63 protein-coding genes (1 of these 63 only partly in view) are annotated in these 54756 nt (G+C 65.3%); 35 read left to right on the forward strand and 28 right to left on the reverse strand.

What is annotated here, in order from left to right:
* Nucleotides 1-115 precede the first annotated feature (115 nt).
* Both mutS and NSO95_RS09730 read left to right on the forward strand, forming a co-directional pair.
* Nucleotides 116-2740, forward strand: coding sequence for a DNA mismatch repair protein MutS (mutS, locus tag NSO95_RS09725; RefSeq protein WP_257596026.1), 2625 nt, complete (start codon nt 116-118; stop codon nt 2738-2740).
* 62 nt (nt 2741-2802) lie between these two features.
* The gene (locus NSO95_RS09730; RefSeq protein ID WP_257596027.1) at nt 2803-3168 is read left to right on the forward strand and encodes a hypothetical protein; all 366 of its coding nucleotides are present in this window, start codon (nt 2803-2805) and stop codon (nt 3166-3168) included.
* Between the two features lie 10 nt (nt 3169-3178).
* Here NSO95_RS09730 and NSO95_RS09735 read toward each other — a convergent pair whose 3' ends face one another.
* The 4 genes from NSO95_RS09735 to gluQRS form a co-directional block, all read right to left on the reverse strand.
* Nucleotides 3179-4048, reverse strand: coding sequence for a 3-hydroxyacyl-CoA dehydrogenase NAD-binding domain-containing protein (locus NSO95_RS09735; protein ID WP_257596028.1), 870 nt, complete (start codon nt 4046-4048; stop codon nt 3179-3181).
* 61 nt (nt 4049-4109) lie between these two features.
* Nucleotides 4110-4679: a cob(I)yrinic acid a,c-diamide adenosyltransferase gene (locus tag NSO95_RS09740; RefSeq protein ID WP_257596029.1), complete on the reverse strand. Its 570-nt coding sequence runs from the start codon at nt 4677-4679 to the stop codon at nt 4110-4112.
* Between the two features lie 33 nt (nt 4680-4712).
* Nucleotides 4713-4952 carry a hypothetical protein gene (locus NSO95_RS09745; protein WP_257596031.1) on the reverse strand — a complete coding sequence of 80 codons (240 nt, stop codon included), beginning with the start codon at nt 4950-4952 and terminating at the stop codon, nt 4713-4715.
* Between the two features lie 9 nt (nt 4953-4961).
* Nucleotides 4962-5795, reverse strand: coding sequence for a tRNA glutamyl-Q(34) synthetase GluQRS (gene gluQRS, locus NSO95_RS09750; RefSeq protein WP_257596032.1), 834 nt, complete (start codon nt 5793-5795; stop codon nt 4962-4964).
* A gap of 134 nt (nt 5796-5929) precedes the next feature.
* Between gluQRS and NSO95_RS09755 the strand changes: the two genes are divergently transcribed.
* A complete protein-coding gene (locus tag NSO95_RS09755) occupies nt 5930-6538 on the forward strand; it encodes an HNH endonuclease (protein WP_257596033.1) in 609 nt (202 codons plus the stop codon).
* Nucleotides 6539-6617: 79 nt separating this feature from the next.
* Here the strand turns inward: NSO95_RS09755 and NSO95_RS09760 are convergent, their stop codons facing one another.
* The 7 genes from NSO95_RS09760 to dksA form a co-directional block, all read right to left on the reverse strand.
* On the reverse strand, nt 6618-6752 hold the full coding sequence (locus NSO95_RS09760) for an Entericidin EcnA/B family protein (RefSeq protein ID WP_257596034.1): 135 nt from the start codon (nt 6750-6752) through the stop codon (nt 6618-6620).
* A 139-nt stretch (nt 6753-6891) separates the two neighbouring features.
* Nucleotides 6892-8106: a kynureninase gene (gene kynU / locus NSO95_RS09765; RefSeq protein WP_436278031.1), complete on the reverse strand. Its 1215-nt coding sequence runs from the start codon at nt 8104-8106 to the stop codon at nt 6892-6894.
* A 268-nt stretch (nt 8107-8374) separates the two neighbouring features.
* A complete protein-coding gene (locus NSO95_RS09770) occupies nt 8375-9166 on the reverse strand; it encodes a tryptophan 2,3-dioxygenase (protein ID WP_257596035.1) in 792 nt (263 codons plus the stop codon).
* 35 nt (nt 9167-9201) lie between these two features.
* Nucleotides 9202-9618: a DUF4112 domain-containing protein gene (locus NSO95_RS09775; RefSeq protein WP_257596036.1), complete on the reverse strand. Its 417-nt coding sequence runs from the start codon at nt 9616-9618 to the stop codon at nt 9202-9204.
* Nucleotides 9619-9654: 36 nt separating this feature from the next.
* Nucleotides 9655-11130: an ABC transporter substrate-binding protein gene (locus tag NSO95_RS09780; RefSeq protein ID WP_257596037.1), complete on the reverse strand. Its 1476-nt coding sequence runs from the start codon at nt 11128-11130 to the stop codon at nt 9655-9657.
* Between the two features lie 46 nt (nt 11131-11176).
* Nucleotides 11177-11557, reverse strand: a complete 381-nt coding sequence (locus NSO95_RS09785) for a PilZ domain-containing protein (RefSeq protein ID WP_257596038.1) — start codon at nt 11555-11557, stop codon at nt 11177-11179.
* A gap of 138 nt (nt 11558-11695) precedes the next feature.
* Entirely contained in the window at nt 11696-12154 is a 459-nt protein-coding gene (gene dksA / locus NSO95_RS09790; RefSeq protein ID WP_257596040.1) for an RNA polymerase-binding protein DksA, read from the reverse strand.
* A gap of 290 nt (nt 12155-12444) precedes the next feature.
* Between dksA and NSO95_RS09795 the strand changes: the two genes are divergently transcribed.
* Nucleotides 12445-12774, forward strand: a complete 330-nt coding sequence (locus NSO95_RS09795) for a hypothetical protein (protein WP_257596041.1) — start codon at nt 12445-12447, stop codon at nt 12772-12774.
* Here NSO95_RS09795 and NSO95_RS09800 read toward each other — a convergent pair.
* The 5 genes from NSO95_RS09800 to NSO95_RS09820 are packed head-to-tail and all read right to left on the reverse strand — an operon-like array spanning nt 12771 to nt 16023.
* Nucleotides 12771-13904 (reverse strand): GNAT family N-acetyltransferase, encoded by a 1134-nt coding sequence (locus tag NSO95_RS09800; RefSeq protein WP_257596042.1) that lies wholly within the window; start codon nt 13902-13904, stop codon nt 12771-12773. The two genes, NSO95_RS09795 and NSO95_RS09800, sit on opposite strands and share 4 nt — an antisense overlap.
* Nucleotides 13901-14674, reverse strand: coding sequence for a glycerophosphodiester phosphodiesterase family protein (locus NSO95_RS09805; protein WP_257596043.1), 774 nt, complete (start codon nt 14672-14674; stop codon nt 13901-13903). Before NSO95_RS09805 ends, NSO95_RS09800 begins: the two co-directional genes overlap by 4 nt.
* The gene (locus tag NSO95_RS09810; protein WP_257596044.1) at nt 14646-15104 is read right to left on the reverse strand and encodes a RidA family protein; all 459 of its coding nucleotides are present in this window, start codon (nt 15102-15104) and stop codon (nt 14646-14648) included. Before NSO95_RS09810 ends, NSO95_RS09805 begins: the two co-directional genes overlap by 29 nt.
* The gene (locus tag NSO95_RS09815; protein WP_257596045.1) at nt 15101-15736 is read right to left on the reverse strand and encodes an HAD family hydrolase; all 636 of its coding nucleotides are present in this window, start codon (nt 15734-15736) and stop codon (nt 15101-15103) included. Before NSO95_RS09815 ends, NSO95_RS09810 begins: the two co-directional genes overlap by 4 nt.
* Nucleotides 15733-16023 (reverse strand): DUF3572 domain-containing protein, encoded by a 291-nt coding sequence (locus tag NSO95_RS09820; protein WP_366519007.1) that lies wholly within the window; start codon nt 16021-16023, stop codon nt 15733-15735. Before NSO95_RS09820 ends, NSO95_RS09815 begins: the two co-directional genes overlap by 4 nt.
* A 49-nt stretch (nt 16024-16072) precedes the next feature.
* Here NSO95_RS09820 and NSO95_RS09825 point away from each other — a divergent pair, with 49 nt between their 5' ends.
* Nucleotides 16073-16450 (forward strand): response regulator, encoded by a 378-nt coding sequence (locus NSO95_RS09825; protein WP_257596319.1) that lies wholly within the window; start codon nt 16073-16075, stop codon nt 16448-16450.
* 365 nt (nt 16451-16815) lie between these two features.
* A complete protein-coding gene (locus NSO95_RS09830; protein ID WP_257596046.1) occupies nt 16816-17133 on the forward strand; it encodes a hypothetical protein in 318 nt (105 codons plus the stop codon).
* A 24-nt stretch (nt 17134-17157) separates the two neighbouring features.
* Here the strand turns inward: NSO95_RS09830 and NSO95_RS09835 are convergent, their stop codons facing one another.
* Complete coding sequence (locus NSO95_RS09835; protein WP_257596047.1) at nt 17158-17724, reverse strand: Pycsar system effector family protein; 567 nt, start codon at nt 17722-17724, stop codon at nt 17158-17160.
* 148 nt (nt 17725-17872) lie between these two features.
* Between NSO95_RS09835 and NSO95_RS09840 the strand changes: the two genes are divergently transcribed.
* The 4 genes from NSO95_RS09840 (at nt 17873) to NSO95_RS09855 (ending at nt 20702) form a co-directional block, all read left to right on the forward strand.
* The gene (locus NSO95_RS09840) at nt 17873-18115 is read left to right on the forward strand and encodes an acyl carrier protein (RefSeq protein WP_257596048.1); all 243 of its coding nucleotides are present in this window, start codon (nt 17873-17875) and stop codon (nt 18113-18115) included.
* Between the two features lies 1 nt (nt 18116).
* A complete protein-coding gene (gene spt / locus NSO95_RS09845) occupies nt 18117-19367 on the forward strand; it encodes a serine palmitoyltransferase (protein ID WP_257596049.1) in 1251 nt (416 codons plus the stop codon).
* A gap of 56 nt (nt 19368-19423) precedes the next feature.
* The gene (locus tag NSO95_RS09850; RefSeq protein WP_257596050.1) at nt 19424-19855 is read left to right on the forward strand and encodes an OsmC family protein; all 432 of its coding nucleotides are present in this window, start codon (nt 19424-19426) and stop codon (nt 19853-19855) included.
* 166 nt (nt 19856-20021) lie between these two features.
* Complete coding sequence (locus NSO95_RS09855; protein WP_257596051.1) at nt 20022-20702, forward strand: Crp/Fnr family transcriptional regulator; 681 nt, start codon at nt 20022-20024, stop codon at nt 20700-20702.
* A gap of 1 nt (nt 20703) precedes the next feature.
* On the opposite strand, the gene NSO95_RS09860 is transcribed toward NSO95_RS09855, so the two are convergent.
* On the reverse strand, nt 20704-21357 hold the full coding sequence (locus tag NSO95_RS09860; protein WP_257596052.1) for a YqaA family protein: 654 nt from the start codon (nt 21355-21357) through the stop codon (nt 20704-20706).
* Between the two features lie 153 nt (nt 21358-21510).
* On the opposite strand from NSO95_RS09860, the gene NSO95_RS09865 reads away from it, so the two are divergent.
* The 21 genes from NSO95_RS09865 (at nt 21511) to NSO95_RS09965 (ending at nt 39164) form a co-directional block, all read left to right on the forward strand.
* A complete protein-coding gene (locus tag NSO95_RS09865; RefSeq protein WP_257596053.1) occupies nt 21511-21861 on the forward strand; it encodes a hypothetical protein in 351 nt (116 codons plus the stop codon).
* Between the two features lie 176 nt (nt 21862-22037).
* On the forward strand, nt 22038-22673 hold the full coding sequence (locus NSO95_RS09870) for a hypothetical protein (protein ID WP_257596054.1): 636 nt from the start codon (nt 22038-22040) through the stop codon (nt 22671-22673).
* The gene (locus NSO95_RS09875; RefSeq protein WP_436278032.1) at nt 22670-24085 is read left to right on the forward strand and encodes a DNA-packaging protein; all 1416 of its coding nucleotides are present in this window, start codon (nt 22670-22672) and stop codon (nt 24083-24085) included. The genes NSO95_RS09870 and NSO95_RS09875 overlap by 4 nt, the downstream gene beginning before the upstream one ends.
* Nucleotides 24086-24299: 214 nt before the next feature.
* Nucleotides 24300-25457, forward strand: coding sequence for a phage portal protein (locus NSO95_RS09880; RefSeq protein ID WP_257596055.1), 1158 nt, complete (start codon nt 24300-24302; stop codon nt 25455-25457).
* Nucleotides 25454-25762, forward strand: coding sequence for a DUF6127 family protein (locus tag NSO95_RS09885; RefSeq protein WP_257596056.1), 309 nt, complete (start codon nt 25454-25456; stop codon nt 25760-25762). The genes NSO95_RS09880 and NSO95_RS09885 overlap by 4 nt, the downstream gene beginning before the upstream one ends.
* 136 nt (nt 25763-25898) lie before the next feature.
* Nucleotides 25899-26288, forward strand: a complete 390-nt coding sequence (locus NSO95_RS09890) for an HK97 family phage prohead protease (RefSeq protein ID WP_257596057.1) — start codon at nt 25899-25901, stop codon at nt 26286-26288.
* Between the two features lie 206 nt (nt 26289-26494).
* The gene (locus NSO95_RS09895; RefSeq protein ID WP_257596058.1) at nt 26495-27643 is read left to right on the forward strand and encodes a phage major capsid protein; all 1149 of its coding nucleotides are present in this window, start codon (nt 26495-26497) and stop codon (nt 27641-27643) included.
* Nucleotides 27644-27957: 314 nt separating this feature from the next.
* Entirely contained in the window at nt 27958-28503 is a 546-nt protein-coding gene (locus NSO95_RS09900) for a head-tail connector protein (RefSeq protein WP_257596059.1), read from the forward strand.
* On the forward strand, nt 28500-28673 hold the full coding sequence (locus NSO95_RS09905) for a hypothetical protein (protein ID WP_257596060.1): 174 nt from the start codon (nt 28500-28502) through the stop codon (nt 28671-28673). Before NSO95_RS09900 ends, NSO95_RS09905 begins: the two co-directional genes overlap by 4 nt.
* Nucleotides 28674-29063, forward strand: a complete 390-nt coding sequence (gene gp17, locus NSO95_RS09910) for a tail completion protein gp17 (RefSeq protein ID WP_257596061.1) — start codon at nt 28674-28676, stop codon at nt 29061-29063. It abuts the gene before it with no gap.
* A 217-nt stretch (nt 29064-29280) separates the two neighbouring features.
* Nucleotides 29281-29688, forward strand: a complete 408-nt coding sequence (locus tag NSO95_RS09915) for a phage major tail protein, TP901-1 family (protein ID WP_257596062.1) — start codon at nt 29281-29283, stop codon at nt 29686-29688.
* On the forward strand, nt 29685-29999 hold the full coding sequence (locus NSO95_RS09920; RefSeq protein ID WP_257596063.1) for a gene transfer agent family protein: 315 nt from the start codon (nt 29685-29687) through the stop codon (nt 29997-29999). The genes NSO95_RS09915 and NSO95_RS09920 overlap by 4 nt, the downstream gene beginning before the upstream one ends.
* A complete protein-coding gene (locus NSO95_RS09925; protein WP_257596064.1) occupies nt 29996-30193 on the forward strand; it encodes a phage tail assembly chaperone in 198 nt (65 codons plus the stop codon). Before NSO95_RS09920 ends, NSO95_RS09925 begins: the two co-directional genes overlap by 4 nt.
* A complete protein-coding gene (locus NSO95_RS09930) occupies nt 30183-30755 on the forward strand; it encodes a tail tape measure protein (RefSeq protein ID WP_257596065.1) in 573 nt (190 codons plus the stop codon). The genes NSO95_RS09925 and NSO95_RS09930 overlap by 11 nt, the downstream gene beginning before the upstream one ends.
* A gap of 123 nt (nt 30756-30878) precedes the next feature.
* The gene (locus NSO95_RS09935) at nt 30879-33200 is read left to right on the forward strand and encodes a DUF2460 domain-containing protein (RefSeq protein ID WP_257596066.1); all 2322 of its coding nucleotides are present in this window, start codon (nt 30879-30881) and stop codon (nt 33198-33200) included.
* Entirely contained in the window at nt 33197-34012 is an 816-nt protein-coding gene (locus NSO95_RS09940; protein ID WP_257596067.1) for a phage/gene transfer agent baseplate hub protein, read from the forward strand. The genes NSO95_RS09935 and NSO95_RS09940 overlap by 4 nt, the downstream gene beginning before the upstream one ends.
* Entirely contained in the window at nt 34009-34413 is a 405-nt protein-coding gene (locus tag NSO95_RS09945; protein WP_257596068.1) for an NlpC/P60 family protein, read from the forward strand. Before NSO95_RS09940 ends, NSO95_RS09945 begins: the two co-directional genes overlap by 4 nt.
* Nucleotides 34414-34435: 22 nt before the next feature.
* Complete coding sequence (locus NSO95_RS09950; protein ID WP_257596069.1) at nt 34436-36610, forward strand: phage tail protein; 2175 nt, start codon at nt 34436-34438, stop codon at nt 36608-36610.
* Between the two features lie 66 nt (nt 36611-36676).
* Entirely contained in the window at nt 36677-37138 is a 462-nt protein-coding gene (locus tag NSO95_RS09955; protein WP_257596070.1) for a DUF2793 domain-containing protein, read from the forward strand.
* Nucleotides 37139-37327: 189 nt separating this feature from the next.
* Nucleotides 37328-38527, forward strand: coding sequence for an OmpA family protein (locus NSO95_RS09960; protein WP_257596071.1), 1200 nt, complete (start codon nt 37328-37330; stop codon nt 38525-38527).
* Between the two features lie 91 nt (nt 38528-38618).
* Nucleotides 38619-39164 (forward strand): superoxide dismutase family protein, encoded by a 546-nt coding sequence (locus NSO95_RS09965; RefSeq protein ID WP_257596072.1) that lies wholly within the window; start codon nt 38619-38621, stop codon nt 39162-39164.
* Between the two features lie 4 nt (nt 39165-39168).
* On the opposite strand, the gene NSO95_RS09970 is transcribed toward NSO95_RS09965, so the two are convergent.
* The 7 genes from NSO95_RS09970 to NSO95_RS10000 form a co-directional block, all read right to left on the reverse strand.
* Entirely contained in the window at nt 39169-40722 is a 1554-nt protein-coding gene (locus NSO95_RS09970) for a spinster family MFS transporter (RefSeq protein ID WP_257596073.1), read from the reverse strand.
* Nucleotides 40703-41407 carry a 7-cyano-7-deazaguanine synthase QueC gene (gene queC, locus NSO95_RS09975; RefSeq protein ID WP_257596074.1) on the reverse strand — a complete coding sequence of 235 codons (705 nt, stop codon included), beginning with the start codon at nt 41405-41407 and terminating at the stop codon, nt 40703-40705. Before queC ends, NSO95_RS09970 begins: the two co-directional genes overlap by 20 nt.
* 58 nt (nt 41408-41465) lie before the next feature.
* Complete coding sequence (locus tag NSO95_RS09980; protein WP_257596075.1) at nt 41466-41885, reverse strand: hypothetical protein; 420 nt, start codon at nt 41883-41885, stop codon at nt 41466-41468.
* A gap of 83 nt (nt 41886-41968) precedes the next feature.
* Nucleotides 41969-42871 (reverse strand): Hsp33 family molecular chaperone HslO, encoded by a 903-nt coding sequence (hslO, locus tag NSO95_RS09985; RefSeq protein WP_257596076.1) that lies wholly within the window; start codon nt 42869-42871, stop codon nt 41969-41971.
* Nucleotides 42872-42917: 46 nt separating this feature from the next.
* The gene (gene argF / locus NSO95_RS09990) at nt 42918-43844 is read right to left on the reverse strand and encodes an ornithine carbamoyltransferase (RefSeq protein WP_257596077.1); all 927 of its coding nucleotides are present in this window, start codon (nt 43842-43844) and stop codon (nt 42918-42920) included.
* The gene (locus NSO95_RS09995; protein ID WP_257596078.1) at nt 43844-45034 is read right to left on the reverse strand and encodes an aspartate aminotransferase family protein; all 1191 of its coding nucleotides are present in this window, start codon (nt 45032-45034) and stop codon (nt 43844-43846) included. Before NSO95_RS09995 ends, argF begins: the two co-directional genes overlap by 1 nt.
* Before the next feature lie 132 nt (nt 45035-45166).
* A complete protein-coding gene (locus tag NSO95_RS10000) occupies nt 45167-45976 on the reverse strand; it encodes a cold-shock protein (protein ID WP_257596079.1) in 810 nt (269 codons plus the stop codon).
* A 261-nt stretch (nt 45977-46237) separates the two neighbouring features.
* On the opposite strand from NSO95_RS10000, the gene NSO95_RS10005 reads away from it, so the two are divergent.
* On the forward strand, nt 46238-46678 hold the full coding sequence (locus NSO95_RS10005; protein WP_257596080.1) for a protein tyrosine phosphatase family protein: 441 nt from the start codon (nt 46238-46240) through the stop codon (nt 46676-46678).
* Between the two features lie 6 nt (nt 46679-46684).
* Here NSO95_RS10005 and NSO95_RS10010 read toward each other — a convergent pair whose 3' ends face one another.
* Nucleotides 46685-48109 (reverse strand): amidohydrolase, encoded by a 1425-nt coding sequence (locus tag NSO95_RS10010; RefSeq protein ID WP_257596081.1) that lies wholly within the window; start codon nt 48107-48109, stop codon nt 46685-46687.
* A gap of 102 nt (nt 48110-48211) precedes the next feature.
* Here NSO95_RS10010 and NSO95_RS10015 point away from each other — a divergent pair, with 102 nt between their 5' ends.
* From NSO95_RS10015 to NSO95_RS10025, 3 genes are read left to right on the forward strand one after another with little or no spacing between them, the layout of a single operon-like run.
* Nucleotides 48212-48619, forward strand: a complete 408-nt coding sequence (locus NSO95_RS10015; protein ID WP_257596082.1) for a hypothetical protein — start codon at nt 48212-48214, stop codon at nt 48617-48619.
* Complete coding sequence (locus NSO95_RS10020; RefSeq protein WP_257596083.1) at nt 48612-49562, forward strand: sterol desaturase family protein; 951 nt, start codon at nt 48612-48614, stop codon at nt 49560-49562. Before NSO95_RS10015 ends, NSO95_RS10020 begins: the two co-directional genes overlap by 8 nt.
* A gap of 21 nt (nt 49563-49583) precedes the next feature.
* A complete protein-coding gene (locus NSO95_RS10025) occupies nt 49584-51170 on the forward strand; it encodes a GMC family oxidoreductase (protein ID WP_257596084.1) in 1587 nt (528 codons plus the stop codon).
* 48 nt (nt 51171-51218) lie between these two features.
* On the opposite strand, the gene NSO95_RS10030 is transcribed toward NSO95_RS10025, so the two are convergent.
* On the reverse strand, nt 51219-53606 hold the full coding sequence (locus NSO95_RS10030; RefSeq protein ID WP_257596085.1) for a TonB-dependent receptor: 2388 nt from the start codon (nt 53604-53606) through the stop codon (nt 51219-51221).
* A gap of 257 nt (nt 53607-53863) precedes the next feature.
* Nucleotides 53864-54756, reverse strand: partial view of an ammonium transporter gene (locus NSO95_RS10035; RefSeq protein WP_257596086.1) — the 3' portion only. The gene runs 445 nt beyond the window's last position; 893 of the gene's 1338 nt are visible here — the last part of the coding sequence; its start codon lies off the right edge, out of view; the stop codon is at nt 53864-53866.

Genomic DNA, 54756 nt, shown 5'->3' on the forward strand with positions numbered 1-54756 from the left:
CCCTCGGCTGGTTCCGTAACGTCGGCCCGGCTTAGCGAAGGCGGTTTCCAAGCGATAGGGGAAAGGCGACAGCTTGCCCTTCCCGAATCGGCGAGGCCCCGCTTTACCCGGCGGCATGACGGGCAAGCCCACGCCGATGATGCAGCAGTATCACAGACTCAAGGCCGAGGCCGAAGGCTGCCTGCTGTTCTACCGCATGGGCGATTTCTTCGAGTTGTTCTTCGACGACGCGCGGCAGGCTGCGGCGATCCTCGACATCGCGCTCACCACCCGCGGCGAGCATGGCGGTGAAGCGGTGCCGATGTGCGGCGTACCGGTGCACGCGGCGGAAGGATATCTGGCGCGGCTGATCAAGGCGGGATGCCGGGTCGCCATCGCCGAACAGGTCGAGACGCCGGAAGAAGCAAAGGAGCGCGCGCGGCGCGAAGGTTCGCCGGTTTCGAAGGCGCTGGTGAAGCGCGATATCGTGCGCTTCGTCACCGCCGGGACGCTGACCGAAGAGGCGCTGCTCGAGCCGCGCCGCGCCAATGTGCTGGCGGCGGTGTGCGAAGTGCGCGGCGCGCTGGGGGTCGCGAGCGTCGATATCTCGACCGGGCGGATGGAGCTGGAAAGCACCGCAACGAACAATCTCGGCGCAGCGCTGGCGCGTTTGGGTGCGAGCGAAATCGTCGTTCCGGAGGGTTGGTTCGAGGCCCCCGACGCCGCCTTCCAGCGCCCCCGCAGCGACTTCGCGAGCGAAGCAGGGGAACGGCGGCTCAAGACGGTACATGATGTCGCGACGCTCGACGCCTTCGGCGATTTCGACCGCGCGATGCTGGCAGCGGCGGGCGGGCTGATCGCCTATCTCGACCATGTCGGGCGCGGCAACCTGCCGCTGTTGCTGCCACCGGTCGCGCGTTCGGGCGAGCGGCATCTGGCGATGGACGAAGCGACCCGCACCAGCCTCGAAATCCTCGTCTCGCAGCAGGGCAGCCGGCAGGGCAGCCTCGTCGCTGCGATCGACCGCTGTTCGACCGGCGCCGGTGCGCGACTACTGGCGGAGGACCTCTCCGCCCCGTTGTGCGACCGCGACGCTATCGCGCAGCGGTTGCAGCTGGTGCAGTGGCTGTACGACGACCCGCTGCTGCGCGCCGACCTGCGGCAGGTGCTGCGCGCGCTGCCCGATATCGGCCGCGCTCTGGGGCGGATCGTCGCCGGGCGCGGCAGCCCGCGCGATCTGGGGCAGATTCGCGACGGTCTGGCCGAGGCGCGGCGCATCCGCGATGTACTCGCAACCAAACCAGACCGCCCCGAGCTGCTCGAGCGGCTGCTGCCCGCGATGGGTGGGCACGGTGCGCTGGTCGACCATCTGCAGCGCGCGCTGGTGCCCTCCCCGCCGACCGAGCGGCAGAACGGCGGTTTCGTCGCCGAGGGCTACGATGCGGCACTCGACGCGCTGCGGCTGGTTTCGGGCAATGCCCGCCGCGCCATCGCCGCCCTCGAAGGCAAGTACCGCGGCGAGACCGGCATTGCCGCGCTCAAGATCCGGCACAACGGCGTGCTCGGCTATTTCATCGAAGTCCCGGCGCGGCACGCCGACGCGCTGATGGCGCCCGACAGCGGCTTCACCCATCGCCAGACCATGGCCGGCGCGGTGCGGTTCAATTCGCTCAGCCTGCACGAGGAAGCGGGCCGGATCGGCGAAGCGGGCGGACGCGGCATCGCGGCGGAAGAGGCGCATTTCGAGGAACTGGTCGGCGAAGTGGTGGCCACGCGAGAGACCATTGCGGCAGCCGCTGCGGCGCTGGCACGTATCGACGTCGCCGCCGGCCAGGCCGAGCGCGCTGCCGAGGGCGGCTGGTGCCGGCCCGAGATCGTCGAACACGCCTGCCTCGAAATCGTAGATGGCCGCCACCCGGTGGTCGAGGCCGCGCTGGCTTCGAGCGGTGCGCGCTTCGTCGCCAACGATTGCCGTCTGTCGCCCGACGACCGGCTGTGGTTGATCGGCGGGCCGAACATGGGCGGCAAATCGACCTTCCTGCGCCAGAACGCTTTGATCGTCCTGCTGGCACAGGCAGGTGGCTTCGTTCCGGCAAGCGCCGCAACCATCGGGCTGGTCGATCGGCTGTTCAGCCGGGTCGGCGCGTCGGACAATCTCGCGCGCGGACGCTCGACCTTCATGGTCGAGATGGTCGAAACCGCCGCCATCCTGGCGCAGGCGACGACACGCAGTTTCGTCATCCTCGACGAGGTCGGGCGCGGCACCTCGACCTACGACGGGCTGGCGCTGGCCTGGGCGGTGGTCGAGGCGGTGCACGAGACCAACCGCAGCCGCTGCCTGTTCGCGACGCATTACCACGAGCTGTCGCGTCTCGCCGAGAGCTGCGATGCGCTGTCGCTGCATCATGTCCGCGCGCGCGAGTGGAAGGGCGACCTGGTGCTGCTCCACGAACTGGCCGAAGGACCGGCAGATCGCAGCTACGGCCTCGCAGTCGCCAAGCTGGCCGGAGTTCCCAAACCGGTCGTCGCGCGGGCGAAGTCGGTGCTCGACAGACTGGAGAAGGGTCGCGCCGAGACCGGCGGGATTGCTGCCGGGCTGGGAGACCTGCCCTTGTTCGCGACTGCTTTCGCAGCAGAGCCCGAGACCAGCGACGGCTTGCGCGAACGTCTCGCAGCGCTCGACCTCGATGCACTCAGCCCCCGGGAGGCGCTCGACCTGCTTTACGAGCTCAAGCGCGAAGCCGGCAAAACCGAAACTTAACGCCTTCGCGCTACCGACCACCGGTTATGTCAAGCGAGCTGAGCAGTTTGAAGATGGCCGCAATGGCGCTTGCGGGGCTTGTTCTCGTGGGCGGTGCGGTGCTGGTCGATTCGGTTTCGGGCATCGGTACTTTCGGTCCGCGAGAGATCGATGAGCCGCGCCAGCCGCCCCCGGCCGGTCCGATCGGCGCGCCAAAGGGGCCGCCAGCAGGAGAGCCGGTCGTTCCGGTCGATCAAGCTGCCGCCATGGGGAGCGAAGATCAGCTTGCCGACAGCGGAGAGGGTTTCGATCCCACCGGCATCGATCCTACGGGCCTCGATCCGAGTCCGCAGGACGACAGTCAAGGCAACGTAGCCCGTCAGCCCGAACCGGTCGGCGTGCCAGTCGGCGCTCCGGTCGGTCCTGTGGTCGTGGGCGAGCCGCAATAGCGCGTCGACTCTACCGCGTAGGGGCCGGCAATTCGCCCGAATAGTCGTAGAAGCCGCGCCCGGTCTTGCGGCCCAGCCAACCGGCCTCGACATATTTCACCAGCAGCGGCGCAGGGCGGTACTTGCTGTCGCCGGTGGTGTTGTAGAGCACCATGATGATGTCGAGGCAGGTGTCGAGCCCGACAAAATCGGCCAGCTGCAACGGCCCCATCGGGTGGTTCAGGCCGAGCCGGCAGCCTTTGTCGATATCCTCTATATTGGCGGTCGACTGGCCGAGCACGAAGATCGCCTCGTTGATCATCGGCAGCAGGATGCGGTTGACCACGAAACCGGGCTCGTCCTGGCTCAGCACCACTTCCTTGCGCAGCCCTTCGGCGAAAGCCACGACTGCATCGGTCGTCGCTTGCGCGGTGGCGAGACCGGGGATCACCTCGATCAGACCCATTACGGGGACGGGATTGAAAAAGTGCAGACCGATGAAGCGCGCCGGATCGGGCGAATAGTTCGCCATCCGGGTGATCGGGATCGAGCTGGTGTTCGACGCAAGGATGGCATCACTACGCAGCACCTTGCCGGCAGCTTCGAAGATCGTCCGCTTGATCTCCTCGCGCTCGGTCGCAGCCTCGATGATCAGGTCCGCATCCGCCATCGGGCCGTATTCGGCGACCGGGGTAATCCGCGCGATGGTCGCCTCGGCCTGCGCGATATCGAGCTTGCCCTTGCCGACCAGTTTGCCGAGCGCGGCGTCGATACGGCCGACTGCGCGCTGCGCGAGGTCGAGGCTGACGTCCGACAGCAGCACGTCGTAGCCGAAGCCTGCAACTGTCTGCGCAATGCCGGAACCCATCTGGCCCGCGCCGATCACCGCCACCTGTTGCATCGCATCAATCCCTTCGCACTCGCAGCAAAATGCGGGTGTTAGCGGCGGTGATCGGCCTTGGCTAGCGGTTTGCTCCGGGCACCCATTTCACATCGCGCGCACCGTTTTCGTTGAGCATGCGGGCGAACACGAAGAGGTAGTCCGACAGGCGGTTGATATAGGCGAGCGCCGCCGGATTAACCGCCTCCTCCGCCGCGAGCCGCGACATCGCGCGTTCGGCCCGGCGGACGGTGGCGCGGGCGACATGCGCGCGGGCCGCAGTGTCCGAGCCGCCGGGAAGGATGAAACTGTCGAGCGGGGCGATATGCGCATTGAGCGTGTCGATCGCCGCTTCGAGCCATTCGACCTGCGACGGTACGATCCGCAGAACCATTTCGGAGGGCGCGAAATCGCCGCCCGGGGTGGCGAGGTCTGCACCGAGATCGAACAGGTCATTCTGGATGCGGTACAGATCCTGCGCGAAATCGCTCGCCGCGAGCAGCGAGCCGACCCAGCCGATCACGCTGTTCGCCTCGTCGACTTCGCCGATAGCGTCGATCCGCGCGCCATGCTTGGGCGCGCGCGACCCGTCGACCAGCCCGGTCGAGCCATCGTCACCGGTGCGGGTGTAGATCTTGTTGAGCTTGACCATCCGGCCTCTCCCCCAGACGCCGCCTATGCTGCGTCAGCCGCGTCCGCCGCCCATCGCCAGCAGGATCGCCACTACGACGATCGCCAGCGCCTGATACTTGATGCGCGCGAACATCGCCTTGTTCTGCAAAAGCTGCATTTCGGTGACGGTCTCGCCTTCGCCGGTCTCAAGGTCGATCTTGGTGGTCTTGAGAAAGGCCACGATCCCCTTGATCAGCGAATAGAGCACCATGGCCATCAGGCCGACGAGGACGATGATCAGGATCGGGGTCATGCATGGTATCTAGGCGCGTTCGAGCGAAATTCCAGCCGGAAATCGGCGCAACCGCAGTTGCTGCGCAAGCAACAGTCCGTCGCCGCCTGCCAGTCGCAGATCCGCCACGGCAGGCGATCCGCGTCGTTTGGCGAGCTTGCGGCCCTGCTCGTCGAGCAACAGCGGGTGATGGTGCCAGACCGGAAGCGCCAGGCCGAGCAGCGCCTGCAACAGGCGGTGCACATGGCTGGCAGTGAACAGGTCGCGCCCGCGGGTGACCAGGGTCACGCCATCCGCCGCATCGTCGAGTGTGGCGGCAAGGTGATAGCTCGCCGGTTCATCCTTGCGTACGAGAACCACATCTCCCAGCAGTTCGGGCCGCGCCGCCTGTTCGCCCGCCATTTCGTCGACCCACACGAGCGGCCCGGTGTAGCGCAAGGCCTCGGCGACATCTAGCCGCAGGACATGGGGCAGCGCCAAGTCGACCGCCCTGCCCTTGCAGGTGCCGGGATAGATCGGACCCTCCAGCCCCGCGACACGCGCCGCCGCAACGATCTCGGTGCGGGTACAGACACAGCGATAGAGCAGGCCCTCGGACTCCAGTCGCACCGCTGCTTCGGCGTAGTCCGCCAAGCGGGTCGATTGCGCTGGCACCTCCTCCCACTTCAGGCCGAGCCAAGCCAGGTCGGCGCGAAAGGCGTCGGGGAGCTCGGGCTGGCTGCGCGCGCCGTCGATATCCTCGATCCGGAGCAGGAACCGCCCACCGCGCGCCTGCGCCAGATCGTGCGCGACAATGGCGGCATAGGCGTGTCCGAGATGCAGCATCCCGTTGGGGCTGGGGGCGAAACGGGTAACGATGCTCATGGCTAGGGGTGCATGTCCGAGTATGAGTCCAAAATGCCGCAGTTCGCGGGATAAGCCTGTGGATAGGCTGTCTGTAACAGACTTGACGCGATTCTGCGCAAATGCACACTCGCCATCAATCGGGGAGAACGGATTTGTTCAAGGCCGAACTGATCGAACGAGCCGCAACACTGCGAAGTAGCATGGAGGATCCGACGCGCAATCTGGCGTCGTGCCCCTCCCTCGTCCTCAATGCGGACTATACCCCGCTCTCCTATTACCCGCTGAGCCTGTGGCCGTGGCAGACCGCGATCAAGGCGATCTTCCTCGACCGGGTCGATGTGATCGAAACCTACGACCGCGAGGTTCATTCGCCCAATCTCGACATGAAGATCCCCAGCGTCATCGCGCTCAAGCAATATGTGAAGCCCAGCGAGTTTCCCGCCTTCACCCGCTTCAACCTGTTCCTGCGCGACCGCTTCGCCTGCCAGTATTGCGGCGACACCCATCACCTGACCTTCGACCATGTCGTTCCGCGCCGCCTGGGCGGCCGCACCACGTGGGAAAACATCGCCACCGCCTGCGCCCCCTGCAACATGAAGAAGGGCGGCCGCACGCCCAGGCAGGCGGGGATGCACCTCTACAACCAGCCGATCCGCCCGACCCACTGGCAACTGCAGCAACACGGCAAGCAGTTCCCGCCGGGCTACCTGCACGAGACTTGGCGGGATTGGCTCTATTGGGACATCGAGCTGGAGGCGTAAGCGCCTTCGCGTCCCACTAAAGAAAAATGCGCCACCCGCAGGCAGCGCAGCCTTCTTGTCAGCAGACGGAGCGTCCGGCTCAGCAGTTGCCTTCCACGCCATCGGCGCAATCGCCGACAGACTCGACATCCTCGACGGCTCCGTCGACGGTGTTGCAGGCGGTCATGAACATTGCAGTGCCGCTCAGGGCCAGCACGGTTAACAGCTTACGCATGGGCTTTCTCCTCGGGAGCGCTTGGAACTCTTCCATTGCTCGGGTAATGTTCCGGCAACGCCCGTACCGCTCGCCAAGTTCCAGAAAGTGCTGAAACCTCGCTTTAAATGCCTTTCCAGACGCGGGTGGAAGCTTCCGCTCAGGTCACCGCCGCGCGCTGCCTGAACTCTTCGCGCTGCCACGCGCCGCTCGCCAGAACCTCCGCCAGCGCCTCGATCGCGCGGGCGCAATCCGCAAAGCCGACATAGGCCGGTGCGAAGCCCAGCCGCAGCACGTCGGGCGCGCGGAAGTCGCCGATCACGCCGCGCGCGATTAGCGCCTGGGACAGCGCGTAAGCTTCCAGGTGACGGTAACTTAGCTGGCTCCCGCGCAAGGCCGGATCGGCAGGGCTGACGCATTCGAGCCCGGGGCAATGTTCCGCCATCGCAGCGCGGAAGAATTCGCTCAACGCGCGCGATTTGGCGACCAGCGGCTCGATCCCGATCTCCGCCATCAGCTCGACCCCGCATTCGAGCGCAGCCATCGCCAGCACCGGCGGGGTGCCCGCCAGCAGGCGCGATACTCCGGGTGCGGGCGCGTACTCGTCGGAGAAGGCGAACGGCGCGGCGTGGCCCATCCAGCCACTGATCGGATTGACCAGCGCTGCATGGTGCCGCTCGGCGACGAACGCATAGGCAGGCGCACCCGGCCCGCCGTTCAGATATTTGTAGCCGCAGCCAACCGCCATGTCGGCGTTGCAGGCACCCAGATCGACCGGCACCGCGCCGCCCGAATGCGACAGGTCCCACAGCACCAGCGCGCCTGCGGCATGCGCTGCCTCGGTCAGCGCGGCCATGTCGAACATTGCGCCGGTCTTGTAGTGGACATGGGTCAGCATCAGCAGCGCGACATTCTCGTCCAGCGCATCGACAATGCGATCGCGCGCGGCGAGCCGCTGCTCGGCCGGACTACCCTGCACCATGTAGATATCGGTCGGAAAATTCCCCGGTTCGCTCAGCACCACCGTGCGGCCGGGGCGCATGTGGAGCGCCGCGCCGATCAGCTTGGCGAGGTTGACCGAAACACTGTCACAGGCGATCACCTCATGCGGGCAAGCCCCGATCAGCGGGGCGATCTTGCCACCGACCCGCTGCGGCATGCCGATCCAGTCGGCGGTATTCCAGCTGCGGATCAGATCGCGGCCCCACTCGGCATCGACCACCTGCGCCAGCCGCTCGCGCGTCGACTTGGGGAGCGCCCCCAGTGAATTGCCGTCGAGGTAGATCACGCCGTCCGGCAGGTCGAACCGTTCGCGGAAACGCGCCAGCGGATCGGCTGCATCCAGTTCGATGGCCTTGTTGAGCAGCTCGCTCATCGTGCCGCACCTTGGTGATTTCGATTCGCGCGGAGACGCGGAGACGCGGAGAAGAAAGCAATTTGCGCTCGCAAAGGCGCGAAGGCGCAAAGGAGGCGTGTAGGCGGCGAAGCCGCGCCAAGAATCTCGGTCAGCATCTGGACGGTCGGCAGATTGTCTTGGTGCCGCTTCGCGGCAATTTCTCTTTGCGCCTTTGCGACTTTGCGAGCGCACGAAAGACCTCCGCCTCTTCGCGTCTCCGTGTGAGCATACCTCTGAAGTGTCCCGCTCATATCGCCGTCCGCACGCTCAGCAGTTCGGGGAAGAACGCCTGCTTGAGCACCCCCTCGAGATAGGGCACGCCCGGCGTCCCCCCGGTGCCGCGCTTGAAGCCGATGATGCGTTCGACCGTCTTGAGATGGCCGAAGCGCCAGCGCTGGAAATGGTACTCGAGATCGACCAGCTTCTCGGCCAGTTCGTACAGATCCCAGTGCTCCTTCGGGTCGCGGTAGATTTCGGCCCATGCCGCTTCGACTTGCGCGCTGTGCTGCCACAACACGCCGACGTCGCGATCCAGCACATCCTGCGGGATATCGAACCCACGCCTGGCGATCAGACGCACGGTCTCATCGTAGATGCTCGGCCGGGCGAGTTCCGCATGCAGCGCCTGCGCGGTCGCCGGTTCCGATTTGTGCAGCGATGCCATGTCGGCGTTACGCCCGCCGAGGAGGAATTCCATCATCCGGTACTGCGCGCTCTGGAACCCGCTCGACCGGCCCAGATGCGGGCGGATGGTCGAATAATCGTGCGGGGTCATGGTGCTCAGCACGTCCCAGCTCTGGATAAGCTGCCCCTGCGCACGGGCAACGCGGGCGAGCATCTTGAATGCCGGGCGCAGACGATCTTCAGCGATATGCCGCCGCGCCTCCACCAGTTCATGCAGGCACAGCTTGAGCCACAGCTCGCTCGCCTGATGGACAATGATGAACAGCATCTCGTCATGCGCGCCCGAGGCCGGATGCTGTGCCGCAAGGATGCGATCGAGGTCGAGGTAGCTCGCGTAGGTAACGTTCTGCGCCATGGCCCTGCCCTAGCGCGATGCGGTCTCGTTTGAAACTACTGCTCGATGATGCGCGTCGCCGGGTGGTGTTTGTCGAGGTGTTTTTTTACGATCTTCAGGTTGCGCGTGTTGGAGCGAAACAGGAAATCCGCCGCATCGCCCACCAACGGCACCGCGCCGAGCAGCGCGTCGAAACCGACGTTGCCCGCCATGCGCCACAGCTTCCATTTGGGCATGTCGAGGTTGCGCGCTTCCCATATGATATAGGCCCCCATCGCGGTGGTCACGATATCGCCCAGCACCGGCACCAGTCCGACCAGCGAGTCGAGCCCGACCGGAAAATTGACTCCGGGGATGCGGAAGCTGCGTTCGAGCAGAATTTCCATCGCCTCGATCCGCTTGCGGACCGAATGCGGATCGGTCCCGGTCGGCAGTTCGAAACCCATGACCTGGGTCGGTTGCGGTGCGGGCATAGCTACCTCCTGCTCCGCCAAAAGTGGCGTACTGCGTTAGTTGGGTCGTTCGGCGAGCGGAAACAAGGGATGGAAGCCGGTGGCGTTGGCCTCGAACCCGTCGACCCCGCCGCGCACGAGCGACCAGCGTACCGGAGCGCCGAGGGGGATGTAGACGTTCTTCGCAAGGAGGATTGTTTCCGCGTCGGCCAGCAGCTTTTCCCGCTCCGCCGCGTCAGGTTCGCGCAGCGCGGCGATCACCGCAAGATCCGCGTCGCGCGAGCACAGCGCGCCGAAGACGAGGCAGTTGAACTGGTTGAGAAACCAGCGCCTGTCGGCATAGCGCGCGACCGAATCAAGCAGTTCGAGATCGGCCTTGGCTCTGTCATCGACCCTCACCAGAGTGACCCCGATCTTGCTGAAATCCTCCGCCAAAGCCCTGAAGACGCGATCCGAGCCGGGACCGGACGGCAGCGCGATTGCAATCCGCGGGTCCACTCCCGATCCGGACACCCAATTCGAAATCCGCCGGGCGGCCTCGGCCTGACGTTCCTCCACCGTCAGCGCGCTCCACCGTTCTTCGGGCGGCATCTCGCCGGCTGCTCCGAGCATCGGGACAATTCGGGTCGATTGCTGCCACTGGCCGAGATTGAGCGCTTCGAACAGCTTACCCCGATCGATCGCCATCGCAACCGCCTCGCGCTCGAACTCGCTTTGGAGCACACCTCGGGCGCGCACGACCTTGAGCCCGAGCAACCCGGTAACCCCGTCGACCCGGATCGAGCCGCGCGACAATGGACCGAGATCGGCCAAGGGCAGGTTCTGAATCCGCCCGTTGAACACCGCATCGGCCTCGCCGGCCTTGAACGCTTCGATCGCTGCCTCGACCGGATAGGTACGCACCTTGACCGGTCGTACCGTCTCCTTCCAGTCTTCGATCATCGGCTGCCCGCGCCGGTCGGGCGGCAGGGCGCTAAGCGCCACTTCGCCCCCGTCGTAGCGAGCGGCCATCGGGCCGACGCCCCGGTTGCTCTGGGTCAGACCCAGCTCGGGCTGGGCGAGCAGCGCAAGGAACTGCGACATCGGGTGTTCGAGACGGATTTCGATGACCCGCCCCGCCATGGCGCGAACCTCGGCGATAATCCTGAGGTCGAGCCCGAGGGACGTCCCTTCGAGGCGTCCGATAGCGCGGTCGAGCTCGCGCTTGACAGTTTCGGCGGAAAGATCGCTGCCATCGGGCCAGTCGCTGTCGCGCAGACGAAAAATGTAGCTAAGCCCGTCGTCGGTGACGATCCAGCGTTCGGCGACCGCAGGGACAACCTGGCCACTTGCATCCAGCGTGACCAGGCCTTCTGCAGTCGCTTCGCGCACGTGTTGCGCTGCCGGCGACAGACGCACACCGGTCTGGCGCAATTCGGCAGCGGTCCCGATGAAGGCGACATCGACATCGTCTTCGCCCTCGCCGAACAGGCTGCAGGACGCGAGTGCCGGTAACAGGATGCAGCAAAGGACAAGGCGACAGATCGGAGCCATCGCACCCCGACTAGCAGCTTGCGTCCGAACGGTCAGCGGGAAAGAATCAGAGCTTGCGCAACCGGTCGTTTTCGAGCCCCGCTCCCGGCGCCAGCGCCGATGCATAGCGGGTAAAGCGAGGCGGCTCATAGGCGCCCTGAGATTGCTCAGGTGCCCGCGCGACTTTCGGATCGATCTCTTCGGCAAAGGCGATGCCGAAGCGCGAATCCTGGACCCAGGCAACGGTGCCCTCGACCCAGCCGATGTTGCGCAACTTGACTGCGATCTGCGCCCCGCGTTCGACGCGGGCGGAACCTTCCGCCATCATACCGCCGGCCGACAGGTTGCGCACCTTGACGCGGTCGCCGGTTTCGAACCCGCCGATCCGCAGATCGGCCAGCAGGAACAGGCTGTCACGCGAGATGTGTCGGGTATCGATAGCGGACATCGCGGCCAAAATTCCTTCGTTCGAACAAAACCAGCTTCGCACGCACCGGTGCGCATGCCCGGATTCATACACCCGAATTGGCTAATGAAGCTTTAAACGAGAAAGCCGCAAAGGCCCTCCGGACCGACCAGGAAATGCCTAATCGTCGCGCGAGATTTTCTCGCGCCGTTCATGCGCCTCCTGCGCTTCGACCGTCATGGTCGCGACCGGGCGGGCGATCAGCCGGCGCAGGCCAATCGGGTCGCCGGTTACCTCGCAGAACCCGTATTCGCCAGCATCGATCCGGCGCAACGCGGCGTCGATCTTGGCGGTCAGTTTGCGCTGCCGGTCGCGCGTGCGCAGTTCGATGCTCCAGTCGGTCTCGCTCGAGGCACGGTCATTGAGATCGGGCTCGCGGATCGGGCCATCCTGCAGCGATTGCAGCGTGGCGGAAGATGCCGACTGGATCGACTTTTTCCATTCGAGCAGCAGCATGCGAAAATAATTCAGCTGCGTCTCGCTCATGTATTCTTCGTCGTCCGAGGGAACATAGCCGGGTTCGAGCGCGGCCTTTACGTTTTTGAGCGCATCGGAGTCTTCGAATGCAGCTGTCGCCATATGGTCCTCGATACCCTATCGTAATCGTTTCAACGATTTGCGTGACACCTTGCCGGTGTGATCCGGTCTCTCGGCCCTCCGCTTTGGGCGGGCCTATAGAAGTGGGCACCCCCCCGCACAAGCGGCAATCTAGGGGTCGGCCCTTATGCTCCACAAACTTAAGCCGAGCCGAACAGAATGCAGTGCGGCGACGGATTCTGCGCACCGAGTTAACCATTTGTTGACCATGTTCTGCGGAAAACCCGGATCAAGCGACGGCAGGGGGCCTTCGCGAGCATGGGGGTACAACAATGAAACTCACTCCGATCGAAGGCGGGATAGCGACCCGGCCCGATGTCCACACCGCGGACCTGCTGGTGGCGCAGTGTCTCGCCGCCGCAGCCCAAGGCTGCGTCAACGCCTATTTCGACCTTGGGGTCGCTTACTCGACCGGCAGTCACGGCGCGCCGTGCGACCTGATCGAAGCGCATAAATGGTTCAACCTCGCCGCCTCGAAAGGTCACGAGGAGGCGAGCTGGTGCCGCGCCGATGTGTCGGACGAAATGACCGCCCGCGAGATCGCCGAGGCCCAGCGCCGCGCGCGCCAATGGCTGAACGATACGGCCCGCAAAGTCGCCTAGGCCTTCCTGAACGGCGTTCGCGTCTCGAGGAAGTTGCGGTCCTGCGCCACGCCATGGCGCTCGCGGTCGAGGAAATCGCTCACCGCCTCGCGGAAGCCCGGATCGGCGATCCAGTGCGCCGACCACGTCTCGACCGGTTCGTAACCGCGCGCCAGCTTATGGCCGCCCTGCGCCCCCGCCTCGACCCGCGCCAGACCGAGTTCGATCGCGGCATCTATCGCCTGATAATAACACAGCTCGAAATGCAGGAACGGCTTGTCGCGGCTGCACCCCCAATAGCGGCCATAGAGCGCATCGGGCCCGATAAAATTCAGCGCCCCGGCAAACGGCTCGCCATCATCCAGCGCAAGCACCAGCAGCAACCGGTCTCCCATCCGCTCGCCGAACAGGTCGAACGCCTCGCGGGTGAGGTAGGGCGAGCCCCATTTGCGCGCGCCGGTGTCCTGATAGAACAGCCAGAACGCATCCCAATGCTCGGGCCGGATCGCATCCCCGGTCAGACAAACGATTTCTCCCCCCTCCTGCGCGGCGGCGCGTTCCTTGCGCAACGTGCGGCGCTTGCGCGAGGACAGCTGGCCCAGAAACGCGTCGAAATTCGCATAGCCGCGATTGGTCCAGTGGAACTGGAGATCGCTGCGCGGCATCCACCCGGCGGCCTCGAACAGCTGCATTTGCGCAGGCTCGACAAAGGTCGCGTGGGCGGAGGAAAAGCCGTTGCCTGCGCACAACGTCTCCGCCGCCTGGAGCAGCGGCGCGGCAAGCGACGGGTCGGACAGGAGCAGCCGCGGCCCGGTCGCCGGGGTGAAGGGCGCGGCAATCTGCAGCTTGGGATAGTACTGCCCGCCCGCCCGCTCGTAGGCGTCGGCCCAGCCGTGATCGAACACATATTCGCCTTGGCTGTGGCCCTTGAGGTAGGACGGCATGGCACCGGCCAGCGTGCCGTCCGCACCTTCGATAATTATCGGCACCGCCTGCCATCCGGTGCCCGGCCCGACGCTGCCCGATTCCTCGAGGATGGTGAGGAAATCCCACGAAACGAAGGGATTGCCGCCTGCAAGCGCATCCCACTGGTCTTTCGGCAAAGCCCCGACCGATCCGGCGATCTTGGCGATTAGCTCGCCATTGCTCACTGCGCCACCTCGCCCTCCAGAATCGGGGCATCGGTGTGGTCGAACGCGACCTGCGCGCTCGCCATATCGCGCACGGTCCAGGTGAGCAGCGGCAGCCCGCGCTTGCGCTGTGCGGCGGCGAAGGTGCTTGGCAGATCGCGCACATCGTAGGCGAGGAAATCGGGCTTGCAGTTCCACATCGCGAGCCGCCGCCGCACCGTGCCGCGAAATCCCTTGCTGCCTTCCTCGGTCACCACCAGCCCGCGGACCGTGCGCGGCGAGTGGACCGCAAACCAGCGCACCACGCGCGGGTCGAAGCTCATCACTGCATGGTGGCCCCGGTAACCCTCGAGCGCGCGGCGCACGGCAAGGCACAGCGGCCGGGCGCGCTTGTCGCGCTTCGACTTGATCTCGATCAGCAGCGGCACCCGCCCGCCGACCTGTTCGAGCAGCCGCTCGAGGCTGGGGATCCGGTCGCCGTTCTGGCGCAGCGGGATGGCGCCCAGCTCGGCCACCGTCAGCCGCTCGACCGGACCCTGCTCATCCGTCAGCCGGTCGAGCTCCCAGTCGTGGAACACCACCGCGCCGCCATCCGAAGTGCGCTGGACATCGCATTCGATCCCCATCCCGCGCCCGATCGCCTCGGCGAAAGCGCTGGCCGAGTTCTCGGGCGTGCCCGGGCTATGCAGCCCGCGATGGGCATAGTCCCATTCGGCGAGCCATTTGACCCGCGCCGGGTTGGGCGGCGGCGCGCGCCAGTTGTCAATCCATGTCGATAGCAAGAATCGCATCCACTTCGACCGCTGCGCCGAGCGGCAGCACCGGCACCCCGACCGCGCTGCGCGCATGCTTGCCCGCTTCGCCGAACACCTCGACCATCAGGTCCGACGTGCCGTTGGCGATGGCCGGCTGGCCGGTGAAATCGGGCGCCGAATTGACGAAGGCACCCAGCTTGACCACCCGCCGCACCTTCTCGAGCAGCCCGGCCTTTTTCAATTGCGCGAGGATCATCAGCCCGCAGGCGCGCGCGGCGGCCTGCCCGTCTTCGGGGGTCACATTCTCCCCCAGCCGGCCCTTGACCAGCTCGCCTTCGACGAACGGCAATTGCCCCGAGACATAGGCGAAGCCGCCCTCGACCACGACCGGCACATAGCTCGCCACCGGCGCGGCGGCTTCGGGCAGTTCGATAGCGAGTTCGGCGAGGCGGGCTTCAATGGTCATGCGGGTTCCTTTTCGATTTCCAGCGCGGCGAGCAGCCACGGCAGCGCTTCGTCCCAGGTGTCGATCCGCGCGTCGGCGTGGCCCGACCGGTGTGCGCAGTCGATATGCGGGGCGAGCAGCGGTTCGCCGCACAGATGCAAAGTGGTGATATCGGCGAGCGTCTCGCGCGCCGAGCGGTGGTGCTGCGCAAGATCGTCGATGAAGATCGCGCGGCTCGGCGCATATTCCTCGACGATTGCCTTTAGCGCCGGCCCCTTCGGCCCCTGGTTGGTGAACACCCGCGCCTCGAGCCCGTGGTTGGCGAGCTGGTCGGCGCGGCCCTGCTGGTGCTTGTCGAGCAAATTGGTCAGGATCACGACATCGGCGTGCTCGGCCAGCCGGTTCATCGCCGCGACCGAGCCTTCGATCGGCAGCTGGCGGTGCATTTCGGCGTCGAAAAATTCGCGCAAGAACCGCCAGATGTCTTCCTGGCCCAACACTTCGCCGCTCTCCTGCCAGCGCAGCGCCTTGCCGAAATCATTGGTCCCCATCTGGAAATCGACTCCGCGCGCCTCGCCCAGCCAGTCGCGGAACGGGGCGACCATGTGCAGCAGCACTTCGTCGCAATCGGAAATGATCAGTGGGCGATTCATCGGGATAGGATTTCCTGCGCGGCAATCAGCGTCTCGGGCGCTATCTGGAGCGCCTCGGCCGCTTTTACCAGATCGGGTTCGTATCGGCCGAGGAATTCGAGCACGGCGGAGAGCATCGCCGGGTCGGTCAGGCTGGCGCGCATCTGTTCGGGCGTGAGGCCGGTCAGCGCGAGCAGCCGCTCCGCCCGGTCGGCATCGCCCAGCACCCAGCCGAGCGCGGAGAGCGCCAGCGTTTCGGCTTCGGGCCGGGTCAGGATCGGGGATTGGCCGTGGCGGGGAATTGTCAGCGTCCTGCAGGAAACCTAGATGTCGCGCGATGCGAAGGGAACGGTCCTAGTGGCAAAGCGAATCCTCGTTGTCGAGGACAACGACCTCAACCGGAAGCTGTTCTGCGACGTGCTCCGCGCCAACGGCTTCGAGGTCGAGCCGGTCGCCGACGGCGAGCTGGCGCTAAACGCCGCGCGCGCCTTTGCCCCCGATCTCGCGATCATGGACATCCAGCTGCCCAATATCTCGGGCCTCGACCTGATCGCCGCGATGAAGCGCGATACGACGCTGGCCGATGTGCCGATCCTCGCGGTCACCGCCTACGCCGGCAAGGGCGACGAAGAACGCATCCGCGACGCGGGCGCGGCGGATTATCTGTCGAAGCCGGTGTCGATCCGTCCGTTCATGGAGGCGGTGCGGGCGCTGGTGGGTGAAGCGGCGGGATAAGCAAGGGCTGCCTAGGCATACCTAGGCCACCCATATCTCGCGCCCCAAAACCAGAAGTATTGCGAATCCAGATCAAAAATGTGAAGATGAAAACCAATTCTATTTCGCCTATTTAAAATAGAAATCTTTTCCATTGAATAACGTTTTTTGATGCCCATCTCTATATCAATGCCGATTTCGCGGTATATTACGATAGTGCTGGTGAATTAAATCGCCAACATGGGCATTTCTGGAAAAATGCGGGCGATCAGAAAGCCCTAATGAATCCAGTATCATTCAAGGCCAATTTTATGCAAAAGACATCTATGCTGGCGCTTGCCGCCGGCCTTGCCCTCGCTCTTGGCGGTTGTTCGACGTCGACCCCGATGAACACTGGCGAACGCATTTCGCAGCGCGGTGGCGAGATCAATGACTACGGCAAGGACTGGTCCAATGGCCGGAAAGACGTCGCCCAAGGTCAGAAGTCGATCGACCGCAGCACCAAAAGCCTTGCCGATGGCGAAAAGGATCTGGCCCGCGCTCGTCAACGGGTCGCTGAGGCAGAAGAACAGATCAGAGCAGCCAGCCTAGCCAAAATCGATGCAGAGAGAAAGGTTGTAGACGGCACAGCCGAGATGCAACGGGCCGAAGCGGCTTATGCAGCAACCAAAGCCGGACCCTCGGCGATACCTCCGCGGTACTAGGGTCGGATTCCTGGGATTGCGATCCTAGTTCAGAAACAGCATCTCCACCGCGAACGCCACGACGGTGATCATCAGCCCGGTCACGAAGATCCGGTAGGCATAGCCAAGGAACTTGTACTTCTTCCTCTGCAGCACCTGGCCGTTCTGGTAGATGTCGCGCAGCATCATGCGGAAGGTCTTTTCGTCGGTTTCCATTTCCTTGAGGACCCGGCGTTTCCAGTCTTCCTCGTCCTCGTCGTAATAGTGACCGAAGAACAGTTCGTTGCGCTGGTCCTCGGGGATGTCCATCCGCTTGGTCGAGGGCAGCACCGCCATCACCGCGCACAGCGAGCTGGCGAAGGCGAACACCGCGAGGATCGCGAGCGACCACGGCAGTTCGCCATTTAGCGAGCGGCTGACCGAGATCGAGAACACCACGAAGGACGCGCCCATCAGGATGGAAGCCTTCTGGTCCGCCATCTGCGACAGCTTGAGCGTGTTGTTCTGGGTCGTGCGGACGAGGTGGATCGCGTGGTTCGAATAGGTCACAGGCTTTGGTGCCGGCTTCGCTGCCGGTTCGCCCTGCACCCCGCTATCGTGCTGTTCGGCCATCGATTTGTCCCCCACGCGGCAATTCGCAACCGCAAAGGGGGAACCTGCCATCGCGGCTGGCGCTTGACAAGCGGGCGCACTTCCCGCTTTTCGCCACCCATCCGGGCCGCGCCGCAGCGCGGCCGCTCAAAGAATGGAATTTGCCCCGATGGACCGCGCCGCAGTCGACACCACCATCCGCTCGCTGATCGAGCCGTTCAACAAGAAGGGGGTCGAGATTACCGACGCCACCACCTTCGCTGGCGACCTCGAGTTCGACAGCCTGACGGTGATGGATTTCGTCGCCGCGATCGAGGACGAGTTCGACATCATCATTTCGATGAACCAGCAGGCCGAGATCGAGAATTACGGCCAGCTGGTCGACGCGGTTGCCAAGCTGTCGGACGCCTGAGATGAGCGAAGGCATATCGCAGCCCGACCAGCCGCAGGAAGTGGAAGGCGGGGAAAGGGACCTGTTCTCCAAGTTCGACGACATCATCGCGCTGCGCGAGGGTCTGCTCGCGAGCGGGCAGGAGGATCCCTTCAGCCTCGTGATGGAGAAAGTGCTCAGCCCGACCCGCGCGATCTGCAACGGGCGCGACACCATCCTGCTCGGCACCTACAACTACATGGGCATGACCTTCGACCCCGACGTGATCGAGGCAGGCAAGCAGGCGCTCGACAATTTCGGCAGCGGCACCACCGGCAGCCGCGTGCTCAATGGCACCTACCAGGGTCACCGCGAATGCGAGGACGCGCTGCGCGAGTTCTACGCCATGGACCACGCGATGGTCTTCTCGACCGGGTATCAGGCCAATCTCGGGATCATCAGCACGATCGCCGGAAAGGGCGATTACATCGTGCTCGATATCGACAGCCATGCTTCGATCTGGGACGGCTGCGCACTGGGCAATGCCGAAGTCGTGCCATTCAAGCACAACGATATCGAGGCGATGGAAAAGCGCTTGCGCCGCATTCCCGAAGGCGCCGGTAAGCTGGTCGTGCTCGAAGGCGTCTATTCGATGCTGGGCGACATCGCCCCGCTCGCCGAAATGGTCGCGGTAGCGAAGAAATACGGCGCGATGGTGCTGGTCGACGAAGCGCATTCGATGGGTTTCATCGGCGAGCATGGCCGCGGCGTGTGCGAGGCGGCCGGATGCATCGACGACGTCGATTTTATCATCGGGACGTTTTCCAAGAGCGTGGGGACGGTCGGCGGTTTCTGCGTCTCCAACCACCCCAAGTTCGAGATCATGCGGCTGGTGTGCCGCCCCTATGTCTTCACCGCCTCGCTCCCGCCCAGCGTGGTCGCGACCGCCGCGACCAGCATCCGCAAGCTGATGCACGGCAGCAACAAGCGCGCGCATCTGTGGGAGAACTCGAAGCGGCTCCACGGCGGGCTGACGCAGCTCGGCTTCCAGCTCGGCACCAGCGAGCCGCAGAGCGCGATCGTCGCGGTGATTATGCCCGACCTCGAGAAGGGCGCGGCGATGTGGGAAGCGCTGCTCACCGAAGGCCTCTACGTCAACCTCGCCCGCCCGCCGGCGACCCCCGCCAACATGACCCTGCTGCGCTGCTCGCTCTGCGCCGAGCATTCGGTGGAAGAAGTCGAGACGATCCTCGGCATGTTCGAACGCGCGGGGAAAGCGGTGGGGATCATCTGATCCGGAACATCGCGGCGGCTCTCTCGTCTGTCTCCTGACAAAGGAGACTATCACAGATGAAGACCACCAACACCGGCAGTGCGCGCTACGAAGGTCTGGGCAAGGACGGCAAGGGCCATGTCTCGACCCAATCGGGCGCGCTCGATAATCAGCCTTATGGGTTCAACACGCGATTCGAGGATGCGCCGGGAACCAACCCCGAGGAACTGATCGCCGCCGCGCATGCCAGTTGCTTCACCATGGCTTTGAGCTTCGCGCTGGCGAAGGCCGGGCACGAGCAAGGCACGCTGGAGACCCAGGCCAAGGTGACGCTGGAGAAGGACGGCGACGGTTTTACCGTAACCCGATCGGACCTGACGTTGAAGGGGACGGTCGAAGGAATCGATCCCGCAAAATTCACCGAGCTGGCGCAAGAAGCCAAGGCGGGATGCCCGATCTCGAAGCTGCTCAATTGCGAGATCTCGCTGCAAACCGAATTCGAGGGATAGGATCGAAAAGCGTCCGGGGGGCCTCTCCCCTCCCCCCGGACGCGGCCTCCCATCGCAGCGGGAGGCGGATTTTCGAGCGCGGTGCTCGCGCAGTGCGGCGACCTACGGGCTGAGCACGCATGTTTTCGTTGTCGGGTCGATCGGTAGGGCATAAGTCTGCGCGAGAATGTCAAACACTTTACATTCCGCGACCCGGACGATCCACTCCGCGATGCTGTTCGCCACCTTGCCGGCCGACGTTCAGCGGTTCCTGCGCGAGCAATCGCCGGTCAGGCACTTCGGCGACGGCCAGATCATCCAGCAGCGCGGCGACGAGGGCGACGGGTTCTGGCTGATCGAGGAAGGCGCCGGCACAATCGGCCAGTTCCAGCCCGACGGCGCATTTCGCGGTGTCGCGCGGCTGGGACCGGGCGATTCCTGGGGCGAGCTTGCCGTGCTGACCCGCAGGCCCCGGGTCGTCGACGCGGTCTCGCGCGGGGAGAGCAAGGTCCGCTTTATCCGTGCATCGCTGTTCGAGGGGGTGATCGCCAACCGGCCCGACGCGATGCGCCCGATGCTCGGCGCGCTGGCCGGGCAGCTGCAGGAAGCGATCGGGCTCCTTGCGGGGCAGCGCAAGGACTCAGCGCTGGCGCGGGTCGCGGGAACGCTGGCGACGATGGCCCACGATCAGGCGTTACCGGCCTCGCTCGCGATGACGCAGGACGAACTGGCCGAGCTGCTCGGCCTGACCCGCGCCACAGTCAACGCGGCCTTGCGCAAGTTGCAAGCACGCGGGCTGGTCGAACGGCGATACGGCGGAGTGACGGTGCGCGATACAGTCGCGCTGCGCGATCTCTCGCACGCCTGAGCTATGTCGCTGTCGTCTCCGCTACCGTCGCGGCGACACAAGGATCCGCTTCGTCTTCGCCGCCGCCGAGCTGGGTGATCGCCAACACGCCGCCCACCACCAGCAGCACGAAGACGGTGGTGACCGTGCCGAGATATTTGTCGATGAAGGCCTTGATCGGCGCGCCGAAGATGCGGAACAGCACGCCGACGGTGAAGAAGATCGCACCGCGCCCGGCAAGACTGGCGAGGATGAACGGCACCAGCGCCATGCCGAGAAAGCCGGCGGTGATGGTGAGCAGCTTGAACGGCACCGGGGTCGCCCCGGCGATGATCACCGCCACAACGCCCCATTCGTCGAAGGTGCATTTCGCAGCGGGCAGCGCATCGAACAGGCCGATCGCCTTGAGGACCGGCACGCCCACCGTGTCGAACAGCGCCCAGCCGATGAAATAGCCCAGCAGCCCGCCCGCTACCGAGCTGAGCGTAGCGATCAGGCCGAAGCGCAGTGCCTTCTTCGGTTCGGCCAGGCACATCAGCCCGAGCAATGGGTGCGGCGGGATGGGGAAGAAGCTCGCCTCGATGAAGCAGAAGAACGCCAGCCACCATTCGGCGGCGGGATGGGCGGCCTTCTCCATCGTCCAGTCGTACAGGCCGCGCAGCGGTTTCATCAGCATGGCAGATTGCGGTTCCCGGGATAGTGGTGCAGCGCCTCTATGCGAGCGCGGCGAGCGCGGCAATCCCGCGATTGTGCGTCGTCGCGAATCCATGTTGCCAGACAAGGGGGCTTGCCCGATCAAGCGTCAGGTCGTGGGCTCGAGGAGGGGATGATGACGCTCATCAAGATGAACGAACTGCACCGGGCGTGGGACCGGATCCGCGAGGTGGGCGGCTCGATCCACAGCTATTCCGGACACAACTTCACCGCGTCGGCGGACGGGTGGACCGGATTCGCCAATCACGCGAACCTGTTGTGCGGCCCCGAACCCGACAATGTCCAGTCGCTGGTCGATCAGATCGTCCAGATTGCGGCCGATGCGGAGGACATCCGTCGGTTGAACGAGCCGATGCTGTCCGTGACGGTCTGCTCCAAGCCTCGCATAACCATCAAGGCGGGCTGCCGGGTGCTCGTCAAATGGTCGGCCTACGACAAGAGCGAAACGGGCTGCAAAAAGCACTGATCGCCGGAATGACTTTCGGTAAATATAACCTATTTGGCACTTTTATATTGACATCGTGACGCTCTAAGGTTAGAGAAGCGGAACATCGCGATAAACCGATTCGAAACGGGCGGACGCCGCATGGGCGCTTCCGCCCGTTTTGCATTGGCTGGTCGCTCAGCATGAGGACAAGAGACATGACGGTCCAACCGGCCACCCGCCTCGCATGGGAGGAAAGCTTTATCGAGGCCCTTGCCCGGCTCGCCATGGTCAAGCGTGCCGCGCAGGCTGCTGGCGTGGCAACTGGCAGCGTTTATGCCCGGCGCGCGAAAAGCCCGGCTTTCGCAGAGCTATGGGACGAAACACTCGCACAGGCGAAAGCGGTGCAGAGGCAGCGCCGCATCTGCAATAGCGAAGATGCGCCCTCGCCGATCCAGTGGCAGCGCACGTTCCTCGATGCTCTCGCAGAGACTTCGAATGTGAGTGCCGCGGCTGTGCGAGCCCGGATGCCATCACGCGAAGTTTACCGGATGCGCCGTGAAAACGAGGATTTTGCCCGCAAATGGCATGCCGCGCTGGTTGAAGGATACGAGCATCTGGAGCTGGAATTGCTCGCCCGCCTGCGCAGTGGCGAGCCAAAGGACGGACCCAAGTTCGACAATGGCTCGGCGCTGCGGCTGCTGGCGCTGCATCGCGATACCATGGCGCAGGAACATGCCCAGCGGCGCAATATGGACGTCGTCTCGGCCCGGGCGCTGATCGAACAGAAGCTCGACGAATTGCGTCAGCGGGTGCTCGCCAGGCGCGAAGCCGAAGGGGCGACGATCCAGTGACACAGGACGACCCGGGTGCCTTTGCGATCGATGCGGCCGACCATCATATCAAGGCAATTCTGGCTGGTCTCGACGAACCGCAGGCCAACCGGATTGTGGCGGGCTGGGACAATCACTTCCCCAATTTTGCCCATCCCGGTCAGCTTGCACCCGCAGGCGACTGGCAGGTGTGGTTGGTGATGGGCGGGCGCGGCTTCGGCAAGACCCGTGCCGGCGCGGAATGGGTCCGCTCGATAGCAGAAGGAGATATGCTCGCGCGCATCGCATTGGTCGGTGCGACACTGGGCGAGGCACGCAGCGTGATGGTGGAGGGCGAAAGCGGCCTGATCGCCATTTCGCCGCAGGAAAACCGCCCGAGTTTCGAGCCTTCACTGCACCGTTTGCGCTGGCCCAACGGGGCGCAGGCCTTTCTCTACTCGGCCGCCGAGCCGGAGTCCTTGCGCGGTCCGCAGCACAGCCACGCCTGGTGCGACGAGATCGGCAAGTGGCCCGCCGCGCATGAACGCTCGACGCGCTGCTGGGACAATCTCCTGCTTGGCCTGCGGCTAGGCAAGGACCAGCGGATCGTCGCGACCACCACTCCGCGCAACACGCCGCTGGTGCGGCGGATCTTCGGTAGCGAGGGCACGGTGGTGACGGGCGGCGCGACCCGCGCCAACTCTGCGAATTTGCCCACGACTTTCATCGCCGCAATGGAGCGCGAATTCGGTGGCTCGACCCTCGGACGGCAGGAACTGGGCGGAGAGCTGATCGAGGAGATCGAAGGCGCGCTGTGGAGCCGCGAACTGCTGGAAAGGTGCCGGGAATCTCCCCCTACCCTTCAGGGGAGGGGGACGGGGGGTGGGGACTGTGCTGTTGCTCATGACAGCCCCCACCCCAACCCCTCCCCTGAAGGGGAGGGGCTTTGGAAACGCCTCATCGTCGCGGTCGATCCGCCCGCTTCGTCAAACGGCGACGCCTGCGGCATCGTGGTCGCCGCGCTGGGGCAGGACGGGATCGCCCGCGTGCTCGCCGATGCTTCGGTCGAGAATGCCTCGCCCGAACGCTGGGCCAAAGCGGTCGCCAACGCCGCCGCCGTGTGGGGTGCCGACCGCGTGGTGGCGGAGGCCAACCAGGGCGGCGCAATGGTCGCCAGCGTGCTGCGCGCGACGGATGTGGCGCTGCCGCTCAGGCTGGTCCACGCCACCCGCGGCAAGGCGGCGCGCGCCGAGCCGGTCGCGGCGCTCTATGAAGCGGGCAAAGTGCGCCACTGCGGGATGTTCGCCGCGCTGGAAGACCAGCTGTGCGGGCTGATGGCTGGCGGCAGCTACGAAGGCCCGGGCCGCTCGCCCGATCGGGCGGATGCGCTGGTGTGGGCGCTGACCGAACTGATGCTGGGGCAGAAAGCGAGGCCGAGGATTTCGAGTTTCTGACCCATTGCCTCCCAACCACGTCACCCCACCCCCCGAGCCGGGGTCCAGCTGACTTTCGAGGTTCGCGCATCGCCGCAAGAGAAGCGGGACCCCGGATCAAGTCCGGGGCGACGAGAAATTGGCGTCATTCCAGCGAAAGCTGGGATCGCTCGGCACATAGTACGACCAAGACCCACAACGATCCCGGCTTTCGCCGGGATGACGGAGAAGCCCCATGTCCTTCCTCACCACTCTCGCTTCCGCCTTCAAAGGCGGGGGCGGCGCTCGTGTGCCTATTGCGAGCGGTTTCATCTCGCCCTGGGCCGTCGCTTTCGATGCCGCGCCGCGTCCTCGCGCCTTCGACTATAGTCGCGCGATCCGCGACGGGTTCACCGGCAATCCGGTGGCGCAGCGCAGCGTGCGGATCGTCGCGGAGGGGGTCGGCAGTGCGCCGCTCTCGCCGCTGGACGACGGGGTTGCCGCCCTGATCGGCGCGACATCCGCCGGGCAATCGCTGGTCGAGACGGTCGCGGCGCATCTGCTGCTTCACGGCAATGCCTTCGTCCAGGTGATGAAGGACGGCGCGGGCCAGCCGGTCGAGCTGTTCGCCCTGCGCCCCGAGCGATTGAAGGTCGTGCCGGGCGAGGATGGCTGGCCGCGCGGCTACGAATACCGCATCGCCGGGCGCACGCTGGCGATCCCGCTGGAAGACGATGCCGGCTGGCCCAATCTCATCCATATCCGCAGCTTCCATCCGGGTGACGACCACTACGGCGCGGGCGCGCTCGCCGCCGCCGACCCGGCGATCGCGATCCACAATGCGGCCAGCGAATGGAACCGCGCACTGCTCGACAACGCCGCGCGGCCCTCCGGCGCGCTGACCTACGAGGCGGGCGACGGTGCGGGCCTCACCGCCGACCAATACGAGCGGCTGAAGAGCGAGCTTGCCACCGCCTATCAGGGGCAGGCCAACGCCGGGCGGCCGATGCTGCTGGAGGGCGGGCTCAGGTGGCAGAGTATGGCGCTGTCGCCCGCCGACATGGATTTCGCGACGCTGAAAGCCGCCGCCGCGCGCGACATCGCGCTCGCCTTCGGGGTGCCGCCGATGCTGCTCGGCCTGCCTGGGGACAACACTTACGCCAACTATCGCGAGGCCAGCCGCGCGCTGTGGCGGCTGACCCTGCTGCCGCTTGCGGGCAAGATCCTGAGCGGCCTCGCCGAGGGGCTTACGCCGTGGTTCCCCGACCTCGCCCTGTCGGTCGATCTCGACCGCATCCCCGCGCTGGCGGAGGATCGCGAAAGGCTGTGGGCGCAGGTCACCGCCGCCGACTTCCTCACCCCCGCCGAGAAGCGCGAAATGCTTGGCCTTGCCCCCGTTGGAGACGTTCAATGACCCGCGAAGACATGCTCGCCGGACTGCTCGCGCAGGCCACTTCCGAGGGCGGCGATCTCGTCACCCTCCGCGCCATCGTCGAGGAAAGCTCGGAAATCGGCGCGGGCCGGGTGCTGCAACGCCTCGGCCTCGCCGACGAGGGCGCGCAAGACGACATCGATGAACTGCGCGAACTGCTCCGCGCCTGGCGCGACGCCAAGGCGAGCGCGTGGAAGGCGGCGATCGAATGGACCGTGCGCGGGGTGCTCGCGCTGCTGCTGATCGGCATCGCGGTGCGGCTGGGGATGCCGGGGCTGCTCAAGTGAACTGCGTGATCGAGAAATCTCCTCCCCCTGGAGGGGGAGGCCGGGTGGGGGTGTACGGCGCTTGCAATCGGGCGCCGAGCACCCACCCCCAGCCCGATACCTGCCCCGGCGAAGGCCGGGGTCAAGGGAGGGAAGCATGAGGCTGGCAGGATACGCCGCCCTCTTCGACCGGGCCGACGCCAGCCGCGACACGATCCGCCCGGGGGCCTTTGCCCGCACCCTTTCCGAACGCAGCGACCCGCTCCCGCTGTTCTGGCAACATCGCCCCGACCAGCGCATCGGCTGGGTCGAGCGCGCCGAGGAGGATACGCGCGGCTTGCGGGTTGTCGCCAGTCTCGACAACCCCGACGGCCGTGCCGCGGCCCTGCTCAAACGCCGCGCGATAAGCGGCCTCAGCTTCGGCTACCGCGCGCGCCGTTCCCGCCACGAACCGGCGGGCCGGGTGCTGGAGGATGTCGAGCTGTTCGAGATCAGCGTCGTCACCCACCCGCTGCAGCATCTCGCACGGGTGCATCTGGTGCGCTGACACACCGCGATTTTGTTTCACGCAGAGGCCGCAGAGGACAGGAGAGACGCGGAGGCGTTGTGCCGTTCCGCAAAGCGGATTTCCCGATTTGCCAGCCTTGTTGGGGATGACGCCTGCGGCGCGGGCGCAGCCTCTCTGCGTCTCTCCCTTCCTCTGCGCTCTCTGCGTGAACCCAATACCCCTCCCCCAAGAAAGGAAATGCTCCCATGGATACCGATACGATTCCCCAGACCGACCCGATCGACGCGAGCTTCGACATCGTCGCCCGCCAGGACCGGACCGAAGCCAATGTCGCCGCGCTGCGCAGCGACATGGACGAGGTGAAGGCGCGCGTCGACAAGATCGGCCGGGCTGCGCGTCCGGCGATCGGCGGTGCGACCGACAGTGCCGAAGTGAAGGGATTCGTTGACGGCTACCTCCGCCGCGGCGAGCCAAATTTCCCTGGCGCCGAGATCAAGTCGGTGCGCGGCACCGTGCCTGCCGACGGCGGCTACGCCGTGCCGCAGGAAATCGACGCGATGATCGCCCGCGAGCTGGTCGAGACCAGCCCGATCCGCGCTATCGCGCAGGTCGTCCAGACCGGCACCGCAGGCTATCGCAAGCTGGTGACCGGCGGCGGCGCGGCATCCGGCTGGGTCAGCGAAGTTGCGGGCCGTCCCGAGACCTCCACGCCCAACTTCCGCGAGATCGCCCCGCCGACCGGCGAGCTCTACGCTAACCCGGCGGCATCGCAGGCCATGCTCGACGACGCGGCGTTCGACCTCGAAAGCTGGCTAGCGAGCGAAATCGCGATCGAGTTCGCCCGCGCGGAAGGCGCGGCGTTCGTCAATGGCAGCGGGATCGACCAGCCCGAAGGCTTCCTCACCGCTCCTGCCACCACCGCGCAGGACGGCGTGCGCCCCGCCGGAACGCTGCAATATATCGGCAGCGGCGACGCGGCGGGTTTCGATGCCAATCCGGATGCAAGGCTGATCGACCTGGTCCACACGCTCAAGGCGGGCCATCGGCAGGGCGCGAGCTGGGTGATGAATTCGGCCACGCTGGCTGAAGTGCGCAAGCTCAAGACGGCCGACGGCGCGTTCCTCTGGCAGCCGGGCCTGGTCGACGGCCAGCCCGACCGGCTGCTCGGCTACCCGGTGGTCGAGGCGGAGGACATGCCCGATGTGGCGGCGGGAGAGTATCCCATTGCCTTCGGCAATTTCCGCCACGGCTATCTGATCGCCGAACGCTCGGCCACGCAGATCCTGCGCGATCCCTTCACCAACAAGCCCTACGTCCACTTCTACGCCACCAAGCGTGTGGGCGGCACGGTGCTCGACGGCAACGCGATCAAGCTGCTGAAGATCGAGGGGTAGAAGTCTTTGTTGTCCGCGCGCCATCCGGCGCGCGATGTCCTCGCTCACGCGACCTGAGGGTCGCGTCGCTGCGGGCGGCCAGTCGGCCTTGCGGCTCGCTGGTCGCTCGCCGGGCCATTCCCGGCCTTGTGGCTTGGATTCGAGCCTTGGTCGCGGCAGCCAGAGCGCGACTGCGCGACGCGGCTTATGCCGCGAAGCCAAGCGCGCCGGATGGCGCGCGCCCGGCGTTTGAGGGCGAAAACAAAGACTCTACGCACCCGCGCCGGTCTCCCCTGCCGGCGCGGGTGCCTTTTTCTTTCACATCGGAGAGTGCCATGAGACGAGCGATACTCGCGCCCGCCGAGCTGGGCGGGGCTGCGCTGGGCGAGCTCAAGAGCTGGCTCGCCATTACCAACGCGCAGGAAGATGCGCTGCTCACCGGCCTGCTCGGTGCGGCGGTGGAGGCCTGCGAGGGTTTCACCTGCACGATGCCGCTGCAGCAGACTTGCGAGGAAGTGCACACCGCCTCCCCTGGTTGGCAGCGGCTGCGCAGTGCGCCGGTGCAGGCGATCACCGGGGTCGAAGCCATCCCGGCGGAAGGCCCGCGGTTCATGCTCGCGGCCGATGCTTACGAGATCGAGCTGGAGGCCGACGGCAGCGGCATGGTCCGCGTGCTGCGGCAAGGCGCGGCAGGGCGGATCGCGGTGCGCTTCGTCGCCGGGCTGACTCCCGGTTGGGGCTCGCTGCCCGAAGCCCTGCGGCACGGCATCGTCCGCCTCGCCGCGCATCTCTATCGCGAGCGCGACGCGGCGGACCCGGTGCAGCCGCCCGCTGCCGTCACCGCGCTGTGGCGACCCTGGCGACGGGTGCGACTGACATGATCGAGGGCAGGACCGATCCGCCCAAAGCGCCGTTCGTCCGCGCGCTCGAAGCCAAGGCCCGCAGGCTGGCCGAGGCGCATGGCGAAAACCGCCTCCGCGCCCGCCGGAATGACGCAGGCCGCTGGCGCATTACCGCCTTGCTCTGGCCCCTGTTCGCGAAAGGCCGATAGATGGAACACGCACTCCGCACCGCGCTGATCGACTGGCTGCGCAGCGGCCCGGCCCCGCTCGACACGCTCAACGCGGTCGAGGAGGAAGCGCCGGTGCGTGTCAGCCTGCCCTGGCTCGGCATCGCCGCCAGTGCGTCTGCCGACTGGAGTACCAAGGACGCGATGGGGCGCGAAATCCGCGTCGCGCTCGAACTCGCCAGCCGGGGGGATGATATCCCCGCAGACGGTGCATTGGTCGGCGCTATCGACCGGCGGGTAGATGATCTGCCTCGACTCCACGACGGCATTCACATCGCGAACATCACCTTCCTGCGCGCCCGCACCGAACGACGCGCGAAGAACACCCGCAGCACGCTGCTGGAATACCGGTTCCGGTGTCTGGAGGTTTGATTTTCTCTCGCGGCTATTCGCCTTGCGGGCGGCCTCCGAGGGGCGGCGCAAAAGCGCCGACGGGCGGTCGCCCTCTGGCTGCCGCCACCAAGAACCCACCCACTTTTCGTCATTGCGAGCGACTGAAAGTCGCGCGGCAATCCAGGTCGATTCCGTGCCGCCCTGGATTGCTTCGCTCCGCTCGCAATAACGACGCACTCAAGAAAGGCCTCACGATATGACCGCCCAGAAAGGCTCCGCCTTCCTCCTCAAGATCGGCGACGGCGCGCAGCCACCCGCCTACGAAACCGTCGCCGGGCTGCGCACCACGCAGATGTCGATCAACGGCGACACCGTGGTCGTCACCCACAAGGACAGCGGCGGATGGCGCGAGCTGCTGTCGGGCGCGGGGACGCGTTCGGTTTCGGTCTCGGCCAGCGGCATCTTCCTCGGCAGCCAGGCCGAGGAAGCGATCCGCGCCCACGCATTGGCCGGGACGATCGACGACTACGAACTGAGCTTCGAGGACGGGGCGAAGCTGCATGGCCGCTTCCTCGTCCAGCGGCTCGACTATGCGGGCGATTTCAACGGCGAGCGCAACTACACGCTCAACCTCGAAAGCTCCGGTCCGGTGCTTCCGGCATGAGCGAAACCGCCAATCCGCATCGCGGCGAGGCCTCGGTCGAAATCCAGGGCCGGGCCTTGGTCCTGCGTCCCAGCTTCACCGCGCTCGTCGCAGCGGAACAGGAACTTGGCCCGCTGTTCGCGCTGGTCGAACGCGCGGCTGAGGGCCGCCTGTCGCTGGCCGAGATGGTCGCGCTGTTCTGGCACTGCCTCGCCGATCCGGGCGCAATGACGCGCGACGCCTTTGCCGAAGGTGTGACCGCGCTCGGTCTTGCGCCCTGTGCAAAGCCGCTGCGCGCGCTGCTCGGTCAGATCCTGCAAGGCACGGCATGAGCGACATGTTCGGCGCGGCTGCAACCCGGCTATCGGGCATCGCCGCCCGCGCGCTCGGTTGGCGGCCCGCCGAATTCTGGGCCGCGACCCCTGCCGAACTGGTCGCAGCGCTGAGCGAACCCGGGTCGGTGTCCGCGCCGGTCGACCGCGCCATACTCGACCGCCTGATGGAGCAAGATCGCCATGGACGATAATATCGACGAATTGCTGGTCGAGGTGCGCGCTTCGACCGCCGGCTTCGCCACCGATGTGGCGCAGATGCGCAGCACCTTCGACGCGACCCTGCTCGACGGCTTCGGCAAGGCGGGCGACATCCTCGAACGCGGGTTGCTGAGCGCAATCCGCAAGGGCAGCCTGGGGTTCGAGGACCTCAAGCGCATCGCCACCCAGGTGCTCGACCAGATCGCGGCGCAGGCGCTGCAGATGGGGCTCGACAAGATTTTCGCTGGCTCGTCCGACGGCGGGATGGGCGGCTTTCTCGGTGACATCCTCGGCGGGGTGTTCGGCCTGCCCGGCCGCGCGACCGGCGGGCCGGTGTCGCCGGGACGCGGGTACCTCGTCGGCGAGCGCGGGCCCGAGCTGTTCGTCCCGACCATTGCGGGCCGTGTCGAGGCATCGCCAGTCGGTTCGGCACGCAACGACGTGCGCGTCTCGATCCAGCTCGCCGCCCCGCGCGGCGAGAGCGCACCGCGCTCACTCCAGCGATCCAGCCGTCAGGTTGCGAGCGCGATCAGGAGAGCATTGAGCACTTACTAATGTCCCTCGTCACCCCGGTCCCCGAGCCGGGGTCCCGCTTTTCCTCGAACCCTGCACTTGGCCGCAAGTGAAGCGGGACCCCGGATCAGGTCCGGGGTGACGTTGCGAAGGAAGGATAGTCGCATGGCTTACTGGCTCGCCCGCAAGCGCAACGGGCAAGACACAACGCATATCCAGCGATTCGACCCGGTCTACTGGACGGTCAATTTCCCGCGCCCGATGATGGCGAGCGTCACCACCATCGCGCCCGACGCGTTGCGGGTGGATTGCGAGTTTCTCCACCGGGGCGAACTGGCCGGGTTGATCTGGGACAGCGCCGACACGCTCGATCACCCGCTGCTCGCCTATGCCACCGACCGCGACTACATGCGCACGACGCTGCGGTTTCGCTGGAAGTCGGGCGGGATCGTGCCGCTCGACCAGCCGAACGGGCCGACGCTGACGATCGAGGGGCGCGATACGGCGGGCAATCCGCGCAGCTGGTACGTCCGGCTGTGGAACTACGCCACCGGCACGCCCGAAGATGCCGAGATCGTCTTGCCCTTTTCGCAGCTCGAAAGCGGCTACGGCCTGCCCGGCGAACCGATCCATCCGGGCGATATCGACCGCATGTTCATCTCGCTGGTGCCGCCGAACTTCGTCCCCGGAAGCGCAGCGCGGGTCACCGGTGTCGCTACCGGCTGGGCGGAAATGAGCGGTATCCGCTGCGAGGGCCATCGCGCCATGTTGGAAATCGGCGATGTCGTGCTCCCGCCACACGGCGAGCAGATCGCGACCGGATACGACGATGGCTACAACCAGACCCCCGCCCGGCTGGTCCGTTCGATCGAGGCGCTCGGCTATCGCGGGCGGATCCTGCACTATGTCGGCATGAGCCATTTCTTCCGCCTGCAGGACGGCGAGGGGCGGCTGGTGGTCGCCGCCAACAGCGCGGTCTGCACACCGGCGAAGAACTGGCACCAGGACTTCTTGACCAAAGCGAGGGCGGCTGCGTTCGAGGTCGTTCTCTCGCTGTCCTACGAGGTGCTGGCGGAGCACTGCCCGGCGGCGTGGCAGCAGCGCGCGCATGGCGGCGAGCCCGCGCGCACCGGCTGGTTGCCGCCCTCCGCACTGCTCTCGCCCGCCAATGCGCAGGCGATGGCCTGGCTCAAGATGGCCGCCTATCGCCTCGCCTTCCTCCAGGTCCTCGCGGACCATCCGGTGCGGTTCCAGATCGGCGAGCCGTGGTGGTGGGTGATGCCCGATGGCCGCCCGTGTCTTTACGATGCGGCAGCAGTGACGGCCTTCGGCGGGTCGCCGCCGGTGATCGCGACGATGCGCGCGGCGCTGGGTCCGGCGGAGACCGCGCTGCTCGACCAGGCCGGCGCACTGCTCGCGCAGTCGACCGCCGGAATTGCCCAGCATGTCCGCACGCTCGATCCGGCGGGGGCCGAGATCGCGCTGCTGGTCTTCACGCCGACGATCCTCGATCCGGAGATGCCGGAACTGAAGCGCGCAAACTTGCCGCTCGGCTGGGCGCACCCCGCCTTCGACCGGCTCCAGCTGGAAGATTACGACTGGCTGACGGCAGGGGCCGACGCGCGGCGCAAGGCGGCGCTGGCCGAAGTCGATATGCGGCTCGGCTACCCGTCAGCAAAGCAGGACTACCTGTCGGGCTTCGTGCTCAACCCCGTCGATGCCGAGAGCTTCTGGCCGCGTATCGATTCCGCGCTCGATCAGGCGCGGGCGCGCGGGATCACCCGGCGTTTCGTCTGGGCGCTGCCCCAGGTTTCGCGCGACGGCTACACCCGCCTCGCGCCCGCAAAGGAGGACGTGGTGCAGGCCTTCGACGACATACTCTTTCCGCTGGCGCTGGGGCGCGATGCCTCGGTCAGCCCCGAATTCTCGACCACGGTGGCGACCACCGCATCGGGCCACGAACGGCGCAATTCGCTGTGGTCCGACGCACGGCTGCGGTTCGATGTCGGGCCCGGCATCCGCTCGGAAGCCGAGCTTGGCGTGCTGATCGCCTTCTTCCGCGCGAGGCGCGGCCCGGCGCGCGGGTTCCGGCTCGCCGATCCGTTCGATTTCAGCTCGAACGCGATGACCGGAACACCGACCCCGACAGACCAGTTGCTCGGCATCGGCGACGCGACGCGCTCGGTGTTCGACCTCGTCAAAAACTACGGCGACAGTCCAGACCCGCAAAAGCGCGTCATCACCCGGCCCCGGATCGAGACAATCGCGGTCAGCATCGATGGCGCGCCTGCGACCAACTGGGCGTGGCGCGAAGGCGGGCGGATCGAATTCGACACCGCTCCGCCCGACGGCGCCGAGGTGCGCGCCGGCTACCTGTTCGATGTGCCCGTGCGCTTCGCCGAGGATCGGCTGGATGTGTCGGGCGCCAGCTTCACCGCTGGCGAAGCCCCCTCGGTCCCCCTGGTCGAAATCCGGGAAGAACGATGAGCCAGATCTATTTCGCCAGCGAACTCGAAGGCGTCGCGACCTTCTGGCGGATCTATCGCCGTGACGGCGTGACGCTCGGGTTCACCAGCCACGATCGGGACCTGGCGTTCGACGGGATCGTGCATCGCGCGGCCCCCGGCATGGTGCCGGGCGCGATCCGCCGCTCGTCCGGCGTCTCGGACGATGCGATGGATGCCGAAGGCGCGCTGACCCATGACAGCATCTCGAGCGGAGACTTGCGCGCGGGGCGCTATGACGGCGCGCGTATCGCGATCGGCGCGGTCGATTGGGAAAGCCTCGACGCAGCCGTGCTCTATGCCGGCTCGATCGGCGCGATCCGTCAGGAGGGAGGGAGTTTCGCGATCGAACTCCGCTCGGCCAAGGCCGCGTTCGAGCGTGATTTCGTTCCCCGCACCGGCCCGAGTTGCCGGGCGCGATTCTGCGGCCCGGGGTGCACCCTGTCGGCGGCATTCCATACCGTGTCGGCGACGCTCCTCGGCTGCGATACCGACCGGGGGGCTTTCGCTTTCGATCTTGTTCAACCATCGGATTACGCCTGGGGGGAGCTGGTATGGCTCGACGGCCCGCTCGCCGGGCAAAGGCTCGACATCGGCGGTGTCAGCGAGGGAGAACTGCTGCTCGACTACCCGCTCGCCGAACCGCCATCTCCCGGCACCCGCGCCCGATTGCGGCAGGGCTGCGATCACACGCTGGCGACCTGTTCGGACCGATTCGGGAATGCGATTAATTTCCAGGGCGAACCGTTCCTGCCGGGCAATGACCTGCTCGCACGCTACCCCTTGCCGCAATGACAGGGCGGCAAGAGGCCTTCGCCCAAGCCGCGGAGGCATTGGTTGGCAGCCCGTTCCGGCTTCATGGCCGCAGCCGCGAGCACGGGCTCGATTGCGTCGGTCTGGTCGCTGCGGCACTCGAAGCGAGCGGCCATGTGCTGCCGCCGATACCGCCCTATGCCCTGCGCAACAGCCGGTATGATTTTGTGCCAGGGTTTGCTGAGCGGTGCGGTTTTTGCCCGGTATCCGGTGAGTTTCGGCGCGGTGATCTGGTCATGGTCGCACCCGGTCCGGGCCAACGCCATCTGCTCATAGCGGTCACACCAATAGCATTCGTTCACGGACATGCCGGCCTGCGCCGGGTGGTGCGGACCCCGCTCCGGCCTGATTGGAACATTACCCATCACTGGCGGCTCGCCTGAGCGGGCTGCGAAAGGATCTGTCATGGCAACCCTAATCCTCGGCGGACTCGGCACGCTGATCGGAGGCCCGCTGGGCGGGGCGATCGGCGCGCTTGCCGGGCGCCAGATCGACGCCGCGATCATCGGTAGTCCGGTCCGCGACGGGGCGCGGCTGAAGGACCTGTCGATCACCACCTCCAGTTATGGCACGCCGATCCCGCGCCATTTCGGAGCGGTGCGCGCGGCCGGAACGATTATCTGGGCGACCGAGCTTGCCGAGAACCGCGAAACCGGCGGCGGGGGGAAGGGCCAGCCCAAGGTCACCAGCTACAGCTATTCCTCTTCTTTTGCGGTCGCGCTCGCCAGCCGTCCGATCGAGGGCATCGGGCGCATATGGGCCGATGGCAACCTGCTGCGCGGGGCTACAGGCGACCTGAAAACGGGCGGCAGCCTGCGAATCTATACCGGGTTTGGCGACCAGCCGGTCGACCCCCTGCTTGCGGAAGCGATCGGCCCCGATTGCCCGGCCTTCCGCCAGTGCGCCTATGCCGTGTTCGAGGACCTGAGCCTCGAGGATTTCGGCAACCGCATACCGGCGCTGTCCTTCGAGGTTCTGGCGGGTGACCAGCTCTTGTCGCCAAGCGATTTCGCGGGTGCCGAAGTGGTCGGCCTCACCGGCGAGATGGTCTATGCGGGCCTCTTGGGCATAAGCTACGAGGGTGGCGGGCTCGGCGATTTCCTCGGACGCCTGCAACTGCTGTACCCTTCCACGTTCGACATCGGCAGCGACGGCATCGAGATCGCCCCGGTGCCCGATGCCGCGTCCGGAGCCTTACTATTGCCCGGTCCGGCCGCCACCGGTGACCCCGACGACTTCGGCACCGTCGACGGGTTCGCACTCGCCCGGTCCGAGGCAGGAACTCGGATGCCCTCATCGATTCGCTATTACGACCGCGGGCGCGACTATCAGCCAAGCGTGCAACGGGCCTCGGGCCGCGCCGACCGGGAGGATGCCGAGGCCCTCGAATTTCCTGCAACATTCGATCCGGCGACTGCCCGCGAACTGATCGATCAGGCCCATCGCCGCTCCCGCAGCAGGCGGGAAACGATTCGCTGGAGGATCGCCGAACTCGATGTCACGGTCGGGCCGGGCTGTCTGGTCGCCTTGCCCGGATACCCGGGGCAATGGCTGATCGATGCGTGGGAATGGCGCGATGCCGGGATCGAACTCGAACTCTCGCGGATCGAGCCGCAGCCGCGTGGCGGGCTGCCCGGAGAGCCGGGCCTGCCGGTTCCGCCGCCAGACGGAACATCCGGACCCACGCTCCTCAAGGCTTTCGAACTGCCATGGGACGGGGTCGGGCTACCTTCGGGCCGCCAGCTGTTTGCCGCGCTGGCATCCGAATCGCCCGACCGGTCGAGCGCAGCGCTCTATGCCGACCGGGGTGGCCAGCTCCATCCGCTTGGCGCAAGCGGGCGGGAACAGTCGGTGTTCGGAACGCTCGCAAGCCCGCTTGCGCCTTCGCAAGGGCTGCTGCTGGAAAGCCGGGGATCGCTCGCAGTCGAACTCGCAGCCGACAGCATGGGTTTTTTTTCAAGCGATATGGATGGAATCGCTCGCGGGCGGAACCGGCTCATGGTCGGTGCCGAACTGTTGCAGTTCATGACATGCGAGCGAACCGAAGAGCGGCGCTGGCGCCTGTCCGGGCTGCTGCGCGGCAGAGCCGGGACCGACGTGGCGGCCATCGCAGGCCACCTGCCCGGAGCATCCGTCATTCTTGTCGATGGGCCACTCGTTGCGCTCGGCACGAGCATGGCGCTCGATTCCGAATCGGTCGGCGTCGCCGCAATCGGACGGGGCGACAGCGAACCCGTGCTGGCTGCGGTGGAGAATTTCGGTCTCGGGACACGACCGCCTTGTCCGGCACACGGTATGGCCCGGAACCAGGGCGAAGCCGGCTTGCAGCTTCGCTGGACCCGCCGTTCGCGCGGCGCATGGCAGTGGGATGATTCGATCGATGTCCCGGTCAACGAGGATGTCCTTCTGTTCGAGGTCGGCATCGGCCCGGTCGAATCGCCGGTTGTCCGGTGGGAAACTCCGGACACTTCGCTCGAAATCGACGCAGCGTTCGTTGCCTTACACAGCGGTCAGCCCGTGTGGGTACGTCAGTTCGGGCGCCGTCAGATGTCCGTAGCGCTGCTCCTCGCCGAGCTTTGACGCGGGGCATCCGAGCGAATCGTACTGATTTTGCCACCCTCTCGTTTCCATAGACGGAGCCTTGTGATGACCGACCCTATCCTGTTCACCGACGCAACCGCCCGATTCGCATTGCCATTCCTCCGGCCGGGGCAGGCGCAAAAGGAATATTTCGTCAACCAGGCCTTCGCGGTGTCCGATCTGCTGCACCACACGGCGGTCGTCGGCGAATCAGCCGTCCCTCCGATATCGGCTACCGATGGCGATGCATGGCTGGTGGGAAGCGGCGCGAGCGGGGAGTGGAGCGGGCACGACGACGAGATTGCCGGGCGGCAAGCCGGTCTCTGGGTATTTCTCCAGCCGGTGGCAGGGATGCGGGTCTACGACCGCACTTCCGGCCAGTTCCTGCTGTTCGACGATGGCTGGCATCGCCCTTCGCCGCCTGCAACAGCAACCGGAGGCACGACAATCGACAGCGAGCTTCGCCAGTCGTTTGCCGGGCTTGTCGCGGCGTTGCAGACCGCCGGAATCTTTGCGGTAACACAATAGGAACAAATGCCTGCCAGTGGCGTTGGAAGGACGCAATGGTGCAATTCTGGCAAAAAATTGGCCGTAGCGGCTGGAAGAGCGACATTCTTGCAACAGTTTGGTGCCATTGACACCTTGCTTCGTGCGACTGGAAAAGTTAGAAAAAAGCCAATTGGTGGCTCAAATTCGCTAAAAAAGGGGAATTACATAATGCGGAATCTCGTCATCGGTATGGCGATGGCCTCAACGGCCCTTGCTTCGCCTGCCCTCGCCCGTGACGGTCAGTGGTACATCGAACTCGGCGGTGGTCCGATGATCATCGAAGACACCGACTTCGACGTCAACAACGGCGCCGGAACCGTTACAACCGACACCAAGGAAGGCTACGATTTCGGCGGTTCGGTCGGTTATGACTTCGGCGCCTTCCGCCTCGAAGCCGAAACCAGCTATCGCGAAGGCGATATCGACGCCTTGGCTGCAGATTCGGTCGGTCTTCCGCGCGTCGGCCCGAACGGTGCCAACCTCGCTCCTGCGGGTAGCTATCCGGCCGCCGGCGATCTCAACATCCTGAGCTTCATGGTCAACGGCCTGTTCGATTTCGGCCCCGATGACGGCCTGCAGGGCTTCTTCGGTGGTGGTCTCGGTGTGGCCCGGACGGATGTCCAGGCCAGCGCCAATCCGAACACTCCCGGCGTGTTCGACGATTCGAGCACCGGGCTCGCATGGCAGCTGCTGGCGGGCGTTCGCGCTCCGCTGAGCGACAGCTGGGATGCAGGTCTTCGTTACCGCCTGTTCACCGCTGAAAACGTCGACATCGTCGACACGCTCGGCCGGGCCAACGAAGGCAAGGTTCGCACGCACGCGATCCTCGGCACGCTGACCTACAACTTCGGCGGTCCGGCGGAAATCCCGACCCAGACCTGCTGGAACGGTTCGGTCATCCCGACCACTGAAGTCTGCCCGGATCGTCCGATGGATCCGAAGCCAATGCCGACCCAGACCTGCTGGAATGGTGCGGTGATCCCGGCGACGGCAACCTGCCCGGCCCGCCCGGAAGCGTGCAAGACCGGCCCGTACATCGTGTTCTTCGAATGGGACAAGTCGGACATCACTGCTGATGCCGCGACCATCCTGAACAACGCGGTTTCGGCTTACGCCAATTGCGGTACGGCTGCAGTGATGCTCGCCGGTCACGCCGACGCCTCGGGTTCGAAGACCTACAACGTCGGTCTCTCGCAGCGTCGTAACGCGGCTGTCCGCGCTTACCTCGCAAGCCGCGGTATTCCCGATGCCCGCATCTCGAGCGAAGCCTTCGGCGAAAGCCAGCTTCGCGTTCCGACCGCCGACGGCGTTCGCGAGCTGCAGAACCGTCGCGTGGAAGTCACTTACGGCCCGAACGCCGGCATGTAAGCGACCTGCATTGCGGAAAAATGATCGGGGGGCCGGAGCAATCCGGCCCCTCTTTCGTTAGGATGGCATGATGGCTACCAAAGGAGGCTCCATGTCCCGTTCCACCCGCACCGCAGTTTGCGCCCTTTCGATCACCGGTGCCTTCGCGCTCGGTGGCTGCGCGAGCATCCAGGACCTCCCGACCGAGCGCGTCGCGTCGGCCCGGCTGACGCTGGCAAACGGCATCCCTGCCGGAACCGTCCAGCTCCTGCGTTCCGGCGACAGGCTCACCCTGGCGGTGGCGGCGACCGGCATTTCCTCTGGCCCCCACGGTTTTCATCTTCATCAGACCGGTGAATGCAAGCGGCCGGACTTCGCCTCGGCCGGAGGGCACCTGAACCCGGAAGGAAAGTTGCACGGTACGTTGTCTGCCGGCGGATCACATTTCGGTGATCTACCTAACCTCATCATCGGCGAAAGCGGGACGGGATCGGTAACCGCAGACATTCCGGTCCCTGCCGAACAGGCGCTCGAATGGATTTTCGACGGTGACGGAACCGCAGTCGTGGTCCATGCCGGACCCGACGACTACAAGAGCGACCCCGCCGGCAACGCCGGATCGCGCATCGCTTGCGGCGTTCTGGAGCGGAGTAGCTGACGCGTCAGACTGCGCTGCGCGCCCGTTCCTCGATCGTCGCTTCGGCCTCGGGCAAGGCGCGATAGGCGTAGATCAGCAACACCATCGAAATCGGCGCCACGAGAATCAGCGAAAGCACTCCATAGCGCATATTCTCGGTCAGCTCCGAAATTTGCCCCACCATGTAGGGGCCGATCGCTAGTCCGACGAGCGTCGTCGCGAGGAAAAACGCCGCCGTCGCCGTACCGCGCATCCGCGGCAGGACAAGGTCCTGCGTGGTTGCCGCTGCCGCACCAAGCGCGGTCGCGGCGAACAATCCGGCCAGGAAGTTCATGACGTAGAAGACCAGGCTGCTGTCGGTGGTGAAGCCGACCCAGATCGGGATGATCGGTGCCAAGATCCCGAACATGATCACCAGAATCCGGCCCGAGGGATTGCGTTCGCGCAGCCAGTCCGACATCCGTCCGCCAAGGATCACCCCGAGAAAACCGGACACGGCCCCATTGGCACCGAGGATGAACGCCAGCTCTTCTTTCGGTAGCTTGAGAACCACCTCGGCATAGGGTGCCGCCCAGAACGCGAGCGCATAGGCCCCGAGCGACACGAGGCCATACCCCAGCGCAGTGCAGACGAACGCGGGGGTGCCCCAGATCAGCTGGAACGTCGCGGGATCGCGGCGCCGCAACGTCGAGGCCCAGGAAAACACGGCGTAATAGCCGAAGCCCATCGCGGACCATTGCGGCAGATTGCCGGTGAGGCGGATCATGACATAGGCTCCGGCAACGGTCGCAGCGGCAAAAGCAAGATTGGCGACCAGCGCCTTCGGTCCGCGCTGTGCCGCGTGCCAGATCGTGAACGGCGGCAGCAGCATCGACAGGTCGGAAAAGAAGTCCTTCAGCGGATGATTGATCGAGGCACCTTCTTGCGGTGCCCGCACAGGCTCACGCAAGGTCGCGACCCAGATCGCGACGAGCAGGCCGGGAAGGCCGACTGCCAGGAAGGCCGCCTGCCAGCCGACCAGTCCGCCGATCCCGCCATCGGGATAGGCATCGTTCCACACCTGCGAGATCTTCGCCCCGATCAGCAGAGATACGCCGCCGCCGAGATACAGCCCTGAGGAATAGATCGCGAGCGCGGTGCCGCGCTTTTTCGCCGGGAAATAGTCGGAAATCAGCGAATAGGCGGTCGGGCTGGCGGTCGCCTCGCCCACTCCGACACCCATTCGTGCGAGCGACAGACTAAGGTAGTCGCGGGCAAGACCCGACACGGCCGTCATAGTCGACCACAAAGCCAACCCGATCGTCAGCAGGCGAACGCGATGCCAGCGGTCGGCCAATCTGCCCAGCGGCACCCCGAACAGCGCGTAGAAAACGGCAAAGGCCGCACCACCCAGGAAACCGAGCTGCCCGTCGGTCAACTCGAGATCGGCCTTGATATCGACCGCGAGGATCGAAAGGATCTGCCGGTCGATAAAATTGAGGATGTAGACCACGACCAGCGTGAACAGGACATACCAGCTGTACGCCGGGACCTTCTCGCTCGACTCGTCTTTGATGGCGTCAGTCGGCGTGTCGTTCATAGATAGTCCCGTCCTCGATCCCTGCTTCGGTGAAGCCCTTCTGCCGCAAGCGGCAGCTGTCGCATAGCCCGCACGCCTTTCCGTCCGGCGTCGGGGCGTAGCACGACCAGCTCATCGCCGGGTCCAGCCCCAGACGCTGCGCTTCGCGCGCAATTTCGGCTTTGCCGAAATGCTGCAGCGGGGCGTGTATGGTGAAGGGGCGATCTTCGGCGCCAGACTTGGTGCCGAGCCTGGCGGTTTCCTGAAAACTGGCGATAAACTCGGGCCGGCAATCGGGGTAGCCCGAATAATCGAGCGCGTTGACGCCGATAAAGATGTCCTGCGCGCCGACAGTCTCTGCCCATGCCAGCGTGAGCGACAGGAATACGAGGTTGCGCGCCGGGACGTAGGTGACCGGGATATCGTCACCGACACCGCCCATCGGAACCGCGATGTCGTCGGTCAGCGCCGAACCGCCGAAAGTCGAAAGATCGAGCGGGAGCACAACGTGCCGCTCGCAACCCAGATGCGCGGCAATGATCCGTGCGCTCTCGATTTCCACCCGGTGGCGCTGGTTGTAGTCGATCGTCAGCGCATGGAGTGCAAAGCCCTGCTCGCGCGCAATGGCAGCGGAGACCATCGAGTCGAGCCCGCCCGAAAGCAGCACGACAGCGGCAGGGCAGGTCTCAGTTTTGCGAGCAACCATATATTCGCGCTAGACACTATTCCTGTGCCCCGCAATCCACCCGAGGGGTATTATGGGCTTATGGGCACGGCCCAGAACGCCGCGCTTCGGCAGAGAACTGGAACGGAATATCGCCCTTGATGCCTTGGCCGCTGATCTGGACCAGCGACTTGGTCTCGCGGCGGATATTGGTTCGACCATACCCGTCGCCGGGGCAGGTGTACTGTACCGTCACTTCATTGGAACCATCTTCGACCACATAACGGCTACAATTGGTGGCGGTGTGCCGCAGTTGCAGCAACTCACGCCCGGTGCGCGCACAAATCTTGCGAGCAGGCGTGGAATCGCGGAACTTGAGCGCCCATTCGCCTTTCTCGAGCCCGTCGAGCATTGCCAGCGAAGGAGCCTGCGCGGCCGCCGGAGCTAACAGGCAAAGCGCAGCTGCCCCGCCACCAAAGGCGCGCAGGGCATTCTGGGGCAGCTTCTTCCGCAATCGCATAGGACCTCTTTGCATTACACCGGTATAGCACGATTGCATGAACGCGACCTTACGACGAAACGTTCTCTGTGCAAGATAGGCCGTTACAGCGGGATCGGGATCACCTTCGCGCAGAAGGCGCAATCGACCCGTATCATGCCATCCTCGTCGCGCATTTCCAGCAGTTCGGCCTTGCCGAAGCGAGACAGAACCGATCGATAATGATCGGCCGAGCAGCGACATCCGCGCCGCAAGGCCGCACCGGGCAGGATGCGCACTTGCGGCTCCTCATGAAACAGCCGCCAGACCAGCGCATCCATCGACAAGGTCTCGTCGAGCAGTTCATCGTGGCGGATGCTTCCCGCCATGACCGAGATATGCTCCCAGTCAGGGTGATCGAGCCGGACATGAAGGCGCTCGCGTGCCTCCTCGCCATCGGGCAAATGCTGGACCAGCACCCCGGCCGCGAGAGTCCGGCCACCCGATGAGCGCACGGCGGCACGGATCATCGTCGGAACTTGCTCGGACTGCGCAAAATAGGATTCGCATGCCGCCGCCAGCGAGGCTCCTTCGAGGGGGACGATACCCTGGTAGCGACCCGCACCCCCGGCACGATCGAAAGTGATCGCCAGATAGCCCTTGCCGAACAAAGCGAAGAGCGACGGGTTCGCCCCCAGCGCCGCCAGCCGCTGCGCATCGAAATCGACATAGCCGCGCAGCTCGCCCGCGCGAAAATCGCACACCAGCAGCCGGACGATCCCGCCCTGAGTCTGCGCCTGCATCGTCATCTGCGCGCCGTCTTCCTTGATCAGTCCGCCCATCAGCGCGCCGAGCACCACTGCCTCGGCCAGCAAATGCGCGATCGGCGCGGGATAGTCGTGCGCGGAGAGAACCTCCTCGAGCACCGCGTCGAGCCGGACGATCCTGCCGCGAGCACTGCGGGAAGGGATCGTGAAATTGAGAACCCGGTCGGAGTAGGTTTCTGTAGCGTCGGGGGCTTGGGTCATGCGTCACATATGGGTCGACTGGCGGCAAAAGCCAGCAGCGCAGAGCTCACAGTTTCCCGAAGCACCACAGCAGCACCGATTTCTGCGCATGGATGCGGTTCTCGGCCTCGTCGAACACCACCGATTGCGGTCCTTCGAAGACCGCTTCGGTCACTTCCTCCCCGACATGCGCAGGTAGACAATGGAGGAATATCGCATCGGGTTTTGCCCGCGCCATCAGCGTTTCATTCACTTGGAAAGGCGCCATTGCCGCCAGTTTGTTGTGGGCATGATCCTGCCCCATCGAAACCCAGGTGTCGGTCACGACCACATCGGCACCATCCGCCGCCTCTTCTACCGAATTCGTCAGGACGACGCGCGCACCGCGATCTCGCGCCTGCTCGACCCATTGCACTTCTGGCTCATACCCTTGTGGCGTCGCGATGCGGACATTGAACTTGAACAGCCCCGCCGCCTCGATGATCGAGTGCAGCACATTGTTGCCGTCACCGAACCATGCGACCTCAAGCCCGGGCAAGGGCTTGCCTTGCTCGATAATCGTCAGCAGGTCGGCGACGATCTGGCATGGATGCGAGGCATCGGTCAGACCGTTGATTACCGGCACCGAGGCATGGCTCGCCATTTCCTCGATCTTCACATGATCGTCGGTGCGGATCATGATCGCATCGGCCATTCGGCTTAGTACACGTGCGGTATCGGCAATCGATTCGCCGCGCCCGAGCTGGCTGCTCGCCGCGTCGAGGACCAGCGCGCTGCCGCCCAGCTGCCGCATGGCCATGTCGAAGCTGACCCGCGTCCGTGTAGAGCTCTTCTCGAAAATCATCGCGAGCACATGGCCGTCGAGCGGCTTGTCGGCATCCTCCTGACCCTTGGGCCAACCGGCGCGCGCCAACTTGCGATCGATCGCATCGGCGATCATCGCCGCGACTGCATCGGTTCCGGCGTCCGACAGGTCGAGGAAATGCCGCGGCATTACGCTGTCTCGGGCACTTCGAAATCGGCCGCGCCGGCCGAAAGCTTGTCGAAGAACTCGTCGATCTCGGCGTTGCCGATCACCAGCGGCGGAATCACTCGCAGCGTGTTGTCGCCTGCGGCCACGGTGAGCAGTTGGTATTTGTCCCGCAGGTGGACGAAGAACGGGCGGCTTTCGACCTTCATCTTGAGGCCGAGCATCAGCCCTTTGCCGCGCACAAGTTCGAACAGATCGGGGTAATTCCCGATGAACTGTTCGAGACGCGACCGAATGCGCTCACCCTTCTCGGCCACTTCGGCGAGGAATTCCTCGTTGGCAACCGCATCCATCACCGCCGTGCCCGCCGCCATTGCGAGCGGGTTGCCGCCATAGGTCGAGCCATGCGCGCCGAAGCCCATGCCGCGCGCTGCCCTTTCGGTGGCAAGGCAAGCCCCGAGTGGGAAACCGCCGCCGATTCCTTTCGCCGTCGCGAGGATGTCAGGCTCGATGCCGTAGTGCTCGTAGGCGTAAAGCTTGCCGGTGCGCGCGACCCCGCACTGGACCTCGTCGAGCACCAGCATCAGGTCATGCTCGTCCGCCAGCGCACGCAGGCCCTGCATGAATTCATCCGACGCGGGACGGATACCACCCTCGCCCTGGATCGGTTCGACGAGGAAGCCCGCCGTGTGCGGACCGATCGCCGCCTTTGCACCTTCGAGATCGTCGAAATCGACATATTTGAACCCGGCGAGCAGCGGCGAGAACCCGTGGTGCATCTTCTCCTGATTCGATGCGCTGATCGTGGCCATCGTACGGCCGTGAAAAGCGTTCCGGAAGGTGATCAGCTCGAACCGCGTGGTGTCGCCGGCGTGCTGATGATAAGCGCGCGCGGTCTTGATCGCTGCCTCGACCGCTTCGGCACCCGAATTGGTGAAGAACACCGTATCGGCGAAAGTATTGTCGACCAGCCGCTGCGCCAGCGCCTCGCCTTGCGGGCTGCCGTAGAGGTTGGAGACATGCATCAGCGTTTCCGCCTGCCGCTGGATCGCGCCGATCAGCCCTGCGTGGCTGTGGCCGAGCAGATTGACCGCGATGCCGCTGGCAAAATCGAGATAGCGCGTCCCGTCTTCATCGATCAGGTGGCAATGCTCGCCCCTGACAGGGCGCACGCCGCAGCGCGGATAGACGGGCATGAGAGGGGTGATGGTCATCGCAAAATTTCCGTTCGAATCATCTGTCGCAAAAGCAAATGGCGACCCCGAGGGAGCCGCCATCGCTGTTTCGGTCGACCCGGAATGCCCTGTCTTTCGGGGCACCTCAAGTCGCGGTGATCGATCTGTTTCCTATCCTTCGACCGGAACCAGATTGACCGCCGAATGCTTGCCTCGTCGGTCGACTTCGAGGTCGAACTCATAGCGCTCGCCTTCGTTGATCGCGCTGAGGCCCGAGCGTTCAACCGCGCTGATATGCACGAATGCGTCAGGCTGGCCGTCATCGCGCACGAGGAAGCCGAAGCCCTTCATCGCGTTGAAGAACTTGACCGTACCGGTCGCTTTCTCCCCGGTCAGCTCGCGCTGCGGAGCCCCGCCACGATCACCGCCGCGTTCGCCCCGGTCACCACCCCGATCGCCGCGATCGCCGCCGCGCGACTGCACGGGGATCACATCGCCGACGATCTGGATGTCCTGCGCGGAAACCTTCCCGCCGCGGTCAACCAGATTGTATTCGAGTTCCTGTCCTTCGGCGAGACCTTCGAGCCCGGCGCGTTCGACCGCGCTGATGTGGATGAAGACGTCTTCGCCCCCGCCATCCTGCTGAATGAAGCCGAAGCCCTTCTGGCCGTTGAAGAATTTGACCGTGCCCTTGCCGGTGCCGACGACCTGCGCGGGCATGCGGCTGAAGCCGCCGCCAGCGCCGCCACCAGCGCCGCCGCCGCTGCGCGGCGCGCCTCGGCCGCCACCGCCGCCGCCGCCAAAGCGATCACCGCCCCCGCCTCCGAAGCGGTCGCCGCCGCCGAAGCGATCACCGCCCCCGCCGCCATAGCTGTCACCGCCAAATCCGCCCGGCGATCCACCGAACGGATCGAAACCGTCTTCGCCAAAGCCGTCGCGCTTGTCCCGTCCGCGGCCCTTGCGGCCTCTATCGTAACCCATAGTGTAAAACGTACCTTCGTAACCCCGCCCAAATTATCGACAATGCAGGCGGCCGGACGGCAGGCCAGACTGACATCTATTGGACTGATCGCGCGTGGCCACCCCTCCAACAATTCGCGTCCATAGCGCACAACGCGGCGCTAGGCGAATGAATTAGCATCCGGGGCTAGACTGGCGCGAAAGTATGACATTTTCGCAAAGATCGATGACTTGCCGAGCGCGCACAGCTGCGGCACACAGCTTGCCGAAGGACAACGAAATATGAGCGATTTTCGCAGACTGGGTGACCGCATGCTGGTCAGCCCGCAGATTTCCCTCGCGGATGTCACCGAGGCAAAGCGGCTTGGGGTGACCACGATTGTCAACAACCGGCCCGACGGCGAGTCGCCGGATCAGGTTCCGGGCGCGGATATTTCGCGGGTGGCGAGCGAAAATGGGCTGGCCTATGTGGCGATTCCCGTGTCGCACGCGGGCTTCAGCCTGCCGCAGGTCGAGGCGATGGCGGAGGCGATCGGCGGGTCCGAAGGGGCAGTGCTGGCCTATTGCCGTTCCGGCACGCGATCGACATTTTTGTGGGCGCTCGCGCAGGCGAAGGCTGGAATCGACCCCGACGAAATTTCCACAAGCGCGATGGCCGCCGGATACGATGTGACGCCGATTCGCCCGACCATCGACATGCTCGCCGCAGGCGAGGCAGGCTGACGCGAGCTAGTCGCGAAAGTCCAGCGGCGGCGCACGGTCGCCCAGCAGCGAGACATATTCGTAGTCTTTCCCGCGCGAAGCGTCGAATTCGGCGCGCGCGGTCGTCCGCATTTCGGGATTCGTGAACAGCTCGACCGCCGCCAGCGTCATCGCCTGTGCCGCCAGCTGTGCGCCCTTCGCCCCGATCGAGTTGCCGCTTGCCGCGACCGCCTGCCAGCTGTGCGCGCTGGTCCCTGGAACCCAGGTGGCAGTGCGCACGCCGACCGTGGGCGTCGCCCACGAGACATCGCCGACATCGGTCGAGCCATAGCCGAGGGTCTTGTCATAAGGCTGGATGCGCGCAGCGCTGTCGAGCGGCTCGGCGGCATCGCCGAAGCTCTTTGAAATCTCTTCCGCCCAGGCGCGCTCTTCGGCTGTATAGGTAATCCCGCCGAGCTCGCGCAATTTTGCGTCCATCATCTTCGCCAGCGCTTCGTTGACCAGCAGCGGATTGTTGCCGTGGATGATCTCCGTCTCGACCGTCGTCCCGGTGCCCAGCGCGGCACCCTTCGCTGTTGCCTCAAGCCGTTCCCACAGCGCGCGCACCTCGTCGGCATCCGAATGGCGCACATAGTAGAACACCTCGGCAAAATCGGGCACTACATTGGGTGCCGCGCCGCCTTCGGTGATGACGTAGTGGATGCGCGTGTCCATCGTGGTGTGCTCGCGCATCATGTTGACCATCATGTTCATCGCCTCGACCCCGTCGAGTGCCGAGCGCCCGCGATGGGGTGCACCGGCCGCATGCGCCGAGACCCCGCGAAAGCGGAATTTGGCCGAGCGATTCGCCAGGGAGGTGCGCGCCGCTGCGCTGTTCTCGTCGTCGGCGTGCCAGTGGATGCTGAAATCGACATCATTGAACAGCCCGGCGCGGACCATGTAGACCTTGCCCGAGCCGCCCTCTTCCGCCGGCGTGCCGTACAGCCGGATACGCCCCGGGGTGCCAGTCTTCTCGAGCCAGCGCTTGACCGCAATGGCTGCCGTCAGCGAGCCGGCCCCGAACAGATTGTGTCCGCAGGCATGGCCGGCGTGCTTGTCCGCCACCGGGTCGCGGCTGGCCGAGCTCGACTGGGTGATGCCCGGCAGCGCGTCGAATTCGGCGAGGATCGCGATGACCGGGCCGCCTTCGCCCCATTCGCCGACAAACGCTGTCGGAATGTCCGCCACCCCCCGCGTGACAGAGAAGCCCTCCTTCGCCAATTCGTCCTGTAGCAGCCCGCTCGAACGGGTTTCCTGATAGCCGAGCTCGGCCCAGTCCCAGATCTGCTTGGCGACGCGTTCGGTACGCTCCTCTTGCGCCGCGACTTCAGCGAGCGGATCGACTGGCTGCGCAAATCCGGCGGCGGGCATGGCGAACGCCGAAGTTGCGGCGAGCAGTGCGAAGAGTTTCATTCCGGCAATCCCCTTTTGCTGGCCACTTTATCGCGCATGGGATGGTGCGCAAGCGCGTTGCGGCCTCTCGACCGGAACTGACTCTTGTGTCAGTAGAACAGCATGATGCAGCTCGTGCAATTCGGCGGTTCGCTCCTGGCGATTGTCCTGCTCGCCTGGCTTGCGCATAGGCTCGGGCTGGGAGGCGATCTTCGCATCCGCAGCGAAGACCATGCGCGCGAGCTGGCGGACGAGGCAATGAGCGGTTTCGACCCGGTCGATATCGCGATCGACCGCGCTGGCTACAGCGCGATCATGCGCGATGCTTCGGGGCACATCTTGTTGCTGCGCCGCCATGGTTCGCATTTTGCCGGCAGGCTGATCACCACCCGCCCGCAGGCGCGGCTCGACCAGGACCTGCTGACCATCGAAGCGGAGGACAGGCCGTTCGGCACCGTCACGCTCAACCTCGGCAAGGCGGCGCAGGAATGGGCGGCGAGTCTGCGGCGGCTGGAGAAATCGCGTGCCTGAATTCTCGCCGGTCGACTATGCCGTGCCGGGCTTCGTGTTGCTGGTGCTGCTCGAAATGCTGTGGGCGTGGAAGCAGCGGCCCGAGGCCTACGAGCCGCGCGATACGCTGACCAGCCTAGCCTTCGGGCTCGGCAGCACCGTGGCGGGGCTCGTCACCGGGGGTCTGTTCCTCGCGCTGTTCCTGTGGGTCTGGCAATACCGCATTTTCGACTTCGGGCCGGAGTGGTGGAGCGTATGGTGGGCGTGGCCGCTGTGCTTCGTGCTTGACGACCTGAAGTACTACTGGGTCCACCGGTTCGGCCACCGAGTACGGTGGTTCTGGGCCAGCCACGTCAACCACCATTCGAGCCAGCACTACAACCTCAGCACCGCGCTGCGCCAGACCTGGACCGGCGCGCTGACGCTGGGCTTTGCCTTCGCGCTGCCGCTTGTCCTGCTCGGCTTCCATCCGGTGATGATCGCCATCTGCGGCGGATTCAACCTGATCTACCAGTTCTGGATCCACACCGAGGCGATCGGCAAGATGCCGCGCTGGTTCGAGGCGGTGATGAACACGCCGAGCCACCACCGCGTCCACCACGCAACCAACCCGCGCTATCTCGACCGGAATTATGCGGGTGTTTTCATCGTGTGGGACAGGCTGTTCGGGACCTTCGAGGAAGAGCGTCCGGACGAGGAGCGCATCCGCTACGGCATCATCAAGCAGCTCGGCAGCTTCAACCTGCTGTGGTCGGTGTTCCACGAATGGATCGGCATTGCGCAGGACATGTGGCGTGCGCCGTGGCGCCACAAGCTGTCCTACCTGATTCGCGAACCCGGCTGGACGCACGACGGCAGCCGCGAGACATCGGATATGATCCGCGCCCGCTGGCTCGAGCGGACCGGGCGGGCGCAACCTGTGGCTTCTGAAAACGCGATTGCAGCCGGGGAGCGGACCGCCTAACCTTTACGTAAAGGAGAGGACATGGCGGATTACGACATCATCGTCATCGGCGGTGGCAGCGCGGGCAGCGCGGTTGCCGGCAGGCTGGCGGTCGACGGCACGCGGCGGGTGTGCCTGATCGAAGCAGGCGGGCGGAACAACAATGTCCTGGTCAAGACGCCGGGCTTCATGCCCTTCCTGCTCAAGAATTCGAACTACCGCTACGAGACGGTGCCGCAGAAGGGCCTCAACGGCCGGATCGGCTACCAGCCGCGCGGCAAGGGGCTGGGCGGGTCATCGGCGATCAACGCCATGGTCTATATCCGCGGCAACCGGTGGGACTACGACAACTGGGCCGCGATGGGCTGCACCGGCTGGGCCTATGACGATGTCCTGCCGTATTTCAAAAGGGCGGAGAGCAACGAGCGTGGGGCGGACGAATACCACAGTGATGCGGGGCCTTTGTTCGTGTCGGACCAGAAATGGGCCAATCCCACCAGCCATGCATTCGTGAAAAGCGCCGCAGCGCTGCAGCTGCGCGAAAATGCCGATTTCAATGGCGAGCGGCAGGACGGCTTCGGGCTCTATCAGGTCACCCAGCGGGGCGGCGAGCGCTGGTCTGCAGCGCGCGCCTATGTCGAGCCGATCCGCGAGCAGGGCAATTTCCACATCCGCACCAAGACGCTGGTCGAGAAGCTGGTGATCGAGAACGGGCGGGTGACCGGCGTAGCGATCCGGCAGGGCCGCAAGCGCGAGGTGCTCCATGCAAAGGGCGGCGTGGTGCTCAGCGCCGGCGCGTTCAATTCGCCGCAGATACTGATGCTGAGCGGGATCGGCCCGGCCGCACATCTGAAGGAACACGGGATCGAGGTGGTTCTCGACAAGCCCGAGGTCGGCTCCAACCTGCAGGACCATATCGACTATGTTTCGGGTTGGGAGACCGAATCGACCGTGCCCATCGGCGATAGCCTGGCCGGCACCGCGCGGATGGCGAAGGCGATCATCGAGCACCGCCGCAAGCGCACCGGGATTATGACCACCCCCTATGCCGAGGCCGGCGGGTTCTGGAGCGTGATGGCGGATAGCCCCGCGCCCGACGTGCAGTGGCACTTTGTCCCCGCTGTGCTCGAAGACCACGGGCGCGAGAAGGTGAAGGGGCATGGCTTCTCGCTCCACGCCTGCGTCCTGCGGCCCGAAAGTCGCGGGATGGTACGACTGGGTTCGGGCGACGCGGCGGATGCCCCGCTGATCGACCCCAACTTCCTCGCCGACGAGCGGGACATGGCGGTGATGCGCGGCGGCGTGCGGCTGTCGCACCGGATCGTCGACAGTGGGCCGCTAGCCGAATATGCGCCGAAGGATCGTCACCCGGTCGATCTGGCTGACGATGCCGCGCTCGACGAGATGATCCGCAACCGGGCGGACACGGTCTATCATCCGGTCGGCACCTGCCGGATGGGCGCAGACGATTCCGCTGTGGTCGACCCGGCGCTCAAGGCACGCGGGATCGAGGGTCTGTGGATCGCCGACGCCTCGATCATGCCCAAGATCGTCAGCGGCAACACCAATGCCCCCTCGATCATGATCGGCGAGCGCTGCGCCGATTTCGTCAAGGCTGCGCTCAAATAGAACGGGGGCCGGAGCGCAAGCCCCGGCCCCCGTTCCCGTTGGTTCCGATCAGAAGCTCTGGCGAACCGTGACCCCGAAGGTCCGTGGCTGCCCTACGGTATACCCGAGCCGGGCGCGCCCGCCGCGTTCGCGGTCAAACGACAGCAGGGCGTTCTCGTCGAACACGTTGTTGACGTAGGCCACCAGCGACAATCCGCTGTCGAAGTCGACCCCGGCGCTCAGGTTGAGCAGCTGGTAATCGGGCAATTCGAGATCGACCGTGGTCGCAGCGTTCGCCGGTGCCCCGCCGAAGGGCAGACCGTGGACGAAAGTGCGCGGGTTGTTTTCCTGGTCTGCCGGCTGGGTGTAGCGCGCCCCGACATGCGAGAAGCTGGCCGAGACATAGGCATCGGCGCTCTCGCCCACCGGCCATTCGTAGCTGCCCGTCGCGGAAAACTGGAACTTCGGCACCGATGGCAGGCGGTTGCCTTCGCGGATGCCGGTCGCTGCGGTCAGCGCGCCGGGGAGCGTGGTGTCGAACTCGGCTTCGATCAGGCTGCCCGCAAAGATGAAATCGAGCCCGTCCGCCGGCGACACCCCGAACTCCGCCTCGACGCCCATGGTGTGCGCTTCGGGGACGTTGAACACGATACGCGACGAGCAGCTACCGGCATCGAGCGTGACCTGCAGGTTCTTGATATCGTTGTAGAACCCGGCGACATTGGCGTAGAAGCCGCGGCCTTGCGCCTTGGCACCGACTTCGTAGTTCCACAACGATTCGTCGTCATAGTCCTGGAACGCGCCGAACAGCGCCGCGTCGGCCGGCGAGCACAGGGTTATGTTGAGCGGATCGTTCACCCCGCCGAGGCGGAAGCCCTTCGAGGCCTGCGCGTTGAGAGTGACCGCATCGCTGACATCGTAGCTGAGCAGAATGCGCGGACTGAACCCGTCGGACCGCGTCTTGTCCGACCGGTTGTCGCCATTGGCGAACAGCCCGCCGGAAATGAACTGCCGCTCCTCGGTGAAGTCGTAATAGCGCAAGCCGACGGTCACGTCGAACGCATCGGTCAGCGCGTAGGTGCCTTCGCCGAAGATCGCGAACTGGCTGATATCGTAGGGCAGGTCGGCGTTGTAGGGCGAATCGAGATTGGCGAAGCCGTTGGCGACCGCCGCCGAAGTCCCGGCACCGAGCGTGGCATCGGTCACCGCCGCATAGCCCGGCGTGGGCAGGCGCTGGCGATAGAACCGCGATGTGTCCGAGTAGAACCCGCCGAACACCCACTGGAACGGACCTTCGTAGGCCGAAGCCAGGCGCAGTTCCTGCGTGAAGCTTTCGAGATCGGTGGTGTCGCGCAGATTGGACGGCAACAGCACGCCGGCATTGGGATAGCCGAGATCGACCGAGACCGAACCGGTCAGCGCGCTGGCATCACGGCTGACTAATATGTTGCGATTGGTATAGCTGGTCACGGAGACGACATTGATGTCGCCCCAGGTCGCGTCGATCACCAGATCGCCGAGCCAGGTTTCGTCGACGAAAGCCTCGCGAAACTGCAGGTATTGCTCGCGCTCGCCCAGCTGGACCGGCGGTCGCGTGGTGGTGAAGCGATTGGCGTAGAGGTTGTAGATTTCCTGCCGGTTGAAGCCGTCGGCCTCGACCTTCTGGTACACCAGCCGCGGGGTGATGGTGACATCCGGCGCGACCTCGAACTTCACTGCGATGCGGCCGCCGTAGCGCTGGCCGCCATTGACATCCTCGCCGCCCGCCGGACCCTGGGCGTCGATAAAGCCGCCGTATTCGGTGAAATAGCCGACGGCGCGCACCGCGGTGCTGTCCCCCAGCGGCACATTGACCGCGCCTTTAAGGTGATAGCCGAAGTCGTCCCCGTCGACGAGGTTGAGATTGCCTTCGACCAGCCCTTCGGTGATGCCGATTTCGGGCTGGTTGGTAATGTAACGGATCGTACCGCCGACCGAACCCGAACCGAACAGCGTGCCCTGCGGGCCGCGCAGGGTTTCGACGCGGTTGAGGTCGAACAGGTCGAGGTCGGGCGTGAACAGCGATAGCGAGATCACCGATTCGTCGAGATAGACGCCGACCTGTTCCTTGACCCCCGGCTGGTCGCGCACGACCTGCCCGGCAGAAACGCCGCGCACCGAGACCTGGCTCTGGCCCGGGCCGAGATTCTGCACCGAGAGGCCGGCGACATTGCGCGACAGATCCTCCAGCGTGACCGCGCCCGACTTCTGGATGTCTTCCTGGGTCTGAGCATTGATCGAGAACGGCACGTCCTGGATCGTCGAATCGCGCTTGGTCGCGGTGACGATGATGAAATCGTCTTCGTCGGTGCCCGCACCATCCTGTGCGAAGGCGGGAGTGGCAGACACAGCGAATGCGCAACCTGCTAGCAACAGTGCGCGACGATGGCGTTGAATTTTGACGTGAGAGAGTTGCATGACATCCTCCTGAGGCGGCAGTTTTTTCTGCTTCGCTGGCAAGGATGGTGAATCGCTTGGTCGCAGCGTTCAATATCTACTGGATGCACCGGCGCGAATACTTCGACTCTGTCACCAAACCGCCACATACCAAGAAGGGCAAAAAAGAGGGCCGGAGCGCTTGGCTCCGGCCCTTCCGAGTTTTGTGTTCGCAGGAGGAACGTCGTGCGGCGGGAACGGGAGGGGAGAGGATCTCCCGGCCCCGCCGAACCTTGGTGTTAGTTGTAGGCGCGCTCGCCGTGTTCGGAGATGTCGAGCCCGTTGACTTCGCTCTCTTCATCGACCCGGAGGCCCACGGTGAGCTTGACGAGGTAACCGGCGATGAGAGTGCCAATTCCGGCCCATGCGATCGTGACGACAACGCTGAAGACCTGCACTCCGAGCTGTGCACCAAGCGCAGTCGAGCCATCGCCTGGTCCGCCGAGAAAAGGCTGGTAGACCACAGCGGTGCCGATTGCGCCGACGATGCCGCCGATGCCGTGGATGCCGAAGGCGTCGAGCGAGTCGTCGTAGCCAAACTTCGCCTTTGCCTTGGCCACCGCGAAGTAGCAGATGGTCGACGCAAGGATACCGAGCAGGATTGCACCGAACGGACCGCTGTTGCCTGCCGCAGGTGTCACTGCGACCAGTCCGGCGATCACGCCGGAGCAGAAGCCGAGCGCGGAACCTTTGTGACCGGCAATCCTCTCGATTACCATCCATGTCAGTGCCCCGGCGGCTGTGGCAACGAAAGTGTTGATCATGGCGAGACCGGCGGAGCCGTCGGCTTCGAGTGCCGAGCCGGCGTTGAACCCGAACCAGCCCACCCACAGCAGGCCGGTGCCGACCATGGTCAGCGTCAGGCTGTGCGGCGGCATCGGCTCCGACGGATAGCCACGACGCTTGCCGAGCAGGTAGGCAAGCACGAGACCAGAAACACCGGCATTGATATGCACCACAGTGCCGCCGGCAAAGTCGAGCGCGCCGTCTTCGAACAGCAGGCCGCCGCCCGCCCACACCATATGCGCGATCGGGAAATAGACGATGGTCAGCCACAGTGGCACAAAGGCCATCACCGCGCCGAACTTCATACGCTCTGCCGTGGCGCCGAGGATCAGCGCGGCGGTGATTG

The organism is Parerythrobacter lacustris, assembly GCF_024626475.1.
Lineage (GTDB): Bacteria > Pseudomonadota > Alphaproteobacteria > Sphingomonadales > Sphingomonadaceae > Parerythrobacter_A > Parerythrobacter_A lacustris.

Bases quoted from the DNA above. Each gene is read 5' to 3' on its own strand.
- mutS (WP_257596026.1), top strand. From the start codon at position 116: ATGACGGGCAAGCCCACGCCGATGATGCAGCAGTATCACAGACTCAAG.
- NSO95_RS09730 (WP_257596027.1), top strand. From the start codon at position 2,803: ATGGCGCTTGCGGGGCTTGTTCTCGTGGGCGGTGCGGTGCTGGTCGAT.
- NSO95_RS09735 (WP_257596028.1), bottom strand. From the start codon at position 4,048: ATGCAACAGGTGGCGGTGATCGGCGCGGGCCAGATGGGTTCCGGCATT.
- NSO95_RS09740 (WP_257596029.1), bottom strand. From the start codon at position 4,679: ATGGTCAAGCTCAACAAGATCTACACCCGCACCGGTGACGATGGCTCG.
- NSO95_RS09745 (WP_257596031.1), bottom strand. From the start codon at position 4,952: ATGACCCCGATCCTGATCATCGTCCTCGTCGGCCTGATGGCCATGGTG.
- gluQRS (WP_257596032.1), bottom strand. From the start codon at position 5,795: ATGAGCATCGTTACCCGTTTCGCCCCCAGCCCCAACGGGATGCTGCAT.
- NSO95_RS09760 (WP_257596034.1), bottom strand. From the start codon at position 6,752: ATGCGTAAGCTGTTAACCGTGCTGGCCCTGAGCGGCACTGCAATGTTC.
- kynU (WP_436278031.1), bottom strand. From the start codon at position 8,106: ATGAGCGAGCTGCTCAACAAGGCCATCGAACTGGATGCAGCCGATCCG.
- NSO95_RS09770 (WP_257596035.1), bottom strand. From the start codon at position 9,166: ATGGCGCAGAACGTTACCTACGCGAGCTACCTCGACCTCGATCGCATC.
- NSO95_RS09775 (WP_257596036.1), bottom strand. From the start codon at position 9,618: ATGCCCGCACCGCAACCGACCCAGGTCATGGGTTTCGAACTGCCGACC.
- NSO95_RS09780 (WP_257596037.1), bottom strand. From the start codon at position 11,130: ATGGCTCCGATCTGTCGCCTTGTCCTTTGCTGCATCCTGTTACCGGCA.
- NSO95_RS09785 (WP_257596038.1), bottom strand. From the start codon at position 11,557: ATGTCCGCTATCGATACCCGACACATCTCGCGTGACAGCCTGTTCCTG.
- dksA (WP_257596040.1), bottom strand. From the start codon at position 12,154: ATGGCGACAGCTGCATTCGAAGACTCCGATGCGCTCAAAAACGTAAAG.
- NSO95_RS09795 (WP_257596041.1), top strand. From the start codon at position 12,445: ATGAAACTCACTCCGATCGAAGGCGGGATAGCGACCCGGCCCGATGTC.
- NSO95_RS09805 (WP_257596043.1), bottom strand. From the start codon at position 14,674: ATGCGATTCTTGCTATCGACATGGATTGACAACTGGCGCGCGCCGCCG.
- NSO95_RS09810 (WP_257596044.1), bottom strand. From the start codon at position 15,104: ATGACCATTGAAGCCCGCCTCGCCGAACTCGCTATCGAACTGCCCGAA.
- NSO95_RS09815 (WP_257596045.1), bottom strand. From the start codon at position 15,736: ATGAATCGCCCACTGATCATTTCCGATTGCGACGAAGTGCTGCTGCAC.
- NSO95_RS09830 (WP_257596046.1), top strand. From the start codon at position 16,816: ATGAACACTGGCGAACGCATTTCGCAGCGCGGTGGCGAGATCAATGAC.
- NSO95_RS09835 (WP_257596047.1), bottom strand. From the start codon at position 17,724: ATGGCCGAACAGCACGATAGCGGGGTGCAGGGCGAACCGGCAGCGAAG.
- NSO95_RS09840 (WP_257596048.1), top strand. From the start codon at position 17,873: ATGGACCGCGCCGCAGTCGACACCACCATCCGCTCGCTGATCGAGCCG.
- spt (WP_257596049.1), top strand. From the start codon at position 18,117: ATGAGCGAAGGCATATCGCAGCCCGACCAGCCGCAGGAAGTGGAAGGC.
- NSO95_RS09850 (WP_257596050.1), top strand. From the start codon at position 19,424: ATGAAGACCACCAACACCGGCAGTGCGCGCTACGAAGGTCTGGGCAAG.
- NSO95_RS09855 (WP_257596051.1), top strand. From the start codon at position 20,022: ATGTCAAACACTTTACATTCCGCGACCCGGACGATCCACTCCGCGATG.
- NSO95_RS09860 (WP_257596052.1), bottom strand. From the start codon at position 21,357: ATGCTGATGAAACCGCTGCGCGGCCTGTACGACTGGACGATGGAGAAG.
- NSO95_RS09865 (WP_257596053.1), top strand. From the start codon at position 21,511: ATGACGCTCATCAAGATGAACGAACTGCACCGGGCGTGGGACCGGATC.
- NSO95_RS09870 (WP_257596054.1), top strand. From the start codon at position 22,038: ATGACGGTCCAACCGGCCACCCGCCTCGCATGGGAGGAAAGCTTTATC.
- NSO95_RS09880 (WP_257596055.1), top strand. From the start codon at position 24,300: ATGTCCTTCCTCACCACTCTCGCTTCCGCCTTCAAAGGCGGGGGCGGC.
- NSO95_RS09885 (WP_257596056.1), top strand. From the start codon at position 25,454: ATGACCCGCGAAGACATGCTCGCCGGACTGCTCGCGCAGGCCACTTCC.
- NSO95_RS09890 (WP_257596057.1), top strand. From the start codon at position 25,899: ATGAGGCTGGCAGGATACGCCGCCCTCTTCGACCGGGCCGACGCCAGC.
- NSO95_RS09895 (WP_257596058.1), top strand. From the start codon at position 26,495: ATGGATACCGATACGATTCCCCAGACCGACCCGATCGACGCGAGCTTC.
- NSO95_RS09900 (WP_257596059.1), top strand. From the start codon at position 27,958: ATGAGACGAGCGATACTCGCGCCCGCCGAGCTGGGCGGGGCTGCGCTG.
- NSO95_RS09905 (WP_257596060.1), top strand. From the start codon at position 28,500: ATGATCGAGGGCAGGACCGATCCGCCCAAAGCGCCGTTCGTCCGCGCG.
- gp17 (WP_257596061.1), top strand. From the start codon at position 28,674: ATGGAACACGCACTCCGCACCGCGCTGATCGACTGGCTGCGCAGCGGC.
- NSO95_RS09915 (WP_257596062.1), top strand. From the start codon at position 29,281: ATGACCGCCCAGAAAGGCTCCGCCTTCCTCCTCAAGATCGGCGACGGC.
- NSO95_RS09920 (WP_257596063.1), top strand. From the start codon at position 29,685: ATGAGCGAAACCGCCAATCCGCATCGCGGCGAGGCCTCGGTCGAAATC.
- NSO95_RS09925 (WP_257596064.1), top strand. From the start codon at position 29,996: ATGAGCGACATGTTCGGCGCGGCTGCAACCCGGCTATCGGGCATCGCC.
- NSO95_RS09930 (WP_257596065.1), top strand. From the start codon at position 30,183: ATGGACGATAATATCGACGAATTGCTGGTCGAGGTGCGCGCTTCGACC.
- NSO95_RS09935 (WP_257596066.1), top strand. From the start codon at position 30,879: ATGGCTTACTGGCTCGCCCGCAAGCGCAACGGGCAAGACACAACGCAT.
- NSO95_RS09940 (WP_257596067.1), top strand. From the start codon at position 33,197: ATGAGCCAGATCTATTTCGCCAGCGAACTCGAAGGCGTCGCGACCTTC.
- NSO95_RS09945 (WP_257596068.1), top strand. From the start codon at position 34,009: ATGACAGGGCGGCAAGAGGCCTTCGCCCAAGCCGCGGAGGCATTGGTT.
- NSO95_RS09950 (WP_257596069.1), top strand. From the start codon at position 34,436: ATGGCAACCCTAATCCTCGGCGGACTCGGCACGCTGATCGGAGGCCCG.
- NSO95_RS09955 (WP_257596070.1), top strand. From the start codon at position 36,677: ATGACCGACCCTATCCTGTTCACCGACGCAACCGCCCGATTCGCATTG.
- NSO95_RS09960 (WP_257596071.1), top strand. From the start codon at position 37,328: ATGCGGAATCTCGTCATCGGTATGGCGATGGCCTCAACGGCCCTTGCT.
- NSO95_RS09965 (WP_257596072.1), top strand. From the start codon at position 38,619: ATGTCCCGTTCCACCCGCACCGCAGTTTGCGCCCTTTCGATCACCGGT.
- NSO95_RS09970 (WP_257596073.1), bottom strand. From the start codon at position 40,722: ATGAACGACACGCCGACTGACGCCATCAAAGACGAGTCGAGCGAGAAG.
- queC (WP_257596074.1), bottom strand. From the start codon at position 41,407: ATGGTTGCTCGCAAAACTGAGACCTGCCCTGCCGCTGTCGTGCTGCTT.
- NSO95_RS09980 (WP_257596075.1), bottom strand. From the start codon at position 41,885: ATGCGATTGCGGAAGAAGCTGCCCCAGAATGCCCTGCGCGCCTTTGGT.
- hslO (WP_257596076.1), bottom strand. From the start codon at position 42,871: ATGACCCAAGCCCCCGACGCTACAGAAACCTACTCCGACCGGGTTCTC.
- argF (WP_257596077.1), bottom strand. From the start codon at position 43,844: ATGCCGCGGCATTTCCTCGACCTGTCGGACGCCGGAACCGATGCAGTC.
- NSO95_RS09995 (WP_257596078.1), bottom strand. From the start codon at position 45,034: ATGACCATCACCCCTCTCATGCCCGTCTATCCGCGCTGCGGCGTGCGC.
- NSO95_RS10000 (WP_257596079.1), bottom strand. From the start codon at position 45,976: ATGGGTTACGATAGAGGCCGCAAGGGCCGCGGACGGGACAAGCGCGAC.
- NSO95_RS10005 (WP_257596080.1), top strand. From the start codon at position 46,238: ATGAGCGATTTTCGCAGACTGGGTGACCGCATGCTGGTCAGCCCGCAG.
- NSO95_RS10010 (WP_257596081.1), bottom strand. From the start codon at position 48,109: ATGAAACTCTTCGCACTGCTCGCCGCAACTTCGGCGTTCGCCATGCCC.
- NSO95_RS10015 (WP_257596082.1), top strand. From the start codon at position 48,212: ATGATGCAGCTCGTGCAATTCGGCGGTTCGCTCCTGGCGATTGTCCTG.
- NSO95_RS10025 (WP_257596084.1), top strand. From the start codon at position 49,584: ATGGCGGATTACGACATCATCGTCATCGGCGGTGGCAGCGCGGGCAGC.
- NSO95_RS10030 (WP_257596085.1), bottom strand. From the start codon at position 53,606: ATGCAACTCTCTCACGTCAAAATTCAACGCCATCGTCGCGCACTGTTG.